Genomic DNA, 55,400 nt, shown 5'->3' with positions numbered 1-55,400 from the left:
TCCCGGCGCACAGGGACGGGCATACGAACGAGAAGCCGAGGGGTGGGCAGCGCAAAGGAGGGAGGCACACTGATTCCATGCGCATCCCCCGTGTCCCGCGCCCCCGCAGCCTGGCCGCCCAGCTCTTCGCCATGCAGGCCGTGCTGATAGCGGTGCTCGTGGCCGGATACGCACTGTTCACCTACGTCAGCGACAAGCAGCAGGCCGAGGACGCGGCACGCCGGCAGGCCCTGGCGGTGGCCCGCTCGATCGCGGACGCTCCGTCCGTACTGGCGGCGACCCGCTCCCCCGACCCCAGCGCGCAGCTCCAGCCGTATGCGCTGCGGGTGATGCGCGACGCCGACGTCGACTTCGTCACGATCATGAACCCCCAGGGCATCCGCTGGACCCACCCCAACAAGAAGGAGATCGGCAAACACTTCCTCGGCAACATCGAGCGGTCCCAGAACGGCGAGACCATCACCGAGACCTACAAGGGCACCCTCGGCCTGTCGGTCCGCGCGGTCACCCCCATCGAGGACGCCGACAAGCGGGTCGTCGGCCTGGTCAGCGCGGGCATCAAGGTCAAGGCGATCAGCGAACGGGTACAGGGCCAGGTCTCGGCCCTCCTCACCGTCGCCGCCGGCGCCCTCGCCCTGGGGGCGATCGGCACGTACGTCGTCAACGCCCGGCTGCGCCGGCACACCCACGGCATGAACGCGACCCAGCTCAGCCGGATGCACGACTATCACCAGGCGGCGCTGCACGCGGTGCGGGAGGGGCTGCTGATGCTGGACGGGCAGTACAGGGTGGCCCTGATCAACGACGGCGGCCGGGAGCTGCTGGGCGTCGGCCCGGAGGGCGAGGTGGTCGGGAGGTCGGTGGCGGACCTCGGGCTGCCCGGCCCGCTGACCGGGGCGCTGCTCGCCTCCGAGCCCCGGGTGGACGAAGTGCATCTCACCGCGGACCGCGTCCTCGTCGTCAACACCTCCCCGGTGTCCGGCGGCGAGCGCCGGGGCACCGTGGTCACCCTCCGCGATGTGACCGAACTCCAGTCCCTGATGGGCGAGTTGGACTCCGAGCGGGGCTTCACCCAGGCCCTGCGCTCGCAGGCACACGAGGCGGCGAACCGCCTGCACACGGTGGTGTCGCTGATCGAGCTCGGACGGGCCGAGGAGGCCGTGGACTTCGCGACGGCCGAACTGGAACTGGCACAGGCACTGACCGACCAGGTGGTGGCAGCCGTGAGCGAGCCGGTGCTGGCGGCGCTGCTGCTCGGCAAGACGGCGCAGGCGAACGAACGGGGTGTCGAGCTGGTGGTCTCGGAGGACAGCCGTCTCGACGACGGCCTGCTCCCGCCGAGCCTCCCGGCCCGCGATCTGGTGACGATCCTCGGCAACCTGATCGACAACGCGGTGGACGCGGCACAGGGCAGCATCGGCGCCCGGGTGACGGTGACGGCGTACGCGGAGGGCACGGAACTGGTGATGCGGGTCGCGGACTCCGGCACGGGGGTGGATCCCGCCCATGCCGAGCTGGTATTCCAACGGGGGTTCTCGACGAAGCCGGCCGGCCCGGGCGGCCGGGGCCTCGGGCTGGCCCTGGTACGGCAGGCGGTCACCCGACAGGAGGGCACGTTGACGGTGGCGGAAGGCGCAGAGGATGGGGCGGGCGGCGCGGTGTTCGAGGTACGGCTGCCTCTGGACACGGGCGTCTCTCCGGCCGACGCGCCCGGGCGTGCCGCGGTGAGAGGTGACGCATGACGACCCAGCAGCCCATCCGCGTCCTGGTCGGGGACACCCCCGCGGCTCCGGACCCGCACACCGTCGGCCACCAGGACCAGCGCACACCGCCTGCCCCGGAGAAGCAGGAACGCGCCGCCGCGTTCGAAGCACGACTGCCTCCAGACGCAGCCGCCCGGCCCACCGAAGAGACCGGGCACGCCGCCACGAGAGGTGACGCATGACGACCCAGCAGCCCATCCGCGTCCTCGTCGTGGAGGACGACCCGGTGGCCGCCGACGCGCATGTCATGTACGTCGGCCGGGTGCCGGGCTTCGTGGCCGTGGGCAAGGCGCACACGGGCGCGGAGGCGCGCCGGCTGCTGGAGCGTACGCCGGTGGACCTGCTGCTGCTGGATCTGCATTTGCCTGATGTCCATGGGTTGCAGTTCGCGCGGTCGCTGCGGGCGGCCGGGCATCACGCGGACGTGATCGCGGTGACGTCGGCGCGGGATCTGACCGTGGTGCGCGAGGGGGTGTCGCTGGGGGTGGTGCAGTACGTGCTGAAGCCCTTCACCTTCGCGACCCTGCGGGACCGGCTGGTGCGGTACGCGGAGTTCCATGCGGCGGTGGGCGAGGCGAGCGGGCAGGACGAGGTGGACCGGGCGCTGGCTTCGCTGCGGGCGCCTTCGCCGGCCGCGCTGCCCAAGGGGCTGAGCGCGCCGACGCTTGAGCGTGTGACCGTTGCGTTGCGGGACTGCGGGGAGGGGTTGACCGCGGCGGCGCTGGCGGAGGCGGTGGGGATCTCCCGGATCACCGCCCGGCGGTATCTGGAGCATCTGGTGGACGCGGGGCGGGCGGCGCGGGCTCCGCAGTACGGGACCGTGGGGCGGCCGGAGTTGCAGTACCGGTGGGTGCGGAACGAGAAGGGGGACGGAGATCGGGGACGTTAGGTCGTCGCACTCATTGACCTGACTAGACCACTCCTCCTACCTTCACCGGGCAACCATCTCGGCCGACAACGAAGTTGAGCCCGCAGGAGGTCATGCCCGTGCGCCCCACCGCCGCCTTCCCCCTCCTCCCCGTCCTCCTCACCACCGCCCTCGCCGCAACCACCCTCACAGCCTGCGGCAACGGCTCCGGCAGCGACCCGGACACCGTCAGGGTCTCCTTCAAGCAGTCCACGGACAACTCCATCAAGGTGATGGACGGTTTCCTCGCAGACATCAAGAAGCAGTTCGAGAAGAAGTACCCCGGCAAGAAGGTCGAACTCGTCCCGATCAAGGCCCCGGACTCGGAGTACTACACCAAGCTCCAGCAGATGCTCCGCTCCCCCAGGACCGCCCCCGACCTGGTCTACGAGGACACGTTCCTCATCAACTCGGACATCACCAGCGGGTACTTGAAGCCGCTGGACCCGTACCTCGACAAGTGGCCGGACTGGAAGCAGTTCATCGGCACGGCGAAGACCGCCGCCAAGGCCGAGGACGGGAAGACGTACGGCGTCCCGGACGGCACCGACACCCGCGGGCTCTGGTTCGACAAGGGCATCTTCAAGAAGGCCGGTCTGCCGGCGAACTGGCAGCCGAAGACCTGGGACGACGTCCTCGCCGCGGCCCGCACGATCAGGAAGAGGGTCCCGGGAGTCACCCCGCTCAACGTCTACACCGGCAAACCCGCCGGTGAGGCCGCCACCATGCAGACCTTCGAGATGCTGCTCTACGGCACCGGCGACGGGAGCACCGACCCCCTCTACGACAAGTCGGCGAAGAAGTGGATCGCCGGGAGCCAGGGCTTCAGGGACGCGCTCCGGTTCGTCGAGACCGTCTACAAGGAGAAGCTCGGCCCGGACGTCTCCGACGCCCTGGACCCCAACATCCAGACCATCGTGGCCGGCGAGCTGCTGCCGAAGGGCAAGCTGGGCATCGCCCTCGACGGCTCGTGGCTGCCGCAGGCCTGGCTGAAGGGCAGCGGCCACGAATGGCCGCAGTGGTCCAGCGAGTTGGGTCTTGCGTACATGCCGACCCAGCACGGCCAGGCCCCCGGCAAGGTGAGCATGTCGGGCGGCTGGACCTGGGCGATCCCGTCCAAGGCCGGCAACCCCGACCTCGCGTTCGACTTCATCAGGACGATGCAGACGAAGGCGAACGCGGAGAAGTGGTACATCACCAACTCCGGTATCGCGGTGCGCGACGACGTGGCCCGCGACCCGTCGTACACAAGCGCCCAGCCCGGCATCAAGTTCTTCACGGACCTGGTGTCGAGCACCCACTACCGGCCCGCCTACCCCGCGTATCCGAAGGTCTCCACCGCCATCCAGGAAGCCATGGAGGGCGTGACAACGGGCGACATGTCCGTCGACAAGGCGGCGAGCGGGTACGACGACGCGCTCAAGGACGCCACGGACAACCAGGTCACGAGCGGCGGCGACCACGCATGACCGCCACGACTCCGCATACGGCAGGCGCGAAGGCCGCCGAGTCGCCCTCGCGCCCGCCCGCCCCGTCCGGGCGCCGGCCCCGCCGGACGCTCCCCCGTGCCCTCGCCCGCCTGCTTCCCCTCTCCCCCGCCGTCGCCCTTCTGCTCCTGTTCCTCGCCGGCCCGATCGCCTACTGCGCCTACATCGCCTTCACCGACCTCCAGCTCACCGGCCAGGCCCACGCGTCCTTCGTCGGCCTCGCGAACTTCCGCAAGGCCTTCAAGGACGAGGAGTTCCTCAACGCCGTATGGCTGACGCTGGTGTTCACGGTCCTGTCGTCACTGCTCGGCCAGAACACCCTCGGGCTGGCGCTGGCGGTGCTGATGCAGCGCGCGTCGAAGCCCGTCCGCACCCTGACCGGCGGCATCGTGGTCACGGCGTGGGTCCTGCCGGAGGTCGTCGCAGGGTTCCTCCTCTACGCCTTCTTCCGCCGCGAGGGCACCCTGAACGCCATCCTGGACCGGCTCCATCTCCCGTCCCAGAACTGGCTGTTCACCCTTCCGATCCTGGCGGTGTCCTTCGCGAACGTGTGGCGCGGAACGGCCTTCTCGATGCTGGTCTACTCGGCCGCCCTCAACGAGATCCCCAAGGAGATCACGGAGGCCGCCGAGGTCGACGGCGCGGGCGGCCGGCGCCGCATGTGGCACATCACATTGCCGATGATCCGCCGCTCCATCGGCACCAACCTGATGCTGAACACCCTCCAGACCCTGTCCGTCTTCGGCCTGATCTGGGTGATGACGCGAGGCGGCCCCGGCAACAAGAGCCAGACCCTGCCCCTCTTCATGTACGAGCAGGCCTTCCAGAACAGCATGATCGGCTACGGCACCGCCGTCGCCCTGCTGCTGCTCCTGGTCGGCTCGCTGTTCTCCCTCGTCTATCTGCGCCTGCTGCGGACGGAGGTCTGACCCCCACCATGGCCCGCACACTCGCCTCCCGCCGCCGCGGCCGCCGGCTGGCCGCCGACGCCGGCCTGCTGGTGGTGGCCGCCGCCTTCGCGCTGCCGCTCGCCTGGGTGCTGCTGTCGTCGGTGGACCCGCACGCGAGCTTGAAGGTGAAGGCGCCCGACGGCCTCACCTGGTCCCACTTCGACGCCGTCCTGACCTCGGACATCACGTTCACACCGCTGCTCAACAGCCTCATCCTGTGCGGCGGCGCGACACTGCTGACGGTGGTGTGCGCGGCCCTGGCGGCATACCCGCTCTCCCGTTTCCGGTCCCGGCTCAACCGCCCGTTCCTGCTGACCATCCTCTTCGCGACGAGTCTGCCCATCACGGCGATCATGGTGCCGGTGTACGCGCTGTTCGTTCAGGTGAACCTGATCGACACCGTGCAGGGCACGATCCTCTTCTTCGCCGCCTCCCAACTCCCCTTCGCCATCTGGCTGATGAAGAACTTCATGGACGGCGTCCCGAAGGAGCTGGAGGAGGCGGCGTGGACCGACGGGGCGTCGTCGATGCAGTCGCTGGTACGGATCGTGCTGCCGCTGATGGGTCCGGGGGTGGCGGTGGTGACGGTGTTCTCGTTCGTGGTCATGTGGGGGAACTTCTTCGTCCCCTTCATGCTGCTCCTGACCCCCGACCAGATGCCGGCCTCGGTGAGCATCAACGAGTTCTTCGGCAACCGGGGCATGGTGGCCTACGGGCAGCTGGCGGCGTTCTCGATCGTCTACTCGACGCCGGTGATCCTGCTGTACGTGCTGATCGCCCGGCGGCTGGGCGGCGGGTTCGCACTGGGCGGGGCGGTCAAGGGGTGAGCCGGTCCAGGAGCCCCGCTCCGCCTCCTCGCCCTCCACGAACCGCACGACCCGCCCCCGGATCTCGGCCCGGTCGCACGGGTTGCCGGCGTCGTGGTGGGAGAGCGAGAGGTTCGGATTGAGCCGCAGGTTGTCGATCTTGACGCGGTCGATCGACGTGCTGACCATGGCGTACTGGTCTTCGATGTCCGCCCACATGGGCGAGACATGCGGCATCCCGTCCGCGTCCACCGTGGCGAGATGCCAGAAGTCCGGCGCCGGCAGACGCTCGTGAATATGCCCCTCGACCTTGACGTTCACAAAGTCACCGCCGTCCGGACCGCCCACCCGGACGGCTTCGCGCCCTCCTCGCCGGCGCGCCCGCCATGACGGCAGACGATCTTCGGCCACCCCCGTCCAGTCCGCACGGGTGGCCGAATCCGTACGTTCCTACAATCCGTGATCCTGGCCGAACAGACCGTAGTCATCGCGTCACGGCCCGCCTACGGTGTGGCCCGTGCGCCAACGCCCAGCCCGCTCGAACCAGCCCGCCCCGCCCTTCAACGCCCCCGCCGCCCGCCGGCTCCGCACCGCCCTCAACATGGGCCCCGAACATGTCGCCTACGGCCTGCGTGTCTCGTACGGACTGCCGTACGTCTCCCCGGATCTCGTCCTCGCCTGGGAGCGCGGCTCCGTCGCCCCCTCCAGCCCCGAACTCGCCGCTCTCGCAGGTGTGTTGTGGTGTTCCCCCGGTGAGATCACCGGTCCGCCGCGCACCCTGCGCGAGCACCGCATCGCCCGCGGCCTCGCACCGGAGGACGTCGCCCGCTCCGTCGGCCTGGAGTTCCTCGCCTACATGCACATGGAGGAGCACAACGCCTGGCGCGGCAACGAACGCCAGTCGGCCACCCTGGCCGAGGTGCTCGACCTCTCGCTCCCGGACTTCGTCACCGTCACGGGACGCGAGCCGAAGCTGGCCGAGCTGCTGCGCAGTGCGGTGACCACCCGCTGGCAGGCGTACGTCCGCCCGATGGCCAAAAACGTACCCCTGGACCGGCACCTCCTCCAGGACGCCCTCCAGTCACTGCACCAGGAGTACCAGGGGCAGATGGTGGCCTCGCTGAGCTGGGGCGACGGGAACGCGGCCAGCGAGTCGAGCGACGCCGGCCGCGAGTTCCTGGACCGCATCGTCGACCACTTCTGGGCAGCGGTCCACCTCAGCCCGCCCGGCGTTTGAGGGCGAACCCGCTCAAGACCGAAGACGCGGGGGCCTGGGGGCGGCAGCCCCTGGGGGTCTAGAAGACCGACTCCGCCTCGTCCATCCGGTCCTTCGGGACCGTCTTCAGCTCGGTCACCGCCTCCGCGAGCGGCACCATCACGATATCCGTGCCGCGCAGGGCCGTCATCCGGCCGAACTCGCCCCGGTGCGCCGCCTCCACCGCGTGCCAGCCGAAGCGGGTGGCGAGGACGCGGTCGTAGGCGGTGGGGACGCCGCCGCGCTGGACATGGCCGAGGATGACCGGCTTGGCCTCCTTGCCGAGCCGGCGCTCCAGCTCGTACGCCAGTGCCGTACCGATGCCCTGGAAGCGCTCGTGTCCGAACTGGTCGATCTCGCCCTTGCCGTAGTCCATGGTGCCCTCGGCGGGGTGGGCGCCCTCCGCCACGCACACGACCGCGAACTTCTTGCCGCGGGAGAAGCGCTCCTCGACCATCTTGACGAGGTCGGCCGGGTCGAAGGGGCGCTCGGGCAGGCAGATGCCGTGCGCGCCGGCCGCCATGCCGGACTCGAGGGCGATCCAGCCCGCGTGCCGGCCCATGACCTCGACGACCATCACCCGCTGGTGCGACTCGGCCGTGGTCTTCAGGCGGTCCATCGCCTCCGTGGCGACCCCGACCGCGGTGTCGAAACCGAAGGTGCGGTCCGTGGAGGAGATGTCGTTGTCGATCGTCTTCGGGACGCCGACCACCGGCAGGCCCGCGTCGCTGAGCATGCGGGCCGCGGTCAGCGTGCCCTCGCCGCCGATCGGGATCAGCGCGTCGATGCCGAAGTCACGGGCGATGTCGGCCGCGCTCTCGCAGGCCTCGCGCAGCCGGTCCCGCTCCAGCCGGGAGGAGCCCAGGATGGTGCCGCCGCGGGCCAGGATGCCGCCGACGTCGTCGAGGTCGAGGGAGCGGTAGCGGCCGTCGAGCAGACCGGCGTAGCCGTCCTCGAAGCCGATGACCTCGTCGCCGTACTGGGCGACCGCTCGGTGCACGACCGACCGGATCACGGCGTTCAGGCCGGGGCAGTCGCCGCCTGCGGTGAGAACTCCGATGCGCATCGTGCTGTGTCTCCTGCTCGCTGTCGTTACCGGTGAGCCGGCCCGGTGGTTTCTGGTGAGCCGGTCCGATTGTTTCATGCCCGACAGGACGATATCCGTTCTGTCAGCTATAACCCGATTGGCCCTATCGGGACGTCGGCCCGAGCCCCGGGCCTGACGGGCGCCTTATCCAGCGTCAGGGGTATTGTCAAGAGGGTTCTGCTCACCTCGGTGGGCGATTTTTATAACGGCGCAAGGAAGGGGCGAGCACGCGTGACGCGCAGCGTGTACGTGACCGGGATCGACCGGGGCGACGGCCGTCAGGTCGTGGAGCTGGGAGTCATGGAGCTCCTGACCCGGCAGGTCGACCGGGTCGGGGTGTTCCGGCCGCTCGTCCACCACCAGCCCGACCGCCTGTTCGAGCTGCTCCGCGCCCGCTACCGGCTCTCCCAGGACCCGGCCACGGTCTACGGCATGGACTACCACGAGGCGTCCGCCCTCCAGGCGGAGCGGGGGACGGACGAACTGGTGTCCACCCTCGTCGAACGCTTCCTCGTGGTCGCGCGCGACTACGAGGTCGTCCTCGTCCTGGGCACGGACTTCGCCGACACCCAGCTCCCCGACGAGCTCTCCCTCAACGCCCGGCTGGCGAACGAGTTCGGCGCGTCCGTGATCCCGGTCGTGGGCGGCCGTGGGCAGAGCACCGAGTCCGTGCTCGCCGAGACGCGCAACGCCTACCGCGCGTACGAGAGCCTGGGCTGCGACGTCCTCGCCATGGTGACCAACCGGGTCGCGCGCGAGGACCGGGAGGAGATCGCGCAGAAGCTGGGCTCCCGCCTGCCCGTGCCGTGCTACGTCGTCCCGGACGAGCCCGCCCTCGCCGCCCCCACCGTCTCCCAGATCGGCCAGGCGCTCGGCGCGAAGGTCGTCCTCGGCGACGACTCGGGACTGGCGCGCGACGCGCTGGACTTCGTCTTCGGCGGTGCGATGCTGCCGAACTTCCTGCCCGCCCTGACCCCGGGCTGTCTGGTCGTCACCCCCGGCGACCGCGCCGACCTGGTCGTCGGCTCGCTGGCCGCGCACAGCGCCGGCACCCCGCCGATAGCCGGCGTGCTGCTCACCCTGAACGAGGTGCCGAGCGACGAGATCCTCACCCTCGCCGCCCGCCTCGCCCCGGGCACCCCGGTGCTCTCGGTGTCCGGCAACAGCTTCCCGACCGCCGCCGAACTCTTCGCCCTGGAGGGGAAGTTGAACGCGGCGACTCCGCGCAAGGCGGAGACCGCGCTCGGCCTCTTCGAGCGGTACGTCGACACCGGCGACCTCAACAAGCGGGTCTCCGCGCCCAGCAGCGACCGCCTCACCCCGATGATGTTCGAGAACAAGCTGCTCGAACAGGCCCGCTCCGACAAGCGCCGGGTCGTCCTCCCGGAGGGCACCGAGGAGCGCGTCCTGCACGCCGCCGAGGTCCTGCTGCGCCGCGGGGTCTGCGAGCTCACCCTGCTCGGCCCGGTCGAGCAGATCCGCAAGAAGGCGGCCGACCTCGGCATCGACCTCGGCGGATGCGAGCTGATCGACCCCGCCACCAGCGAGCTGCGTGACTCCTTCGCGGAGAAGTACGCGCAGTTCCGCGCCCACAAGGGCGTCACCGTGGAGCTGGCGTACGACGTGGTCTCGGACGTCAACTACTTCGGCACGCTGATGGTCCAGGAGGGCCTCGCGGACGGCATGGTGTCGGGCTCGGTGCACTCCACCGCCGCGACCATCCGCCCCGCCTTCGAGATCATCAAGACGAAGCCGGACGCCGACATCGTCTCCTCCGTCTTCTTCATGTGCCTCGCCGACAAGGTCCTCGTCTACGGCGACTGCGCCGTGAACCCCGACCCGGACGCCCAGCAGCTCGCCGACATCGCCATCCAGTCGGCCGCCACCGCCGAGCAGTTCGGTGTGGAACCGCGGATCGCGATGCTGTCGTACTCGACGGGTACGTCCGGCTCGGGCGCCGACGTCGACAAGGTGCGCGAGGCGACCGAACTGGTCCGGGAAAGGCGGCCCGACCTGAAGATCGAGGGGCCGATCCAGTACGACGCCGCCGTGGAGCCGACGGTCGCGGCGACCAAGCTGCCGGACTCCGAAGTCGCCGGGCAGGCAACGGTTCTGATCTTTCCTGACCTCAATACAGGTAACAACACCTACAAGGCCGTGCAGCGTTCGGCCGGCGCGATCGCCGTCGGGCCGGTGCTCCAGGGTCTGCGCAAGCCCGTCAACGACCTGTCCCGGGGCGCTCTCGTCTCGGACATCGTCAACACCGTCGCCATCACCGCCATACAGGCCCAGCTCCCGAACGAGAAGGCGTCCGCCCAGTGAGTCCGTCCCGTGTCCTCGTCCTCAACTCCGGTTCCTCGTCGGTGAAGTACCAGCTGCTCGACATGCGGGACAGCAGCCGGCTCGCCGTGGGCCTCGTCGAGCGGATCGGCGAGGAGACCTCACGGCTCACGCACACACCGCTCGGGACGGGCGGCGAGACCCGTGAGTGGAACGGGACCGTCGCCGACCACGCGGCGGCCCTGAAGGCCGTGGCGGAGGAGCTGGCGAAGGACCGGCTGGGGCTGGACTCCCCCGAGCTCGCCGCGATCGGGCACCGGGTCGTGCACGGCGGGCAGTCCTTCACCGAGCCGACCGTGATCGACGACACCGTGCTCGCCGAGATCGAACGGCTGATACCGGTGGCGCCCCTGCACAACCCGGCCAACCTGACCGGCATCCGTACCGCGCAGGCGCTGCGGCCCGACCTGCCGCAGGTCGCCGTCTTCGACACCGCCTTCCACACCACGATGCCGGAGTCGGCCGCGCGCTACGCGATCGACGTGAAGACCGCCGACGAGCACCGGATCCGGCGCTACGGATTCCACGGGACCTCGCACGCGTATGTGTCCCGGGCCACCGCCGAGCTGCTCGGGAAGGCGCCCGAGGAGGTCAACGTCATCGTGCTGCACCTCGGCAACGGCGCGTCCGCCTCCGCCGTACGGGGCGGGAAGTGCGTGGACACCTCCATGGGGCTGACGCCTTTGGAGGGGCTCGTGATGGGTACGCGATCCGGGGACATGGATCCGGCCGTCATCTTCCATTTGATGCGTGTTGGCGGAATGTCCACGGACGAGATCGACACTCTTCTCAACAAGAAGAGCGGGTTGATCGGGCTGTGCGGTGACAACGACATGCGGGAGATCCGTCGCCGCATCGACGAAGGTGACGAAGAGGCGCAACTCGCCTTCGACATCTACATTCACCGGCTGAAGAAGTACATCGGCGCCTATTACGCCGTACTCGGCCGGGTGGACGCGGTCGCCTTCACCGCGGGAGTCGGGGAGAACGCGGGTCCGGTGCGGGAGGCTGCCGTTGCGGGCCTTCAGGAGCTGGGCCTGGCGGTGGACAGCGAGCTGAACGCCGTACGCAGTGACGAACCGCGGCTGATCTCGCCCGCGCACGCGCGCGTGGCGGTCGCCGTGGTGCCGACCGACGAGGAACTGGAGATCGCCACACAGACCTATGCACTGGTCGGGCAGTAACGAATGCGGCTTCGCCGCATGACCGGCTGAAGAACCCCGAGGAATACACCGCAGTAACACGCCTGAGCGCGGACCCGCCCATTTGTATCTTCCGCCAGACGGAATATTCCGCGGCGAAACAAACCGATAGGATCGCCCCATGCGCCGTTCGAAAATCGTCTGTACTCTCGGCCCCGCGGTCGACTCCCACGAAATGCTGGTCTCGATGATCGAGGCCGGAATGAACGTGGCCAGGTTCAACTTCAGCCACGGCACCCACGCCGAGCACCAGGCGCGGTACGACCGCGTCCGGGCCGCGTCCAAGGAGACCGGCCGTGCCATCGGTGTCCTCGCCGACCTGCAGGGCCCGAAGATCCGACTGGAGACCTTCGCGGAAGGCCCGGTCGAGCTCGAGCGCGGTGACGAGTTCGTCATCACCACCGAGGACGTCCCGGGCGACAAGTCCATCTGCGGTACGACCTACAAGGGCCTGCCCGGTGACGTCGACCGCGGCGACCAGATCCTGATCAACGACGGCAACGTCGAGCTGAAGGTCCTGGACGTCGAGGGCCCCCGGGTCAAGACGATCGTCATCGAGGGCGGTGTCGTCTCCGACCACAAGGGCATCAACCTGCCCGGCGCGGCCGTCAACGTGCCCGCGCTGTCCGAGAAGGACGTCGAGGACCTCCGCTTCGCCCTCCGCATGGGCTGCGACATGGTCGCGCTGTCCTTCGTCCGCGACGCCAAGGACGTGGACGACGTCCACCGCGTGATGGACGAGGAGGGCCGTCGCGTCCCCGTCATCGCCAAGGTGGAGAAGCCGCAGGCGGTCGACAACATGGAGGCCGTCGTGATGGCGTTCGACGCCGTCATGGTGGCCCGTGGCGACCTGGCCGTCGAGTACCCGCTCGAGAAGGTCCCCATGGTGCAGAAGCGCCTCATCGAGCTGTGCCGCCGCAACGCCAAGCCGGTGATCGTGGCGACCCAGATGATGGAGTCGATGATCACCAACTCCCGCCCCACCCGCGCCGAGGCCTCCGACGTCGCCAACGCGATCCTGGACGGCGCGGACGCGGTCATGCTGTCCGCGGAGTCCAGCGTGGGCGCCTACCCGGTCGAGACCGTGAAGACGATGTCGAAGATCGTCGTCGCGGCCGAGCAGGAGCTGATGAGCAAGGGCCTGCAGCCGCTGGTGCCGGGCAAGAAGCCGCGTACGCAGGGCGGTTCGGTCGCGCGCGCCGCGTGCGAGATCGCCGACTTCCTCGGCGGCCGGGGCCTGGTGGCCTTCACGCAGTCCGGTGACACGGCCCGCCGGCTGTCGCGCTACCGCGCCCAGCAGCCGATCATCGCCTTCACCACCGACGAGAACACCCGCAACCAGCTCACCCTCAGCTGGGGCGTGGAGTCGCACGTGGTGCCGTTCGTGAACACCACGGACGAGATGGTCGACATGGTCGACCAGGAGATCGCCAAGATCAACCGCTTCAACCCGGGCGAGATCGTCATCATCACGGCCGGCTCGCCCCCCGGCGTCCCCGGCACCACCAACATGCTCCGCGTCCACCACATCGCCGGCGGCGGCGCCAACTGACGCAGCCACAAAGGCTCTTGTACGGCGCTGAGGGCGCCCCCTGCGAACAGGGGGCGCCCTCAGTCCTTCTGCGGCTCCCGGACGGGTCTGTGACGGCGGTCAGCCGGTTCCGTCGGTCGTGTAGAGGTGCATGCCCGGCACGTGCAGGGTGCCGCCGAACTGAGCGGCCTGGACGACCTTCACGTTGGTGAAGTAGATGAACGGGATGTTCAGCGGCGGCGGGCTGTCCGGGGTGAACGTGAGCGGGATCAGACCGAACAGGTTGCCGGAGATGGACTCCGTGTACATCGTCGTCGTGCCGCCGGTGATCGTGGAATGCGAACCCTTCGCGGCCTGCACGTGGTAGGTCTTGTTGATGTCGGTGTCCTTGACCATCTGGTGCAGGTCACCGATGTCGGTGCCGCCGGAGATGACGTACTTCAGCACCTTCTTGACGGTGCCGTTGGCCGTCCTCACCTTCACGATGCCCTGATAGTCGGCCTTGTTCAGGGTCAGCGAGCTGGCGTTCAGGTACCAGGGGGCGTCCGCCACCGGCACCTTGTTGTCGACGCCGCCGGTGTCGTCCGTGGCGGCCTCGCAGTTCGCCGCGTCCGTGGACGAGCTCGGCGAGGGGCTGGCGGAGGTGGCCGATTCGGCCGCCGTCTGGGCCGCCTTGGTGGCCTCCTCCGCCGCCTTGGTCGCCGTGTCGGTCGTGTCCTTCACGGTCTTGCCCACCGTGTCGGTGGCCTTCTCGGTCGCCTCCTTGACGGTGTCCGAGGCGCTCGTACCCGAAGACCCCGAGGACGCGGAGTCCTTGCTGGTGCTCGCCGAGGCGGACGGCGTGGGCGTCGGGCTCGCGCTCGACGTGGAGCTGTCGCTGCCGCCGCCGAGGAGGCCGCCGAGCGCGTCGCCGATGCCGTCCAGCAGACCGCCGCCGCTGCTCGCGGACGCCGAGGGGCTCGGCGTGGCGGTGTCGCCGCCCGAGGTGCCCTTGCCCGAACTCTCCGAGGCGGAGGGCGTGGGCGTGGCCTTGTCGTCGGAACCTGAATCCGACGAACCGGTCTTGCCCGACGTCGTGTCCGAGGAGTCCTTGGACGTGCCGGTGGAGGACGAGGGCGAGGGCGTCGCCTTGTCGGCCGTGTCACCGGAGCTCGCCGAGGCGGACGGCGACGGCGATGCCGTGGAGCCGTCGACCGCGGTGACGCAGTCCTTGTACTCGTCGGCCTTCTGGCTGTTCGTCGTCGCGGAGCCGCCTCCGCTGTCGGCGAGCGCGAGCGACGACGTGAACCCCATTCCCATGAGGACCGCGGTCGGCATCGCCACCGTGGCTATCGCCTTGCCGGCCGGCATGTGGAACCTGGTGAACAGCGGCTTCTTGGGTGCCGCATGGCGCGGCCCGGTTCTCACACGGGACTCGTCCACATCAGTCCCGTGGGTCACCTCGTCAGCCGGCACTGTGCCTCCCGTTCGCCCCGTTCGCCGGGCTCGTTCCTGACAGATCGTTCGGCTCGCCCACCACGGGCTTGAGGATGGTGGTGTCCGGGTCGAGTGCCTGCGGGGCACCGCCCGCTCCCGGCACGTCCTCCTGCGCCGCCTCGGCCGGCGGCTCGCCGGGCGACCAGGCCACGGCCATCGCTCCGCCCACCAGGGCGAACAGGAAGCCGATCAGAAACCCGCCCAGGTTGGACACGGGGATGGACACCAGCCCCAGCAGGATCGCCGCGATGCCCGCGAAGGTGCGCACGTGCTTCTGGAACCAGAGGCTGAAGCCCAGGACGACCAGCAGCACACCGATGATCAGGGACCCGGCACCGGCGGTGGTGGCCATCGCCAGCGTCAGATGCCCCACCTGCAAGTGGGCGTACGGGAAGTAGGCGATCGGGAGTCCGGCAAGCATGACGAACAGGCCGGCCCAGAACGGCCGCGTGCCCCGCCAGGCGCGGAACTGCACCCTCCGGCGACTGAACTGGCCGGCGGGTACGGCAGGAGTCTCGGCGCTCATGGAAAACAGCTCCCTGGTGCGGCTTTGCTGTGGTGATGGTGCTGTGGTGGTGAGTTGCACTACGTGTGAAGAATGTGGTGGAAGGTGGACGGGCGGGGGCGCCATCGGCTCCCCCGCCCGTCACCAAGTGCCTAGTAGCACTCGTGGGTGCCCGTCGAGACGGACATCTTCAGCCCGCTGAGCTTGAAGGTTCCGGCGGTGGTCGCCCACGCCGTCTGCTTCACACCGGTCAGCGAGGCGTGCTCGGCCTGCTGTGCGAATCCGTTCGGGTTCGCGGTGTCACCGCTCTTGATGCCGGGGCCCTTGCTGGCGCTCCCCGCGGCCACACCGATGTCGATGTTCGTGAACGTCGCGTCGGCGCTCAGGTCATCGAGGTCGATGTACAGGTTGTCGGCCTCGACCGGCTTCTCGCCGCCACCCGCGTGCAGGATCAGGCTGACGCTGCCCAGCAACGGGATGTTCGGGGTGACCACCGACTGGCACAGGCCCTTGATGGTCGCGGACTTGAACGCCGAGACCGCCACCGGGTGGGCGGTCTTCTTGCCGTCGAGGGTGTACCCCGAGTCAATGGCCCCGTACTGCGAGAAGCCGTCACCTTCGAGCTGGTCGGCCGAGACCTTGAACTGCTGGCCGGACACGCTGAACGACGCGGCGAGAGCGCCCTGCGCGAGGGCGACACCTATCGCGGCCGTAGCGGCGACGCTGGGCACCATGACCACAGCGAACCGCTTCCATCTGGTCCCGCCACGCACCTGGGACTCCATATTTCCTCCTTCTCGGACGTACATCTCCTGGCCCTGACTGCTGCCTGTCGGCGGCTCAGCCGGGCAGGGATGGGAGAAGTGCTACGTCCTCGGGAAGGAGAGCGCCCGCACTCGGAGGCGCAAACCGCGCACCGATCACCGGCGATCACCCCCGAGCGACAACCACTGGTCGCGCCTGACACACATCACGCACAACCTTGCTGGACAGGCTTCGCCGAGCGGCGAAGACCCCCCTGCCCAAGAGCCGACGCCAGGGGCGCAGGCTCTGCTCGGTGGGGACCCAGGAACTCCCGCGACCCAACCGGCTGTCGGGGTACGGGAAAGGACCGAGCGTGGCCGATCGTGGTGCATTCTCGCCGCCCGCACAAGGGGCTTCGTTACTGGGTAGTAACGGCGCGATAACCGAAGGACGACCCACAGGTCCCGGGTGGCGACGGAGGGTGCAGCCGGGGGCCCGGACAAAACTATTGATCGTTGGACAGAAACCGACAGATCAACGGCCGGAACTTACTCCCAGTAACAGCGGCCGCGATTACCAAGATTTGGTAAAGCGCGGCCGCACTGACGTTCCTCCGGCAAATCTTTCACTCGGGCATCACATGCCCTGGTGTTTAGCGACTGGTCAGAACCGGGCCGCCGCCCTGCTCAGAACAGGGCCCGGGCGAGCGCCCTGCGGGCCGCCGCCACCCTCGGATCATCCGCCCCTACAACCTCAAAGAGCTCCAGCAGTCGCAGACGTACCGTGTCGCGGTCGTCACCCGCCGTGCGCCGGACGGCGTCGATGAGCCGCCCGAAGGCGTCCTCCACATGGCCGCCGACCAGATCCAGATCGGCCGCGGCGATCTGCGCCTGCACATCGGCCGGCTTCTCTGCGGCGTCCTTGCGCACCTGCTGCGGGTCGAGGCCGCCGACGCGCTGGAGCAACTCGGCCTGTGCGAGGCCCAGTTTGGCCTCCGGGTGGCCGGGGTCCTCGCTCAGCACGTTCTTGTACGCCTGCACCGCACCGCCGAAGTCCCCCGAGTCCAGGGCCTGTACGGCCGCCTCGAGCAGCGCGTCGTACGGTCCGGCCGGCGCCGCCTCGGCGGCGGCCTGGCCGCCGCCCGGCTCGGCGTCGGGGTCGACCGTGAGTCCGGTCAGGCCGAAGCGCTGCTCGGCCACCTGCACGAGCTGGTCGAGGGTCTGGCGGATCTGCTGTTCGCCGGCGGCCCCCTGGAAGAGCGGCAGCGCCTGCCCCGCCACCACGGCGAAGACGGCCGGGATCCCCTGGACCCCGAACTGCTGCATCAGCATCTGGTTGGCGTCGACGTCGATCCTTGCGAGGAGGAAGCGCCCGTTGTACTCGACGGCGAGCCGCTCGAGCACGGGGCTCAGCTGCTTGCAGGGCTCGCACCACTCGGCCCAGAAGTCGATGACGACGGGCACCTCGGTGGACCGCTGCAGGACCTCGCGCTCGAACCCGGCCTCGTCGACGTCGATGACGAGATCGGCCGGGGAGACGGCTCCCGGACCGCCGCCCTGCCGGGCCGCTTCGGCGCGGGCCTGCTCCGCCTTCGCCTTGGCCTCCTGGGCCGCCTTCACCGCGGCGAGGTCGACGACTCCGCTCATGGACATGTTCCGTGGCTGCATGCGTCTATCCTCCCCCGTTCCCGCGCATCAGAGAAAAGCGTTGAGAAAGCCGGTCCTGTTGCGTTCTGTTCGGCGCCGGGTCCCCACCCTGCGCCAGTGGTTGTCACCCGTGGAGTCACTCACGAGCTTTCGCTACGAGTCGTAGCGTAATGGCACCGAGTGCCTCTCCGACACCACCCCCCGGTGATCTCCCTCACGGCCTCACAGGAACTGCCGGTTATGGTCGTGGGATGCAGAGCCGCACTCCCACCACCCGCGCCTCGGGACGCCCACGCAGCGCCGAGGCGGACGCCGCGATCCTCGCGGCGACCCGGGAGGCCCTGGTGGAGCTGGGCTGGTCGAAGCTCACCCTGGGAGACGTCGCGTTGCGGGCGGGGGTTGCAAAGACCACGCTCTACCGCCGCTGGTCCGGCAAGAACGAACTCGTCGTCGACGCGGTGGCCGAACTCTTCGACGAACTGGTCCTGCCCGACCGCGGCAGCCTGGCCGCCGACATCGAGGGCGTGGTCCTGCAGTTCGCGGCGATCCTGGCCCGCCCGGAGGCCGCGAGCGGCCTGATGGCGGTCGTGGCGGAGTCGACCCGCGACGACGCCCTGCGAGAGCGCATCCGCTCCTCGATCGTGGAACGCCAGAAGAGACTGGTCCTGGAGGGCCGCGCCCGCGCCCAGACCCGCGGCGAACTGCCCCCCGAGACCGGCCCCGAAGACGCCGTCCGCACGGTCGACCTCATCTTCGACGTGGTCGCGGGCGCCGTGGTCCACCGCACGCTGGTGAGCGGCTGCGCCGCCGACGAGGACTGGGTACGCGACCTCACGGCCCTGCTCCTCGCCGGCCTCGGAGCAGAACCCCCGCAGCCGTAGCGGCGTGCGACGCTACGACTTCGGGCCCGCCGGCGGGGCGCCGGCGACCGCGTGGCCGTACAGGGCCCGGACGTTCTTGCCGAAGTAGGCGCTGTAGGAGATCTGAGGGGTGTAACCACCGGTGTGGTAGCCGCCGACGACCCCGATCACCGCCCAGCCTCCCGGCCACGGCACCAGCATCGGTCCGCCGCTGGTGCCGTCCACGAACGCGTCACAGGCGATGCGCGGGTAACTGCCCGGCTCGGCGGGGTCGTCGCTGTCCCAGCGGGTGGTGCGGCTCCAGCACTCCAGCGGCTTCTCGGCGCCGCCCGGGTAGCCGATCATCCGCACGGCGGCGTGGTGGTACCCGGTGCCGGTGAGCAGCTGCACCCCGCCGGTCACGTCCTCCAGCCGCGTCCCGTCCTGGTTGGGCTCGGTGACGGCGAAGCCGTAGTCGTACTCGGCGCCCGCGTGCTCCCCGAGGTCGTAGTACTCCTGCGGGACGTAGACGCCGTTCGGGCGGACCGGGAAGACTCCGTACGGCTTCTGGCCGTCGTGGTAGCGCGGCACGAAGGCCAGGTTGCGGCGCGGGGAGCTGCCGGAGTAGCCACGCAGACAGTGCCCGGCGCTCAGCACCAGGTTGCGCCCGGGGCTGCGCACCACGGAGCCGCTGCAGGTGCGACCGGTGCCGCTGACGTCGGTCCAGAAGAAGGTTCCGGCCTGGGACATGCCGTCGAAGCTGCGGCTCGGCGGGATGTACTCGCCGGGCCGGGGGCCGTCCACCGCCGAGGAGGCGGTGGCGGAGACCGAGTCCGTCTCCAGGCTGGAGGGTGCGGAGTCCGCGTCCAGACCGGTGTCGACGGGCCGTGCGGCCGTGAGCCGCGCGGCGCTCCAGTAGGCGTCGAGCCGCGCGGCGAGCGGGTTCACCGGAGGCGGGCCACCATGGGCGGCCGCGACCGGCGCCAGCGCTGCGCACGGCAGCAGGGCCGCTGCGAAGGCGACGGCGGCCCGTACCGCCCTGGGTCTGAAAAGCCTACGCACCGTCAGTTCCCCTGGGAGTCGGCAGTTTCGACGGGCCGATGCTATGCACGGGAACGATCGTGGAAAAGGAGGCAGGTCACATTTTCATAAACGCGTCTGCGGTTGCCGGCCGTCAGAACCCCGCCGGCTCGGTGTACACCCCCCACTCGTCCCGCAGCACCCCGCAGATCTCGCCCAGGGTCGCCTCGGCGCGTACGGCGTCCAGCATCGGCTCGATCATGTTGGTGCCCGAGCGGGCCGCGGCGAGCATGGCGTCCAGGGCCGCCCGCACCCCCGCCTCGTCCCGCGCGGCCCTGCGGCCGCCCAGCACCCGCACCTGCTCCCGCTCCACCTCATGGCTGACCCGCAGGATCTCCAGATCCCCGGTGACGGAGCCGTGGTGGACGTTCACGCCGACGACCCGCTTGTCGCCCTTCTCCAGCGCCTGCTGGTACCGGAACGCCGACTCGGCGATCTCGCCGGTGAACCAGCCGTCCTCGATCCCGCGCAGAATCCCGGAGGTGATCGGTCCGATCGGGTGCTGTCCGTCCGGATGCGCCCGCAGCCCCCGCTCCTTGATCTGCTCGAAGATCTTCTCCGCGTCCGCCTCGATCCGGTCCGTCAGCTGCTCGACGAACCACGAACCGCCCAGCGGATCGGCCACGTTGGCGACCCCGGTCTCCTCCATCAGCACCTGCTGCGTGCGCAGCGCGATCTCCGCCGCCTGCTCGCTCGGCAGCGCGAGGGTCTCGTCCAGGGCGTTGGTGTGCAGCGAGTTGGTCCCGCCGAGCACCGCCGCGAGCGCCTCCACGGCCGTACGCACGACGTTGTTGTACGGCTGCTGGGCGGTCAGGGAGACACCGGCGGTCTGGGTGTGGAAGCGCAGCCACTGCGCCTTCTCGGACTTCGCCCCGTACACGTCCCGCATCCAGCGCGCCCAGATGCGCCGCGCCGCACGGAACTTGGCGATCTCCTCGAAGAAGTCGACGTGCGCGTCGAAGAAGAAGGACAGCCCGGGCGCGAACACGTCCACGTCCAGCCCGCGCGAGAGCCCCAGCTCCACGTACCCGAACCCGTCGGCCAGCGTGTACGCCAGCTCCTGCGCGGCCGTCGCCCCGGCCTCGCGGATGTGGTAGCCGGAGACGGACAGCGGCTTGTACGCGGGGATCCCGGCCGCGCAGTACTCCATCAGGTCGCCGATCAGCCGCAGATGGGGCTCCGGCTGGAACAGCCACTCCTTCTGGGCGATGTACTCCTTGAAGATGTCCGTCTGGAGCGTGCCGTTGAGCACCGAGGGATCGACACCCTGCCGCTCGGCGGCGACGAGATACATGCAGAAGACGGGAACGGCCGGCCCGCTGATGGTCATGGACGTCGTCACGTCGCCCAGCGGGATGTCCTTGAACAGGACCTCCATGTCGGCGGCGGAGTCGATGGCGACCCCGCAGTGCCCGACCTCGCCGAGCGAGCGCGGATCGTCGGAGTCGCGCCCCATGAGGGTCGGCATGTCGAAGGCGACGGACAGACCGCCCCCGCCGTTGGCGAGGATCATCTTGTAGCGCTCGTTGGTCTGCTCGGCGTTCCCGAACCCGGCGAACTGCCGGATGGTCCACGTACGCCCTCGATAGCCGGTCGGATACAGCCCGCGCGTGAAGGGGTACTCCCCGGGCCAGCCGATCCGCTCGAAGCCGTCGTACGTGTCCCCGGGCCGGGGCCCGTACACCGGCTCCACGGGGTCCCCGGAGAGCGTGGTGAAGTCGGCCTCACGCTTGCGCGAAGCGTCGTACCGGGCCTGCCAGCGACGGCGGCCCTCCTCGATGGCGTCAGCGTCCATGCTTCGAATTTACTAGGACGTCCTAGTAAATGTCGAGGGCAGTCCGTGGGCGGCCGCCCGATCGAAAACCGGTCGGCGCCCTCTCGGAAAAGCCCTACCTTGTGCCGTATGACGCCTGAAGGACCACGCCATCTGCTCGTGCAGGCCCGGGGCGAGCCGTCCCCGCTGTACGAGCCCGCAGGCGGCTGGTGGGACGAGGAGCCAGATGCGTTCACCGTCGGCATACCGCTGGAGGACAGCGCTCTCGCCCTGCCCGCGCACCTCCTGGACGCCCTGCGCTCCTGGTCCCTGCCCGGCCCTCCGAACGTCGAGCGGGGCCTGACGGCGGCACAGCGCCTGGCCCGGCACCTCGGCCCCTCCTGGGCGGTCCACTACTGGGACGAACGCCGTCGCACGGTGAAGCGGCTGTGCTGGGGCTGCGACCGCCTCCACGGGGAACGCGACAGCCACGGCGATCCGCCGCACCCGGTCGACATCACGGTCGAGGGCGAGTTCAAGTACGGTCCGCTGCGCTCCGACGGTTTCGGGGACTTCTTCCCCGACGATCCCGCCGCCGCGCTGGATCTGTCCGACGGCCTGGTCGCCGATCTCCGCGCATGGGCGCGGAGCATCGACGACACGCTCAACCTGTCCCTCCGGGACCGGGTGGACGGCAAGTACGACAGCGAGTGGGAGCGGCTGTTCCGTGCGGGCTCGGCGCTGGCGCAGCGGCTCGCGGACGAGCTGGGGCCGTCGCGGACGGTGACCTACAAGGGCCTGGCCAACGGCGGCCTGGCGGCCATCACGTCGGTCGTCGTCACACCTTCGCGACCGCGGGCGAGCCCTCCGTGAGCTGGGCCTCCAGCTCGTGGCTGATCTTCCGCTCGACGAAGAAGGCGGCCGTCGGGATCGTCCCGGCGAGCAGCACCCACAGCTGCTTGCCGACCGGCCACTTCGCCTTGGAGCCCAGGTCGAAGGCGAAGATCAGGTAGACCACGTAGAGCCAGCCGTGCGCGATGGCGACGACGCGGGTGAAGTCCGCGGCGCCGCTGACGTCCAGGCCGTACTTGGCGATCATGCTCAGGCACAGCAGGACCAGCAGGACACCGGTGACGTAGGCCATGACGCGGTAGCGGGTCAGCACGCTCTTCTTCATGGCGTCGAGCGTAACCGCCCGTTCCGGGAGATCTTGGGCCGGGTCAGTCCTCGGCGAAGTCCTTCGCCGCCACCCGCAGCGGGCGCAGCATGGCGAAGATCTCCGCGCACTCCTCGGCGTCGTACGCACCGAGGCCGAAGTCCATCGCCATCAGGTCGCGGGTGGCCGCCTCGACGACCTCGCGGCCCTTGTCCGTGATGGAGGCGAGGGTGCCGCGCCCGTCGTTGGGGTTGGGGCGCTTGGCCACCAGGCCCGACTTCACCAGGCGGTCGACGGTGTTCGTCACCGAGGTGGGGTGCACCATGAGCCGCTCGCCGATCTTCGACATCGTCAGCTCGCCCTCCTTGGAGAAGGTGAGCAGCACCAGCGCCTCGTACCGTGCGAACGTCAGTCCGTACGGCTTGACCACCGCGTCGACCTCGGCGAGCAGGATCTGGTGCGCACGCATGATCGAGGTGATGGCGGCCATGGACGGCACGCTTCCCCAGCGCTGCTTCCAGAGCTCGTCAGCTCGGGCGATCGGGTCGAAAGGAAGACTGAGCGGCTTCGGCACGGAACCGACCTTACCGGCCGGTCACATGCTGGTCAGCCCCGTCTCGCCCATCGGTCCCCCGCACTTGCGGGGCGAGGAGTACGCGGCACCCCGCGCCCACGCCGCCGGGCAGCGCGCTCGTGCCGCCGGACGCCTGCCGCGTCCCACGGCTGCCATGTCTAACCCTGCAGCCTGAAATCCCTTGTGCAACGATTACTGACGAATCATCAGTAAATGTCACCTTCGCTCCAGGGAGCAGCATGTCCCGGCTGATCCACATCCTCACGGCTGTCGCGGTCCTCGGGCTTGCGGCGGGCTGCTCGTCCGCGTCCCACATCGACACGGCCGCCGCGGCGGGCAGAGCCTCGAAGAAGGCGGCCCGCGCAGGCGCCATGGACTTCTGGGTCGACCCGGAAAGCCCGGCCGCCAAGCAGATCAAGGAGTGGCGGCGGGCGGGCCGCGCCCAGGACGCGCACCTGCTCAAGCGGATCGCGGACGAACCGCAGGCGCTGTGGCCGGCCGGCGAGATCGACCCGGGCCCCAAGGTGAGGGCGGCCGTCGAGTCCGCGGACGAGGAGAACCGCACGGCGCTCCTGGTGGCGTACGACATCCCGCACCGCGACTGCGGCCAGCACTCGGCGGGCGGCGCGGCCGACGCGGACGCCTACCGGGACTGGATCGGCAAGTTCGCGGACGCGCTCGGGGACGGCAAGGCCCTGGTCGTCCTCGAACCGGACGCGGTCGCGCACATCGTGGACGGCTGTACACCGGCCGGGTACCACGACGAGCGCGTGCAGCTGCTGAACGAGGCGGTCGTCCGCCTCAAGCAGCAGCCGAACACCAAGGTGTATCTGGACGCGGGCAACCCGGCCTGGATCCGCGATCCGTGGAAGCTGGTCGACCCGCTGAAGCAGGCCGGCATCGAGAAGGCCGACGGGTTCGCCCTCAACGTCTCCAACTTCCAGACGGACGAGCTCACCAAGGCGTACGGCCTGGAGCTCTCCGCCGACCTCGGCGGCAAGCACTTCGTCGTCGACACCAGCCGCAACGGAAACGGCCCGCTGCCCGGCGCCTGGTGCAACCCGCCGGGCCGTGCGCTGGGCACCCGCCCGACGACCGACACCGGCGATCCCACCCTCGACGCCTACCTGTGGATCAAGCGGCCCGGGGAGTCCGACGGGACGTGCGGGAGCGGGCCGGCCGCGGGCACCTGGTGGCCGGAGTACGCCCTGGAGCTCGCACGCAACTCCAAGCCGTAGCCGACGGCTGCGGCACGGGTCGGACGGGCCGGCCGGCCGGGTCACTTCACGTGGATCCATCTGGCCTCGGACGGCGTGCCCTGCGCGTCCGTCACGAACAGCATGTACCAGCCGGGCGGCACCAGGGCCGGATCGTCCGGTACGTCGACCGTCACCGAGTGCCCGTCCTTGGTCAGGCCGAGCGCGATGGAGCGCTGCTCGACGTCGGTGGTGTGGGTGACCGCGCTGGGCCGCATGAGCCTGGCCTTCGTCACCCGTTCGGGGTGGTCGGTGCGGTAGGTCGCGCGGCGGTCCTTGCCGAGCTCCTGAGGGCCGCCCTCCAGTACGGGGCGGTTCTCGCCGCCCCGGTGCAGCGCGGGTGGGGTGAAGACCTCCATGCGCTGCTCGAAGTGGCCCAGCTTGGTGTTCTGCTGGTCGTCGAAGAGCGGGTCGGAGCCGAAGGTGGCGACCCGCCCGTCGGGCAGCAGCAGCGCCTCGGAGTGGTAGTTGCGGCCGACGGTGGGCGCGGCCGCCTCGCGGAAGGCGTTGCTCTTCGGGTCGTAGAACTGCGCCTTGAAGATGTTGCTGGCGCTGCGGCCGCGGTAGTCCTCGGAGCCGTTGGTCGTGAACACCGAGTCGTCCGGCATGATCACGCTGTTCAGGTACCGCGTGCCCTGGGGGAGGTCGGGCCCGTCCTTGAACACCGGGTTGTCCTGCTTCAGATCGACGACGGCCGTGCGCGGGGTCGACCTCCTGGACTCGCCGACGCCTCCGCCGCCCAGGATCATCACCTTCTGGTCCTGCGCGGGCGGCAGCAGCAGGGAGGAGGAGGTCTCCGTCTCGTCCGGGTCGCGCAGCCCCGGAACCTTGCGGAAGGTGTTGGTCCTCAGGTCCCACAGCCCCGGCTCCCGCCCCTGGTCGGCGGGCCCGTAACCGGCGTTGGAGGACGTGTAGAACAGCTTGCCGCCCTTGGTCAGGAAGAGCGCGGGGTACGTCGGGAAGTACCGCTTGGGGCCGGGCGACCACTTCTTGGTCCTCGGGTCGTAGATCTCGTTGTCCCCGGGGTCGATCATGCCGACGTCGTCCAGTCCGGAGACGGCGAGCACCCGCCCGTCGTCGAGTCCGACGAGCGTCGGATACCAGCGGGCCTTCTGCATCGGGTCGACGGGCACATACCGCTCCGCCACGGGATCGAACTCGTAGGCGGCACGGATGCCCTGGAAGTCCTGCTTGTCGAGGGTGATCTTCTCGCTCAGCCCATAGGTGTTGGCCGCGTCCTTGCCGGTCAGCCCGACGATGTCGTACTGCGCCTGCTTCTCGGTGACGGACAGCGGACCGGCCTCGACGGCCTCGACGAAGACCCGGGCCTCGCCCGCCACCACCGGGGCGGGGGCGGGGGCCTGCCCGGGCCGCACCGCGCCGGCCCCGACCGCACCGGCTGCGGGTTCGGCCTTCGGGACGGTGACGTCGAAGCGGCTGACGTACTCGACGCCGGCGGGCGAGCGGAAACGGGTGCCCTTCTTCAGGAAGACCGACTTGAGCGGGTTCTCGTTCTTGACCCGCATACCGCCGCCGGCCCGTTTGACCTCGCCGTCGAGCAGTTCGTAGCGGGCGGTGCCGCCGGCCACCAGGAGCCGCCCGTCCGGGAGCTGGGTGTGGCCGGAGCAGAAGAAGTCGGCGGGGGTGGGGATCTTCTTGAAGGTGTTCGCCTTCGGGTCCCACAGAACGGTGTCGAAGGACCCGGCGTTGAATTTCTTCTGCTCGTTGCCCGACCCGGCGACGATCAGCACCTTGCCGGTGTGCAGGAGCGCCGCGTGGATGGCGTTGGTGCGGTACTGCGCGGGGATGTCGACCCGCTGCCAGGAGCCGTACTTCGCCTGGTACTCGGGCTGGGCGATCTTGTACTCGTGGTACTCCTCACCCGCGAACTCGACCGCTGCGGGGGCGTTGAGACCGGCCAGGACCATGACGCCCCCGACTCCGAGGACGGCCCTCCTCGTGGTCCTGTTCCCGGGGCTCTTGCGGTACTTGTTCTCAGCGTTCCGGGCCATGGCGCTAGCTGCCTCCTGTCGTGGTTCCGGAGACCGGGGAGCCCGCGCCGCTGGTGGCGAGGGCGGGCTCCGTGCCGTCGACGGCACGAGTGGTCCGGTGCGGTGCCTGCCGCTCCCGCCGCTCCCTGAGGAGCGTGGAGCACCACACCGCGACCGGTGCGAGGGCGATGACCATGGCCAGGACGGCCCAGGTCCGCATGGCCGCATGGGTGTGGTCCAGGACGACCGAGGCGGCCAGGGAGGCCGCGAGGAGCACCGCCCAGAAGAGGTGGATACGGAAGGTGAGCAGACGGTCGGCGCTGGCGTCCGCGCCCTTGGGGGTCACGACGAACCTGCTGGGCCGGCGGACGAGGGCCTCACCGAAGGACTTGAGGTAGATCGGCGCGGCCAGGGCCGACATCGCCATGCCCGCGAGCCCGCCGGACCCCTCCGGCTCGTGGGGCGAGATGTTGTGCCGCCGGTTCCACAGATACAGCCCGATCTGCAGGGCTGCGGCATCGCTGTAGAGCATCAGCCACACCGAGGAGGCGACCTGCGTCCCGGAGGCCCCGAACCAGAGGAAGAGGACACAACTGAGGATGCCCAGCAGCCAGTTGACCGCCGTCATCGGGTAGTAGACGAGCATCAGGGTGTACGAGAACAGGCGTCCCGGAGGCATCCGGAACAGCGCTTTGCGGTACTGCTTGAGCAGCGTCTCGTAGGTCCCCCGCGACCAGCGCATCTGCTGCGTGAAGAAGTCGGTCCAGGAGGCGGGTCCCTCCCCGACGGCCAGTACGTCCGGCGTGTACACGGACCGCCAGTAGTTGCCGGTGAGGGGATTGCGCCGCTGGTGTATCTCGAACCCGGTGGCCATGTCCTCCGTGATGGAGTCGTACAGCCCGCCTATCTGCTTCACGGCGGCGATCCGCACCACGTTGTTGGTACCGACGAACATGGGGGAGCGATACCGGTTCCCGGCACGCTGGATCAGCGCGTGGAAGAGGAACTGCTGCGACTCGGCCGCCTTGGTGACGGGATGGTCGGCATAGTTCCCGTACACCTGGGGCCCGACCACGAAGGCGACATCGGGGTCCCGGAAGTACCCCATCATCCTTTCGAGGAAGTTGGGGCGCGGGACGTGGTCCGTGTCGACGGAGGCGAAGAAGTCGTACGCGTCGCCGTGCATGGCGATCCAGGCGTTGTAGTTGCCGTGCTTGGTCAGTGCCTTGTGCGCGCCGTGGGCCTGGTTCCACTGCGGAACGCCGCGCCGGGTGAAGTGCCGGACTCCCAGCTCCGCGCACAGCGCCTTCGCCTGCTCGTCGTCTCCCTCGTCGAGGAGCCAGACGTCGAGGACGCTGCCGGGCCCGGCGTGGGTGATCCGGACGGCTCCCTCCAGGGTGGCGCGGACCATGGAGAGGGGTTCCTTGCCGGGGACGTACGTGGTGAGGAAAGCAACGCGGGTACCGGCTTCGGGGACCACCGGGACGGGGTCACGGGCGACCAGCGTGGCATGGGCGACCGAGGCGACATTGACCACCATGAACAGCTCGATGAGCCCGATGGATATGAGCATCGTGACATCGAGCCCGACCAGCCAGCTCTCCCCGCCGTCGCGCTCCACCCAGTGCGTGGGCCAGACGAGGTAGACGAGCAGCGTCCCGGTGAGCACCGGGGCGAGGGTCATCAGCAGGACGGCCTGTATTCGGCGCGGCTCGCTGGAGAGCAGCGAGGTGTACTGCACCTGGTACGACGCGTCGCTCGGCTCGGTGAGAGGTCCGGCCAGTCGGCTGTGGGTGTCGTATGCGTAGCCCTCCGACTGCACGGCGCCCTCCAGTGAGTGAGGTGTGATCGGCAGAGGAGTACCGATCACCCCCTACCAAACTGGAGTTTCGGGGGCGGGGCGACCTGGAGGCGTCCAGGCGGGTGGGGCGGCCGCATCTCCCGCCCCACCATGAGCAGTTCGTCCGCCGGGCCGGCCTGGTGGCAGCCCCGGCGTCCTAGTCGGCGAGGTAGCGCTCCACCGTCTCCACCTTGGCGGTGAGACCGTCGGTCACTCCGGGCCGGATGTCCGCCTTGAGGACCAGGGACACGCGCGGCGCCCGCTGCTCGACGGCGGCGACGGCGCGCTTGACGACGTCCATCACTTCGTCCCACTCGCCCTCGATGCTCGTGAACATCGCGTCGGTGCGGTTGGGCAGGCCGGACTCGCGTACGACGCGGACGGCGTCGGCGACGTACTCCCCCACCTCGTCGCCGACGCCCAGCGGTGTGACGGAGAAGGCGACGATCATGCGTTCACGATTCCTTCCTTTTCCTTGCGCGCGCGAGCCGCGATGACCTCGTCCTCGGCGGCGCGGCGCAGCGCGCGCTCGATGATGAAGCCCCCGCCCGGGATGATCGAGTAGGCGAAGTAGAGGGCGGCCTTGCCCTTGTCCCACTTGGTGCGGTTCCAGGCGTCGGCCCAGAAGAGCACGTAGATGATGAACAGCACGCCATGGATCGGGCCGAGCACACGGGCGACGTCGACGTCGGGGTTGATCGTGTACTTGATGACCGTGCAGGTGAAGAGAATGATCCAGGACACACCCTCCGGCACGGAGATCAGTCGGAGGCGGCGGATGGCGGAGGCTGTCTTGAGGTCCACGGGTCACCTTCGGGAGTTGCGACGGCTGCTTGCCGATTTGTGAACGCACGCACAAGCGTCCACCCATTGTGACAAACCGTTCCCCTAGGGGTGCGCTCAGGGTGCTTCTCCACCCCCGGGCCCTGTGCGCTGCACCCGCCGTGCGGCTACCTTTCGCAGCGTGGCGATGTTTCGACTCCAAGGCAGCAAGGTGCTCGCCGTCGACATGACCGGGGACGCCGTGAAGGCGAAGAACGGCTCGATGGTCGCGTACGACGGGCAGATGGCCTTCAAGAAGCTGAGCGGCGGCGGTGAGGGCATCCGGGGCATGGTGACCCGGCGGCTCACCGGTGAGCAGATGACCGTGATGGAGGTGAAGGGGCAGGGGACGTGCTGGTTCGCGGACCGGGCCTCCGAGATCAATCTCGTGAGTCTCCAGGGGGACAAGCTGTATGTGGAGTCGAGCAATCTGCTCGCGACCGACGCCGGCCTCAGGACCGGCACGACCTTCACCGGGCTGCGCGGTGCCTCGCAGGGCAACGGGCTGTTCACGACGACCGTCGAGGGCCACGGCCAGGCGGCGATCATGTCGGACGGCCCGGCGGTGGTGCTGCGGGTGAGCGCGCAGTACCCGCTGACGGTCGACCCGGGCGCCTACATCGCGCACCAGGGGAATCTGCGGCAGTCCTTCCAGTCCGGTGTGACGTTCCGCACGTTCTTCGGCGAGGGCGGCGGCGAGGCCTTCCAGATCCGGTTCGAGGGGGACGGGCTGGTGTACATACAGCCGAGCGAGCGGAACACGATCGCGGGGGATGTGTGACATGCCCTTCCGTGAGATCAACTCCAAGATGGTCGAGGCGACGGTGCTGCCCGGCCAGCGGCTGTTCAGCCAGCGCGGCGCGATGCTCGCCTACAAGGGCGAGGTGTCCTTCACCCCCAACATCCAGGGCGGCCAGGGCGGGATCATGTCGATGATCGGGCGCCGGGTGGCCAACGAGGCGACGCCGCTGATGTCCGTGGAGGGCAGCGGCACGGTCCTGTTCGGGCACGGCGGTCATCACGTCCAGGTCATCAACCTCACCGGCGACACCCTCTATGTGGAGGCGGACCGGCTGCTCGCCTTCGAGGGCACGCTCCAGCAGGGCACGATGTTCATGGGCTCGCAGGGCGGCGTCATGGGCATGGTCCGCGGCCAGGTCACCGGCCAGGGGCTGTTCACGACCACCCTCAAGGGACACGGCTCGGTGGCCGTGATGGCCCACGGCGGCGTCTTCGAGATCCCGATCACCCCCCAGCGGCCCGTGCACGTCGACCCGCAGGCGTACGTCGCGCACCACGGCGACGTCCGCAACAAGCTGTCCACGGCGCTGGGCTGGCGCGACATGGTGGGACGCGGCTCCGGCGAGGCCTTCCAGCTGGAGCTCAGCGGCAACGGCGCGGTGTACGTCCAGGCCTCGGAGGAGAAGCTGTGAGCGCGTACGGGACTCCGGGCGGCCCGACGGTCTTCGACCCGATGACGCTGCCGGTCGACGACAACGTCAACAAGTACACCTTCTGCGTGGAGCTCAAGGGGAGCCAGTGGTTCCTGCAGAAGGGGAAGATGATCGCCTACTACGGCTCGATGGAGTTCAACGGCATCGGACACGGCCGGCTCGACCGACTTGTCCGTACGTCCTTTCATTCGCCACTGCACGCGAGCGACTGGGTCGTGGCGGAGGGCTCGGGCAAGATGCTCCTCGCCGACCGGGCCTTCGATGTGAACTCGTACGACCTCGAGGACGGCAATCTGACCATTCGCTCGGGCAATCTGCTCGCTTTTCAGCCAAGTCTCGCGCTCAAGCAATCGATTGTGCCGGGTTTTCTGACCCTGATCGGAACCGGAAAGTTCGTGGCCGCATCTAACGGTCCGGTGGTGTTCATGGAACCGCCGATCCGGGTGGACCCGCAGGCGCTCGTCGGCTGGGCCGACTGCCCGTCGCCCTGTCATCACTACGACCACGGCTACATGACGGGCCTGATGGGCGGCCTACGTGCGATGACGGGCCTCGGCGGGGCCTCCGGGGAGGAGCACCAGTTCGAGTTCGTGGGAGCCGGCACGGTCCTGCTCCAGTCCTCGGAAACCCTCATGGCCGAGCAGCCCACGGGGGCGGTTCCACCGGAGCCCGGCGTACCCGGCGGCGGGGCGCACATGGGCCCTTCACCGCAAGCCGGCGCACCGCGCCTTCCCGGACAGCTGGGAGACCTCCAGCGTCGCTTCGGGCTGTGAGCGGTAGTCTGCGGAGTGTGACGTCGAACGTGTGCGCGCAGACATCACACCACCCTCACTAGTTCGCCTTTCAACATTTTAGGTAGACTTCATTCATGGAGACCGAGACGGCCACCCGCTGGCTGACCGATGCGGAGCAGTGCGCCTGGCGCACCCACCTGGAGGTCAACAGGCTGTTGACGTACCAGCTCGAGAGGGACCTGCAGCCGTTCGGCCTGACAATGAACGACTACGAGATCCTGGTGAACCTCTCCGAGTCGGAGGACGTACGGATGCGGATGAGCGACCTCGCGTCCGCCACCCTCCAGTCCAAGAGCCGCCTCTCCCACCAGATCACCCGGATGGAGAACGCGAACCTGGTCCGCCGGGAGAACTGCGAGTCCGACCGCCGCGGGCTCTACGCGGTCCTCACGGAGCACGGCATGGAGACGATGAACAAGGTCGCCCCGCACCATGTGGCGTCCGTGCGCAGGCACTTCATCGATCTGCTGTCCCCCGAGGCCATGGCGGAACTCGACAAGGCCCTGAAGCCCATCGCGGAGCACCTGCGCGGGCAGCGGGGACGCCCCTAGCGCCCCTGGGCGCTCCGAGTGCACAACCGGCAGGCGGGACCCGAACCGGGCCCCGCCTGCCGTTGCACGACCCCCTCGACCCCCCGCTCACGCCCACGGCCCGCGCATCGAGGCAACAGCGCGGGCCGGGAGCCGGGCACGCGACAGCGCGCCTCAGCCCTGCGTCAGCCCCGCCACCAGTTCGTCCGCCGCGCGGTAGGGGTCCAGGTTCCCGGCCACGATCCGTTCCGCCAGGGCGCTCAGGCGGCGGTCGCCGTGCAGGTCGCCGATGCGTTCGCGCAGAGCCGTCACGGCGATGGTCTCGACCTCGCGGGAGGCGCGGGCCAGGCGGCGTTCCGCCAGGACGCCCCGCTCCTCCATCCATGCGCGGTGCTTCTCCAGGGCCTCGACGACCTCGTCGACACCCTCGGCACGCGCGGCGACCGTCTTGACGATCGGCGGGCGCCAGTCGCCCGGACCGCGGGACTCGCCCAGGCCCAGCATGTGATTCAGCTCGCGGGCGGTGGCGTCGGCGCCGTCACGGTCGGCCTTGTTGACGACGTAGACATCACCGATCTCGAGGATTCCCGCCTTCGCCGCCTGGATGCCGTCACCCATGCCGGGGGCCAGCAGCACCACGGAGGTGTCCGCCTGGGAGGCGATCTCGACCTCCGACTGGCCGACACCGACCGTCTCGACCAGGATCACGTCGCAGCCCGCCGCGTCCAGCACCCGGATCGCCTGCGGGGCGGCCCACGCGAGCCCGCCCAGGTGCCCCCGGGTCGCCATCGAGCGGATGTAGACGCCGGGGTCGGAGGCGTGCTCCGACATCCGCACCCGGTCGCCGAGCAGGGCGCCGCCGGAGAAGGGCGACGACGGGTCGACGGCCAGGACGCCGACCCGTCTGCCCTGCTTGCGGTACGCCGTCACCAGCGCCGAGGTCGAGGTGGACTTGCCGACGCCCGGCGAACCGGTCAGACCGACCACATACGCATTGCCCGTCAGCGGAGCAAGCGCCTCCATGACCTCCCTCAGCTGCGGGGACGCCCCCTCCACCAGGGAGATCAGCCGGGCCACGGCCCGCGGCCGGCCTTCCCTCGCCTGGGCGACGAGTGTGGAGACGTCCTGCATCACAGCTCCGTTCAGAGATCGACGTACGAAGGAGAACTCAGGCCTTGGGTACCCGCACGATCAGTGCGTCACCCTGACCGCCGCCGCCGCACAGCGCGGCCGCACCCACGCCGCCGCCCCGGCGCTTGAGCTCCAGCGCCAGATGCAGGACGAGCCGGGCGCCGGACATGCCGATGGGGTGGCCCAGGGCAATCGCGCCGCCGTTGACATTCACCTTTTCCGTTGAAACTCCGAGGTCCTTCATTGACTGCACGGCCACGGCGGCGAAGGCCTCGTTGATCTCGATCAGGTCCAGGTCCTCGACCCCCAGGCCCTCCTTCTTCAGGGCGTGCAGGATCGCGTTGGACGGCTGCGACTGGAGCGAGTTGTCCGGGCCCGCCACATTGCCGTGGGCGCCGATCTCGGCGATCCAGTCCAGGCCCAGCTCCTGCGCCTTGGCCTTGCTCATCACGACCACGGCCGCCGCACCGTCCGAGATCTGCGAGGCGGAACCGGCCGTGATCGTGCCGTCCCGGGTGAACGCCGGACGCAGCTTGCCCAGGGACTCCGCCGTCGTGTCGCCGCGGATGCCCTCGTCCTTGCTGAAGAGGACCGGCTCGCCCTTGCGCTGCGGGATCTCCACCGGGGTGATCTCGGCCTCGAAGATGCCGTTCTTCTGGGCGGCGGCCGCCCGCTGGTGGGACAGGGCGGCGATCTCGTCCTGCTCGGGGCGCTGGATGCCCAGGCGCGTGTTGTGCTTCTCCGTCGACTCGCCCATGGCGATGTTCTCGAAGGCGTCGGTCAGGCCGTCGTACGCCATGGCGTCGAGCATCTCGATGGCGCCGTACTTGAAGCCCTCGCGGGACTTCGGCAGCAGGTGGGGCGCGTTCGTCATGGACTCCTGGCCGCCCGCGACGATCACGTCGAACTCGCCGGCGCGGATCAGCTGGTCGGCGAGCGCGATGGCGTCGAGGCCGGACAGACACACCTTGTTGACGGTCAGTGCCGGGACGTTCATCGGGATGCCGGCCTTGACGGCGGCCTGGCGTGCCGGGATCTGCCCCGCCCCGGCCTGCAGCACCTGACCCATGATCACGTACTGCACCTGGTCGCCGCCGATCCCCGCACGGTCGAGGGCGGCCTTGATCGCGAAGCCGCCGAGGTCGGCTCCGGAGAAGGACTTGAGCGAGCCCAGCAAGCGTCCCATGGGCGTACGTGCCCCCGCGACGATCACCGAGGTGGTGCTGTTCGATCCAGACATGAGCTGCGATCCCCTTCCGGCTGCACTGCCGAGGAGTGAACGAGGGTTTACTTCGAATGTACTGAGTGGCACTCCGTGCCGTCACCCGGCAGTCGGTGTGATCGCTGGCACGTTGCGTAACCATTCCAGGAGCGCTGCACTAACACCATGCTGACGCGAATCGACCACATCGGAATCGCCTGTTTCGATCTCGACAAGACCGTCGAGTTCTACCGGGCCACATACGGCTTCGAGGTGTTCCACTCCGAGGTCAACGAGGAGCAGGGCGTCCGCGAGGCCATGCTCAAGATCAACGACACGTCCGACGGCGGTGCCTCCTACCTGCAGCTTCTGGAGCCGACGCGACCGGACTCGACCGTCGCCAAATGGCTCGACAAGAACGGCGAGGGTGTCCACCACATCGCTTTCGGTACGGCGGATGTGGACGCCGACGCGGCCGACATCAAGGAAAAGGGCGTACGCGTTCTGTACGAAGAGCCCCGGCGCGGCTCCATGGGGTCACGAATCACGTTCCTGCACCCGAAGGACTGCCACGGCGTTCTGACAGAACTGGTCACTTCCGCGCCTGTTGAGTCACCTGAGCACTGACCCCCGTACATATGGGCCGGTAGGGTTGGGGGCGGTCGCCGTCTCTGTGGGGGGTGACCGCACGCCGGGGACCGTGTTTCGGGGGTCGAGCGTCGGGGCAGCAGCCCATGCTCCGCCGATGATCTGACACCATTCCCCGGGGGCCCCGTTCGGCGGATGGACGGAGCTCGTTTGGCCAGACTTGCGACCAGGGGACGGATGGGACCGCGCAGTGCGGGGCTACGAACGCCAGGAGCGAGAGCCGGCGGCTGACGTCGACCACCTCTCTCGGTTCGAGGCCGAGATGGAGCGGCTGAAGACCGAGCGGGAAAAGGCGATCCAGCACGCCGAGGACCTCGGCTACCAGGTCGAGGTGCTGCGCGCCAAGCTGCACGAGGCGCGCCGCACCATCATGTCCCGGCCCTCCTTCGACGGCGGTGACATCGGCTACCAGGCCGAGCAGCTGCTGCGGAACGCCCAGATCCAGGCCGACCAGCTGCGTCTGGACGCCGAGCGCGAGCTCAGCCAGGCCCGTGCCCAGACCCAGCGCATCCTCCAGGAGCACGCGGAGCAGGCCGCCCGGCTCCAGGCCGAGCTGCACCAGGAGGCGGTCACCCGCCGCCAGCAGCTGGACCAGGAGCTGGCGGAGCGCCGGCAGACCGTCGAGTCGCACGTCAACGAGAACGTGGCCTGGGCGGAGCAGCTGCGCGCCCGTACCGAGTCCCAGGCGCGCCGGCTGCTCGACGAGTCCCGCGCCGAGGCCGAGCAGGCCCTGGCCGCCGCCCGCGCGGAGGCCGAGCGGGTCGCGAGCGAGGCCAGGCAGCGGCTGCAGAGCGAGGCCGAGGAGGCCCGCGCGGAGGCGGACCAGCTGCTGCGCCGGGCGCGTGCGGACGCCGAGCGGCTGCTGAACGCCGCGTCCACGCAGGCCCAGGAGGCCACCGACCACGCCGAGCAGCTGCGCAGCTCCTCGGCCACCGAGTCGGACTCCGCCCGCCGCCAGGCGCAGGAGCTGAGCCGGGCCGCCGAGCAGCGCATGGCGGAGGCCGAGGAGGCGCTCCGCAAGGCGCAGGCCGAGGCCGACAAGCTGGTCACCGAGGCCACCGCGGCGGCCGAGAAGGCCCTCGCCAGCGCCGAGTCGACGAACGAGCAGCGCACCCGTACGGCGAAGGAGCAGGTCGCCCGGCTGGTCGAGGAGGCCACCAAGGAGGCCGAGGCCACCAGGTCGGACGCCGAGCAGGTCGTCGCGGACGCCCGTTCCGAGGCGGAGCGGATCGTCGCCGAGGCCTCCGAGAAGGCCCGCACGATCACGGCCGAGGAGAGCGCGACCCAGCTGTCCAAGGCGGCCAAGACGGCCGAGGACGTCCTCAACAGGGCGCAGGAGGACGCGAAGAACACCACCAAGGCCGCGGCCGAGGAGGCCGAGCGGATCCGCTCGGAGGCCGAGGCCGAGGCGGACCGGCTGCGCGCCGAGGCGCACGACCTGGCCGAGCAGCTCAAGGGCGCGGCCAAGGACGACACCAAGGAGTACCGCGCCAAGACGGTCGAGCTGCAGGAGGAGGCGCGCCGGCTGCGCGGCGAGGCCGAGCAGCTGCGTGCCGACGCGGTCGCCGAGGGCGAGAAGATCCGCGCGGAGGCCCGCAAGGAGGCCGTCCAACAGATCGAGGAGGCGGCCAAGACCGCCGAGGAGCTGCTCGCCAAGTCCCGGCAGGACGCGGACGAGCTGCGCCAGAAGGCCACCGCGGACAGCGAGAAGGTCCGTACGGAGGCCATCGAGCGCGCCACCACGCTGCGCCGGCAGGCCGAGGAGACCCTCCAGCGCACCCGTCAGGAGGCCGAGCGGCACCGCGAGGAGGTCGTCGAGCAGTCCGAGGGCATCAAGGCGGAGGCCGAGCGGGCCGCCCGGGAGCTCCAGGAGGAGACCGAGCGGGCCATGGAGGCCCGCCGGGCGGAGGCCGCCGAGGAGCTGACGCGGCTGCACACGGAGGCCGAGGAGCGCCTCGCCGCCGCCGAGCAGGCACTGACCGAGGCCCGCGAGGAGGCGTCGCGGATCCGCCGCGAGGCCGCCGAGGAGAGCGAGCGGCTGCGCGCCGAGGCCGCCGAGCGCATCCGCACCCTGCAGGCGCAGGCCGAGGCGGAGGCCGACCGGCTGCGCAACGAGGCCGCGTCGGACGCGTCCGCCTCCCGGGCCGAGGGCGAGGCCATCGCCGTACGCCTGCGGTCCGAGGCGGCCGCGGAGGCGGAGCGGCTGAAGTCGGAGGCGCAGGAGAGCGCCGACCGGGTGCGGGCGGAGGCGCTGGCCGCCGCCGAGCGGCTCGGCACCGAGGCCTCCGAGACGCTGGCCGCCGCGCAGGAGGAGGCCAACCGGCGCCGCCGCGAGGCCGAGGAGACCCTCGGCGCCGCGCGCACCGAGGCCGACCAGGAGCGCGAGCGGGCGCGCGAGCAGAGCGAGGAGCTGCTCGCCTCGGCGCGCAAGCGCGTGGAGGAGGCGCAGACCGAGGCCGTACGGCTGGTCGAGGAGGCCGACCGGCGCGCGAACGAGATGGTGTCGGGCGCCGAGCAGCACGCCCAGCAGGTACGGGACTCGGTGGCCGGGCTGCACGAGCAGGCCCAGGAGGAGATCACCGGGCTGCGCAGCGCCGCCGAGCACGCGGCGGACCGTACCCGGCGCGAGGCGCAGGAGGAGGCGGACCGGGTCCGCTCCGACGCCTATGCCGAGCGGGAGCGGGCGAGCGAGGACGCGGCCCGCATCCGGCGCGAGGCGAACGAGGAGACCGACGCCGCCAAGTCGCTTGCCGAGCGCACGGTCGCGGAGGCGATCGCGGAGTCGGAGCGGCTGCGTTCGGACGCGGCCGAGTACGCGCAGCGGGTGCGCACGGAGGCCTCGGACGCGATCGCCGAGGCCGACCAGGCGGCGGCGCGCACCCGGGCGGACGCCCGCGAGGACGCCAACCGCATCCGTTCGGACGCGGCGGCGCAGGCGGACGCCCTCATCACCGAGGCGCGCGCGGAGGCCGAGCGGCTCACCACCGAGACGGTCCGGGACACCGACCAGCTGCGCACCGAGACGGTCGCCGAGGCCGAGCGGGTGCGGGTCGAGGCGGTCGCCAAGGCGGAGAAGCTCATCGGGGACGCCACCGGGGACGCGGAGCGGCTGCGCGCCGAGGCCGCCGACACGGTCGGGGCGGCGCAGCAGCACGCCGAGCGGATCCGCAGCGAGTCGGAGCGGGTCAAGGCGGAGGCTGCGGCGGAGGCCGAGCGGCTGGTCAACGCCGCGCGCGAGGAGGCCGAGCGGACCCTCGACGAGGCGCGCAAGGACGCCAACAAGCGGCGCCAGGACGTGGCCGAGCAGGTCGACACCCTCATCACGGAGACCACGGCCGAGGCCGACAAGCTGCTCTCCGAGGCGCAGCAGCAGGCCCACAAGACCACCGCCGACGCCGAGGCGCAGGCCGACACCATGGTCGGCGCGGCCCGCAAGGAGGCCGAGCGGCTGGTCTCGGAGGCGACGGTCGAGGGCAACACGCGGGTGGAGAAGGCCCGTACGGACGCGGACGAACTGCTCGTCGGCGCCCGCCGGGACGCCACCCAGATCCGAGAGCGCGCCGAGGAGCTGCGCGACCGCATCACCGGTGAGATCGAGGCGCTGCACGAGCGGGCCCGCCGCGAGGCCGCCGAGACGATGAAGTCCACCGGCGACCGCTGCGACGCGCTCATCAAGGCCGCCGAGGAGCAGCTGGCCAAGGCGCAGGCGAAGGCCAAGGAGCTGGTCTCGGAGGCGAACTCCGAGGCGGGCAAGGTCCGTATCGCCGCCGTGAAGAAGGCCGAGGGCCTGCTGAAGGAGGCCGAGCAGAAGAAGTCGGCGCTCGTCAGGGAGGCCGAGGAGCTCAAGGCCGAGGCGATCCGCGAGGCCAAGCGCACGGTCGAGGAGGGCAAGCGCGAGCTGGAGATCCTGGTGCGCCGGCGCGAGGACATCAACGCCGAGATCTCCCGTGTCCAGGACGTCCTGGAGGCGTTGGAGTCTTTCGAGGCTCCGGGTGCGGGCAAGGACGGTGGCGTCAAGGCGGGCGCCACGGTCGGCGCCCCCCGTTCGGGTAAGCCGTCGGACAGTTGATCGACAGGGTCAAATGCTGCGCCGTCTGGGGCCTTTGACCAAATTTTTGGCAAGTGGTCCGAGGGTTAGCCACCCAAAAGGGGTCTCATTCTCCAGATCAAACACGTATCCGCTCGATGACACACCGCTTCGGCCCCTAGGATTCCCCCTATCACCTCACCGGTCTCATTTGACAGGAACCCCATGAGCGACACTTCCCCCTACGGCTTCGAGCTTGTGCGGCGTGGGTACGACCGCGCTCAGGTGGACGAACGAATCTCCAAGCTCGTCTCCGACCGTGACAGCGCTCTCGCCCGCATCACCGCTCTGGAAAAGCGCATCGAGGAGCTCCACCTCGAGACGCAGAACGCCCAGGCCCAGGTAACCGACGCGGAGCCGTCGTACGCCGGTCTCGGCGCGCGTGTCGAGAAGATCCTCCGCCTCGCCGAGGAAGAGGCCAAGGATCTGCGCGAGGAGGCCCGTCGCGCGGCCGAGCAGCACCGCGAGCTGGCGGAGTCGGCGGCCCAGCAGGTGCGCAACGACGCAGAATCGTTCGCTGCGGAGCGCAAGGCCAAGGCCGAGGACGAGGGCGTCCGGATCGTCGAGAAGGCCAAGAGTGACGCCTCGCAGCTGCGTTCCGAGGCGCAGAAGGACGCGCAGTCGAAGCGCGAGGAGGCCGACGCCCTCTTCGAGGAGACCCGCGCCAAGGCCGCGCAGGCCGCCGCCGACTTCGAGACGAACCTCGCCAAGCGCCGCGAGCAGTCCGAGCGTGACCTGGCGTCCCGTCAGGCCAAGGCCGAGAAGCGCCTCGCGGAGATCGAGCACCGCGCGGAGCAGCTCCGCCTGGAGGCCGAGAAGCTGCGCACCGACGCCGAGCGCCGCGCCCGCCAGACGGTGGAGACCGCTCAGCGCCAGGCCGAGGACATCGTGGCCGACGCGAACGCCAAGGCCGACCGGATCCGTTCGGAATCGGAGCGCGAGCTGGCCGCCCTCACCAACCGCCGCGACAGCATCAACGCCCAGCTGACGAACGTCCGCGAGATGCTCGCGACGCTCACGGGCGCCGCGGTGGCCGCCGCCGGTTCGCCGGCCGAGGACGAGCCGATCTCCCGTGGGGTTCCGGCGCAGCAGACCCGGTAACACCGCCTGACGGCAGCCAGGGCCCGCACCATCTCCCCCGAGGGTGCGGGCCCTGGCGTGTTTCCCACGTGCCGGCCCTGCCGGTCGGCGCCTTCCGGGACCTGCCCGCCGCGCCCGTCCCGCACCACGACCCGTGTCCGCCAGCAGCTCGGCGGCTCCTGCGGCGCCGGAGGACGAGCCCCGAGCCCGCTCAAGTGGCAGCCCCCGAACCCCGGTCTTAGCGTGACTTCATGATCGAGCTCGAGGGCCTGACCAAGCGCTACGGCGAGAAACTGGCGGTCAACAACCTCACCTTCACCGTCAGACCCGGCATGGTGACCGGGTTCCTCGGGCCGAACGGGGCCGGCAAGTCGACGACCATGCGGATGATGCTGGGGCTCGACCGGCCCACCGCGGGGGACGTCCGGATCGACGGCAGGCACTACGACCACCTGAAGGACCCGCTGAGGTACATCGGCGCCCTGCTGGACGCCAAGGCCGTGCACGGCGGCCGCAGCGCCTTCAATCATCTGCTGTGTCTCGCGCAGAGCAACGGCATCCCGAGACGGCGGGTGGCCGAGGTCCTCGACACGGTGGGCCTCACGGCGGTCGCCAGAAAGAAGGCCAAGGGGTTCTCGCTGGGGATGGGGCAGCGGCTCGGGATCGCGGGTGCGCTGCTCGGCGACCCACAGATCCTGATGTTCGACGAGCCGGTCAACGGCCTCGACCCCGAGGGCATCCACTGGATCCGCAATCTGATGAAGTCCCTGGCCGCCCAGGGACGCACGGTCTTCGTCTCGTCCCACCTGATGAGCGAGATGGCGCTGACCGCCGACCATCTCGTGGTCATCGGACAGGGGCGGCTGCTCGCCGACACCTCCATGGCCGACTTCATCGAGCGGAACTCCCGCTCGTACATCCGGATCCGCTCCCCGCAGCGTGAACGGCTGCTCGACGTGCTGCACGAGGAGGGCGTCACCGTCATCGAGTCCGGCAGCGGGGCGCTGGAGGTGGACGGCGGCAAGGCCGAGCAGATCGGCGAGCTGGCCGCGCAGCACCAGATCGTGCTGCACGAGCTCAGCCCCCAGCAGGCCTCCCTGGAGGAGGCGTTCATGCAGCTGACCGCCGGGGCGGTGGAGTACCACGCGCACGCCGACCCTCCCCCGGAGAGGCGCTTCGAGACGCCCCCCGAGGCGTACCACCCGCAGCGGCAGCACTGGGGCGAGGACTGGAACAGGAGATGAGCATGGCGGCGATGCAGGTCGTACGGTCCGAGTGGACCAAGATCCGGTCGGTGGCGTCCACGGTGTGGACGCTCTCCCTCGCGGTGGTCGTCACCATCGCTCTCGGCATGCTGATCTCTGCGCTGTCCAGCCACCAGTTCGACAGGATGAGCCGGCAGGACCGGCTGACCTTCGACCCGACCTTCATCAGTTTCGCGGGCATGAGCCTCGGTCAGCTCGCGATGATCGTGTTCGGGGTGCTCGTCGTCTCGAACGAGTACAGCACCGGCATGATCCGCACCTCGCTGGCCGCCGTACCGCAGCGCGGCACCTTCCTGTTCAGCAAGATCGCCGTGGCGACCGGCCTCGCGTTCCTCGTCGCCATGGCGACCAGCGTCGTCACCTTCTTCCTCGGACAGGCGATGCTCGGCGCGCACCGCGCCTCGATCGGCGACCCGCACGTGCTGCGCGCCGTGATCGGGGGCGGCATCTACATGACCCTCATCGCGGTGTTCTCGATGGGCGTCGCCACGATGCTCCGCTCGCCGATGCTGTCGCTGGGCATCCTGATGCCGTTCTTCTTCCTGATCTCCAACATCCTGGGCAATGTCGACGCGACGAAGAAGATCGGCCGGTTCCTGCCGGACCAGGCCGGCAGCAAGATCATGCAGGTGGTGCCGCGGATCGGCGAGGACACCCCGTACGGGCCCTGGGGCGGTCTCGGGATCATGGTGCTGTGGGTGGTCGCGGCCCTCGCGGGCGGCTATGTGCTGCTGAAGAAGCGGGACGCCTAGCGCTCTGCCCGCATGTGGCTCCCCGCCGGGAAGCGGAGTCACGCTGCTTTACTTTCATTTGAGCGGAACCGTCAGCTCCTCGATATCCTCCTAACCCTTACGGGGGCGTGTGCCCCGCTGTCCTGAACCTTTCGATGGGTGCGGAGCATGATCGAGGCTGTAGGCCTGACCAAGCGCTACGGCGACAAGACCGCCGTGTACAACCTTTCCTTCCAGGTGCGGCCGGGTGCCGTCACCGGCTTCCTGGGCCCGAACGGCTCCGGCAAGTCGACGACGATGCGCATGATCCTCGGCCTGGACAACCCCACCGCGGGGCAGGTGACGATCGGCGGCTACCCGTACCCGAAGCTGCCCAACGCCCCCCGCCAGGTGGGCGCCCTGCTCGACGCCAAGGCCGTGCACGGCGGCCGGTCGGCCCGCAGCCATCTGCTGTGCCTGGCCCAGCTGTCCGGCATCCCGGCCCGCCGGGTCGACGAGGTGCTGGGCGTGGTCGGCCTCCAGGAGGTGGCCAGGAAGCGCTCCAAGGGCTTCTCGCTCGGCATGGGGCAGCGGCTCGGCATCGCCGCCGCACTGCTCGGTGACCCCCAGGTGCTGCTGTTCGACGAGCCGGTCAACGGCCTCGACCCCGAGGGCATCCTCTGGGTGCGCAACCTCATGAAGGCGCTCGCGGCAGAGGGCCGTACGGTCTTCGTCTCGTCCCACCTGATGAGCGAGATGGCGCTGACCGCCGACCACCTCATCGTGATCGGACGCGGACAGCTGCTGGCCGACATGAGCGTCAAGGACTTCATCTCGGCGAACTCCGCCGACTTCGCGCGCGTGCGTACGCCGGACACCGAGCCGCAGCTGCGCGAGAAGCTGACCTCCGCGCTCACCGAGGCGGGCGGGCACGTGCTGCCCGAGCAGGACGGCGCCCTGAGGATCACGGGACTGCCGCTCCCCCGCATCAGTGACATCGCGCACGACGCCGACGTACGCCTGTGGGAGCTGTCGCCGCACCAGGCCTCCCTGGAGGAGGCGTACATGCGGATGACGCAGGGCGCCGTCGACTACCGCTCGACCATCGACCAGAAGGCGGGGCTGCAGCAGCCGCTGCCGCCCGGGGTGCAGCCGCCGATGCCGGTGCCCGGGCAGGGCCAGCCCGACTGGTACGCCCCGCCGTCGCCCCAGGAGGGCGGGCAGCCCTTCGCCATGCCGCAGGGAGGGCCGGGCCCGTACGGCGCCGGGCAGCCGCCGACGGGCCCGTACGGCGCTCCGGGCGCCCCGAGCGCGGGTCAGCCCAACCCGTACGCCCAGCCGGCGCCCCAGGCGCCGGCCGCGCCGCCCCAGCCCCCCGCCTCCGCCGCCCCCGCCGACCTGACCAAGCCCGAGGACGCCCGATGAGCACCCCGCAGCCCCCGATGCCGCAGGCCGCCGCACCCGACTGGCAGGCGGCGGCGCACGGTTCTCCGTACCCGACCTACACCTCGCCGATCCCCGTCGTGCGCACCCACCTGGGGCACGCGATCTCCTCGGAGTGGACGAAGATCAGATCGGTGCGCTCCACGATGTGGACGCTGGGCGTGTTCCTGCTGCTCGTCGTCGGGATCGGGCTGCTGGTCGCCGTGCTGGTCGCCGCCAATCAGGGCGAGGAAAGCCTCAAGGGCCAGAACCCGTTGTCCTTCGGCGTGTTCGGGCTGCTCCTCGGCAGCATGTGCATCATCACGCTCGGCGTGCTGACCACCGCTTCGGAGTACGGCACCGGCATGATCCGCACCACGATGACCGCGTGCCCGTCACGCGCGCGCGTGCTGGCGGCGAAGGCCATCGTGTTCTTCGCGGTGGCGTTCACCGTCACGTTCACCGCGGTGCTCTTCGTCGCCGTCGTGGACGTCGCCATGCTGAAGGGCGCCAAGGACCCGTCCGGCGGCGAGTGGCTGAAGGGCACCTTCGGCATCTCGCTCTACATAGCGCTGCTCGGACTGCTCTCGCTGCTCGTCGGCTCGATCATCCGGCATTCGGCGGGCGCCATCACCATCATGATCGCCCTGGTGCTGGCGCCGCTGGTGATCGCGCTGTTCATGTTCTCGCAGGCCCTGGAGGACGTGCGCCAGGCCCTGTTCGACTACTCGATCCCGAACCAGCTCAGCGCGTTCTACACCAACACCCTGAGCGACACCGGCCCGACCGGCTGGGACCCGGTGTGGATCGCCCTCGGCGTGACGGCCGCCGCGTTCGCCGGCGCGGTCGCGCTGCTGCAGCAGCGCGACGTGTAAGCGAGCTTCAGAACTTCGGCGCGTTACGGGACCGCTGCACCCGCGTGGTGCGGCGGTCCTTCGCGTTCCAGCACGCCTTGTGCCAGTGGCGGCGCTCGTCGACGCCCGAGTGCTCGGGCCAGGCCACCACGTGCGGGACACCGGAGGGGATCATCTGGTCGCAGCCGGGGCAGCGGTACGTCTTGCCCTGCGCGCTGGCACCCGCCACGTGCCGCACGCTCCACTCCTCCCCCTGCCAGCTCTCGGTGGACTGCCAGCCGCCGTACCGGCCGGGTCGGTCGTCCTCGCCGCTCCGGCCGGACGTGCCCGACGGATCGGCACCCTTGGGTCGGTTGCGACGCGGAGACACGGGACACCTCACGGGGCTATACAGGAAGCACGGGCCGTGTCCAGCCTACGGGGCACGGACCGGGGTACGCGTAGACCACCGGCCGGCCCCCGTCCCCGCCGCGACCCCCCATTCTGCAGACAATCCGCAAATCTCTTTGCCAGGCCGTGTCCTCGGCACGTGTCAGACGGTTATGCGGGTGGGGGAGCTCCGCGTCGGAGCCAAGGAAGCAGGAAAAGCAATGCGCGTTGGAAGTTTCGTATTGGCGGCCCAGTTCCCGGGGCAGGGCCAGGGGGAGGCGCTGCACCGCGCGGTCCGCTCGGCCGAGGTCGCCGAGGAAGCGGGCCTCGACTCGGTCTGGCTGGCCGAGCACCACTTCGTTCCGTACGGGACCTGCCCGTCGGCGATCACCCTGGCGGCGTTACTCCTCGGCCGGACCCGCAGGCTCCGGGTCGGTACGGCGGTCACCGTGCTGCCCACCGCCCACCCGGTGGCGGTCGGCGAGCAGGCCGCGTTGCTGCACCTCACCTCCGGCGGGCGTTTCTCGCTGGGCGTCGGGCGCGGCGGACCGTGGGTCGACCTGGAGGTCTTCGGCTCCGGCATCAAGGCATACGAGGAGGGCTTCCCCGAATCACTCGATCTGCTGCTGCGCTGGCTGCGCGAGCCGTCGGTCGGGGCCGAGGGCGAGCGCTTCGGTTTCCGTGAAGTTCCCGTCGTACCAAGGCCGTCGGAGTCCCTGTCGGAGGTGGCGGGCCCGGAGGTGGTCGTCGCGTGCACCTCGCCGTCGAGTGTGCGGCAGGCCGCCGAGCGCGGACTGCCGATGCTGCTGGGCATGCATGTGGGTGACGAGGAGAAGGCCGAGATGGTCGCCCTGTGGCGGCAGCTCGCACGCGCCGCCGGGCACTCCGCGGAGGCGGTCCTGGGCGCGGCCCATGTCTCGGCCGGCGTCTGCCAGATCGCGGACCGGCGTACGGACGCCGTGGAGGCGCTGACGAAGGCGATGCCGGGCTGGCTGAAGCAGGGCCTGGAGGCACATGTCACGGTGGACGGCCGCACCCGGCAGATGCGCGATCCGCTGGCGTACACCGAACTGCTCTGCGGACTGCACCCGGTGGGCACCCCGCGCCTGTGCGCCGACCGGCTCGCGGCGACCAGCGAGCGGACCGGCATCTCCCGCTTCGCCCTGCTCGTGGAGGGCTCGGGAGACCTGGCGGCCACCGAGGAGAACGTACGGCGGCTGGGCGCCGAGGTGCTCCCGCACCTCGGTTGAACGGGCCTGCCCGGCTGCGGAGCTTGCCGCCCCAGTACTGAATGCACCTCCCGCGTACGGAGCGGCAAGCAAGCGGCATGCTCCTCAGCAGTCCCGGAACTCCGGGGACTGGTTGAGCAGCTGACTGCGGACCGAGGTGAAGCGGGCCAGCGTCTCGTCGACCGAGGCGTCCCATGGGAACACCGCCACCCGGTGGCAGTTCTGGAAGGCCAGCCGGACACCGAAGTGCCTTTGCAGCGCGCCGCGTATCGCGTCACTCGCGAGCGCACGCAGCAGCTGTCCGCGTGCCTGCTCGTCCGGCGGAGGCGTCTGGTTGTCGGCGAAGTTGCCACCGTCGACCTTCAGCTGGGCCACCAGGGAGCTGATCATCTCCCATGCGTAAGGCAGGGAGGTCCGGACGCAGTCGACGAATTCTGCTTCGTCGACCTCGCCTCGCTCGGCCTTCTCGAGTAGGGCCGGTGAGACGTCGAGCGACATGGGTTCTCCTCTCGCACCCCCGTGGTCGACAGGGGTTGCCGGACAGATGAGGGAGTTCGCGATACCGAACACGCTGAGTACTCGTCTCGCGACCTCCCGTTTCTACGGTAAGCAACGGACGGTGACCGCACCAGGAAAATGCGTACATGGAGAACCCTCTTTGGGCACACAATCAGCCACGAATGAACAGGGGTTGTCTCGGGTCTTCCAGGACAACAAGGGCGGCCCGCAGTGCCTCGTTCGAGGGTGGTGGTGGGAGACGGGAGGGCGAATCGCGTCGACCATCATCCGTCGAGTAGCGTTGCCGACCATGCGTCTCGTCATTGCCCGATGCTCCGTGGACTACGCGGGCCGGCTCACTGCCCATCTCCCCTCGGCGCCCCGCCTGATCCTGGTGAAGGCCGACGGCAGCGTCTCCATCCACGCGGACGACCGCGCCTACAAGCCCCTGAACTGGATGTCCCCGCCCTGCACCCTGAAGGAGGGCGCGGGCGACGACGAGGGCGTCTGGACCGTCGTCAACAAGGCGGGCGAGAAGCTCATCATCACGATGGAGGAGATCCTCCACGACTCCTCGCACGAACTGGGCGTGGATCCGGGCCTGATCAAAGACGGCGTGGAAGCACACCTTCAGGAGCTCCTCGCGGACCGCATCGAGACGCTCGGCGACGGCTACACGCTCATCCGCCGCGAGTACATGACGGCCATCGGCCCGGTCGACATCCTGTGCCGGGACGCCGAGGGGCAGACCGTCGCGGTCGAGATCAAGCGGCGCGGCGAGATCGACGGCGTCGAGCAGCTCACCCGCTACCTCGAGCTGCTGAACCGCGATCCCCATCTCGCCCCGGTCCGCGGCATCTTCGCGGCCCAGGAGATCAAGCCGCAGGCCCGCGTCCTCGCCACGGACCGCGGAATCGGCTGCGCGGTGCTGGACTACGACGCCCTCAGGGGCATCGAGGACGACAAGCTGCGGTTGTTCTAGCCTTCGGCTCCATTGCTACGACGAAGAGGGCCGGGTCCGTGGAGACGGACCCGGCCCTCTTGTGTACTCAGGGCGTCACATCACCGGGGTGGAGCTGCTGCTCTGCGGTGCACTCGCCGAACTGGTGGTCGACGCCGGGGCGCTGGACGCCGGGGCGCTGGAGGCCGGGCCGCTGGCCGACGTGGATGTCGTCGGGGACGACGGCGGCGCCGAGGTCGGCGTGGGCGTCGGGGAGGGAGACGACGGAGGCGTGGACGACGGAGGCGTCGTCGGCGGCTTGGTCGTCGGGCTCGACGACGGTGGCTTCGAAGTCGCCGTATGCGAAGGCGAGCTCGACGAACCGCCCCCCGATCCCTTCGTACCGCTCGGCTTGTCCGACGGCTGAGCCGTGCTCGACGGCGGCGTCGGGTCGTCCGAGGTGCCGTACGTACCGTCGGGCCCCGGGTCCGTCGGGCGGCTGGTCGCGGTGCCCGTGTCGCCGTTGCCGGAGTCCTTCTTCGGCGTGTCGGCGCCCAGGCTGCCGTCGTCGGTGCCCTGGCTGGCGGACGGGTTGACGCCGACGTTGTCGGAGGGGTTGTTGGCGTCGTTGTTGGACGTGGCGCCGAGTGTCACGACGGTGCCGAGCACGGCGGCGAGCAGTGCGCCCGCGCCGGCCGCGACGAGGTTGCGCCGGGCGAGGCCGCGGATGCCGCCGCGGTGGCTCTTGGCCGGGGGACCGGACATGGCCCGGTTGACGACGATGGTCGAGGTTTCGCCGGACGAAGGCGGCGGGCTCGCCAGGAACGCGGCCGGCACTCCGCCGGGCGGCGACTGGGACTCCTCGTAGCGTGCGTCCGGGACCTCCTCGCCCGCCGTCGAGCCGAGGCCCGGCGTGGTGCCGGAGCGGTCGGAGACCAGGGCGAGGGCGCGCCGGCCCGCGACCGTGCCGCGCTTGTCGGCGAGCGCGCCGCGCAGCCCGATGGAGGACTCCAGCTCGGCGCGGGCCCGGTCGAGCTGTCCGCCGCAGAGCGCGAGGATGCCCAACTCGTGGTGGAAGTAGGCCTGTTCGGACACCTCGCCGGCGAGCCGGGAGGCCTCGGCCCCGGACCGCAGCGCCCGCTCCCAGGCGCTCCAGTGCAGGCCTGCGGCGAACGCGGGCGCCGCCGTGCGGGCCAGCCGGACGGTGATGCTCTCCTCGTCCTCGGCCGGCGCGGTCGTGCCCGGCACCAGGACGCCGAGCGCGGCGAGCAGGGCGTCGGCCTCGGCGCACACCCGCTCCGGGGTGACCGAGGGGTGCCCCGCCCACCAGGTGTAGTGCTGGGCGGCGGCCAGGGCCTGCGCCTCGATGTCGTCGCCGTATCCGGCGGCCTCGAGTTGGGTGAGGACCCCGGCGGCGAGCCGGTAGCGGGAGCCGACCGCGGAGACCAGTCCGCAGGAGGCCAGTTCGCCGAGGGCGGCGTCCGCATGGGTGTCGCCGACCAGCGCGGGCAGATGTGCCTGGTGCGGCACCTCGCCGCCGAGCGCGACGGCGAACCGCAGCGTGGCGCGCGCCGAGGCACTGAGCCGCGAGGCCAGCAGCGGCGCGGGCGCGGCGGCCTCGCCGAGCGACGGCAGGGGCAGGTCGTCGCCGTCCTCGGTGTCGAGCGAGGCGTCGAACGGCGCGTCCGCGGGGATCGCGTCCTCGAACACGCCGAAGGCCTCGACGGCGCTGGTCCCGGCGCGCTGCTGGTCGCGCTGGCGCAGCAGGGCACCGGCCTGGACGAAGCGCAGCGGCAGGCCCTCGGACTCGAACCAGAGGTCGCCGGCCCAGTTGGCCTCCTCCTCCGTCAGCACCCGGCCGACGGCGCGCTCGATGAGCTCCACGCCACCCGCACGGTCGAGACCGCCGAGGAAGACCTCTTCGAGGGTGGAGTCGGCGGAGGGCGCGGGCACCTCGGGCGTGGCGCCGATCACGAAGGCGCACTCGGGCGTCGCGTCCAGCAGCTCGTCGAGACCGGCGCCGCCGAACTCGACGTCGTCGAGGACGACGACCGCCCCGATCTCCCGGACCAGTTCGAGCAGTTCGTCCCGTTCCGGGCGGTGCAGGGGCGCGTTGTAGACGGCGTAGAAGAGGTCGTACAGCAGGTCGCTCGCCGTGCGGTGGAAGCCGCTGAGGCGGACGACGCCGTCGGGGGCCAGGTCCGTGCAGTCCTCGGCGACCAGGTCGAGGAGGGCGGTACGGCCGGAGCCGGCGGGGCCGGTGAGGCGCACGGAACGGCCGCGGGCCAGCAGCCGGACCAGCCGCTCGCGCTCGTCCTGGCGTTCGAGGAGGTGCAGCGAGGGCCGGGCCGGTCCCGGCGGGACGGGCGGCTTGGCCGCGCGGTTCACCTCGGCACGCTCGGCCGCCGTGAACTTCTCGGGCCGCCCCGGGCGCTCGCCCGGCGGGCAGGCCTCTATCTCACTGCCGTCGACGGGGTTGACGGTGAGCAGGTAGTCGCCCGTGACGAGCTGCACCGTGCGCGCGAGTGCGGGCGAGTGCTGGCCGAAGTCGGGTGTGAGAGGGTCCCTGGGCGGGCGCTGGCGCGGCGCGCTGCCGTCGCCTTCATGGCCGTACTCCTCGGGTCCCTGCGTGTTCGGGTCCATAGGTTCAAGCCCCCCAAAAGCGTCGTGTGTGCCTCGAGCCCCTCCCGGCCTTGCTGCACACCGCGCTGTCGCTTCTGGTCCGGACCCGCTTGCAGGGATGTCAGGCAGCGGGCGACCGAACCCTAAACCTTCGCTCAGTATCTACGACAGTCCGGAGTACCGCGCCGTGCGAGACGTCACAGTCTCGTGAGGATCACACTGACGGGTCACACGCGGGGCAGTGACTCCACCCCGATGCCGCCCTCGATCGCCAGGATCCGGTGCAGCCGGGTGGCCACCAGCAGACGCTGCATCTGCGGCGGAACGTCGCGCAGCACCAGGCGCCGGCCGCAGCGGCCGGCCCGCCGGTGGACGCCCATGATCACCCCGAGTCCGGTGGCGTCCCAGGAGTCCAGTTCGGACAGGTCCAGCACCAGGTCGCCGACTCCGTCGTCGACGGCCGAGTGCAGGACCGTACGGGCGTCCGCCGCGCTGCGGACGTCGAGGCGGCCCCCGACGACCAGCTCGGCGTGGTCGCCCCTGATGTACATATGCGCTCCCCGAGAGTGCGGTGACGTACTCCGTGACGGTGGCTGTGCAACGTCTGACTGCTTCAGCGGCGACCAGGTTGCCGTCTGTAAGCGAACCGATACCGAATTCACCCCCGCGGGTGATACCCGCGGGGCCTGTGCGGTTTCAGTGGCTGTACGTACTGATGTGTCAGTACGTGTAGAAGCCCTGCCCGCTCTTGCGCCCGATGTCACCGGCGTCAACCATCCGGCGCATCAGCTCCGGCGGCGCGAACTTCTCGTCCTGCGACTCGGTGTAGATGTTGCTGGTGGCGTGCAGCAGGATGTCGACGCCGGTCAGGTCCGCCGTGGCGAGCGGTCCCATCGCGTGGCCGAAGCCCAGCTTGCAGGCGAGGTCGATGTCCTCGGCGCTCGCCACGCCCGACTCGTAGAGCTTGGTCGCCTCGACGACGAGGGCGGAGATGAGACGGGTCGTCACGAAGCCCGCCACGTCGCGGTTGACGACGATGCAGGTCTTGCCGACGGACTCGGCGAACTCCCGCGCGGTGGCGAGGGCTTCGTCGCTCGTCTTGTAGCCGCGGACGAGTTCGACGAGCTGCATCATCGGCACCGGCGAGAAGAAGTGGACGCCGACGACCCGCTCGGGGTGCTCGGTGGCCGCCGCGATCTTGGTGATCGGGATCGCGGAGGTGTTGGAGGCGAGCACGGTGTCCGGGCGGACGATCTTGTCGAGCGCCCGGAAGATCTCGTGCTTGACTTCCAGTTTCTCGAAGACGGCCTCGACGACGACGTCCGCGTCGGCGGCGGCGTCCAGGTCGGTGGTCGCGGTGATGCGGCCGAGGGCGGCGTCGGCGTCGTGCGCCTCCAGCTTCCCCTTGCTGACGAACTTGTCGTACGAGGCCTTGATGCCGTCGGTGCCACGCTTCAGCGCTTCGTCGGTGACGTCGCGAAGGACCACGTCCCAGCCCGCCTGGGCGGAGACCTGGGCGATGCCGGAACCCATCAAGCCGGCGCCGATGACGGCGAGCTTCCGTGCCACGTTTACGACTCCCCTTTGAAACGCCTTACACACCGTTTATGTCTGCCTCTTCGGCGGACCTTAGCGCCCGTGAGGTGCTGTGTGACCGGTAAGTAATGCGCGTCACGTCTCATCTGACGGACATCACACCGGGGCGGGTCATTCCGTGCCTCGGACGGCGTAGTTGAGCACCTTCTCGCCCAACAGCTCCTCGATGTCGTCGAGGAGGACCAGCACCTCTCGTGATACTTCGCCCGGGTTGCGCCCCTTGACCATCTCGCGGCCGATGACGCCCATCACACAGCTGTGCACCCAGCTGAGCTGACCTGCGATCAGATGCGGCATGGGGTCGTCGTCTCCCGCGCCGGTGTCCTCGCGCAGAGCCTGTTCGAGATTGGCCTGAACCTCCTGCCCGATCGCCCACAGCCGGGAGCGAAGGGCGGGTGCGTTCTCGATGACGCGCATGAAGGTGGCGTACCCCGGGATCAGCCCGACCCTCGGTGAGACCGCCTCCACCTCCTCACGCAGCTCCCGCAGCACGGCGGCCGCGGCGGACTCCCCCTTGTTCCGGCCCCGGACCCAGCGGGCCATCCGGTCGACCATGCCGACGGATCGGTCGAAGAAGAGGTCCTCTTTCGCCGGGAAGTAGTTGTAGACGGTGTTGACGGAGACGTTCGCGGCCTCGGCGATCTCCGCGACGGTGACCGCGTCGAAGCCGCGCTCGACGAACAGCCCGGTGGCGACGTCCGAGATGTACTGCCGGGTCTGCCGCTTCTTCCGCTCCCTGAGCCCCTCTGCCATGTCCGAATCCTAGCTTTCGCTGGGCCCACTGAAAACTTGGGGACATTGCAAAATTGGTGATCCCCTGTTTTTCTGTAGGGCATGGCAGTCATCAGCGCGGCCGGACTGGCCCGCACCTTCCAGACCAAACGCGGCCCCGTCGAGGCCGTCCGCGGTATCGACCTCACCGTCCGCGAGGGCGAGATCCTCGGCTTCCTCGGGCCGAACGGGGCCGGCAAGACCACCACCCTGCGCATGCTCACGACGCTGCTCGCCCCGACTGGCGGCGCGGCCACCGTCGCAGGCCACGACCTCGCCGCCGACCCCGCGGGCGTACGGAAGGCCTGCGGTTACGTCGCCCAGTCCGGCGGGGTCGACGCGCAGATCAGCGTGCGGGAGGAACTGGTCACCCAGGGCCGCCTCTACCGCCTGCCGAAGCCCCAGGCGATCGCACGCGCGGAGGAGTTGGCCCGCGACCTAGGCCTCACCGAGCTCCTCGACCGCAAGACGTCCGCGCTCTCCGGCGGCCAGCGGCGCCGCCTCGACATAGCGATGGCCCTCACCCACCGCCCGAAGGTCCTGTTCCTCGACGAGCCGACGACCGGGCTGGACCCCGGCAGCCGCGCCGACCTGTGGGACCTGATCCGCGGCCTGCGCGACGAGCACGGCACCACGGTCTTCCTGACCACCCATTACCTGGACGAGGCCGACGCCCTCTCCGACCGTCTGGTGATCGTCGACAAGGGGGTGGTGGCGGCGGAGGGCACGCCGAGCGCGCTGAAGCTGCAGTACGGCGGCTCGATCGACGCGACGCTCCAGGACACCTTCCTCTCCATCACCGGCCGCGATCCCTCCCCGGCCGACGCCGCCCCCGTAGCCGTATAGGAACCCGATGCTGCTTCACGACACCGCACTGATCTACGGCCGCTACCTCCGCCAGTCCCTGCGTTCCCGCTTCGCGCTGCTCTTCGGCCTGCTGATGCCGCTGCTCTATCTCCTCTTCTTCGGACCGCTGCTGACGGGCCTGCCGCTCGGCGGGCGGGGCAGTTCCTGGCAGCTGCTGGTGCCGGGGCTGCTGCTTCAACTCGGGCTTTTCGGCGCCTCGTTCGCGGGGTTCTCGATCATCATCGAGCAGGGCCAGGGGGTGGTCGAGCGGATGCGAGTGACCCCGGTCAGCCGCCTCGCGCTCCTGCTGGGCCGTGTGCTGCGCGAGGCCACGGTGTTCGTCTTCCAGGCGGTGCTGCTGGTGGTCGCGGCCGTGGCGATGGGGCTGCGGGCGCCGCTCGCCGGGATCCTGATCGGCTTCGGGTTCGTCGCCCTGCTCACCGTCTCGCTCGGCTCGCTGTCGTACGCGTTGGCGATGAAGGTCCACACCCCGCAGGAGTTCGGGCCGCTGATCAACGCCATGACCATGCCGTCGATGCTGCTGTCCGGACTGATGCTGCCCATGTCCCTGGCCCCGGTCTGGCTCGACGTGCTCTCGCACTTCATGCCGTTCCGCTATCTGGTGGACGCGGTGCGAGACGCCTATGTCGGGGCGTACGCGACGGATCACATGCTCTACGGGGTGCTGATGGCCCTCGCCCTCGCAGGACTGGCCGTGACAGTGGGCACACGCGTGTTCCGGACGGCCGGAGCGTAACTACGCTGGTCACATGGTCAATCTGACGCGCATCTACACCAGGACCGGCGACCAGGGCACGACCGCCCTCGGCGACATGAGCCGGGTCGCCAAGACCGATCTGCGGATCTCCGCGTACGCGGACGCCAACGAGGCGAACGCGGTGATCGGTACGGCGATCGCGCTGGGCGGTCTTGAGGAGGAGATCGTCAAGGTCCTCACCCGTGTCCAGAACGACCTGTTCGACGTGGGTGCGGACCTGTCCACGCCGGTCGTCGAGAACCCGGAGTTCCCGCCGCTGCGGGTCGAGCAGTTCTACGTCGACAAGCTGGAGGCGGACTGCGACCGCTTCAACGAGCGGCTGGAGAAGCTGCGGTCCTTCATCCTGCCGGGCGGTACGCCGGGGGCCGCCCTGCTGCACCAGGCCTGCACGGTCGTACGGCGGGCCGAGCGCTCGACCTGGGCCGCGCTGGAAGTGCACGGAGAGGTCATGAACCCGCTGACGGCGACCTATCTGAACCGCCTGTCGGATCTGCTGTTCATCCTCGCCCGTACGGCCAACAAGAACGTCGGGGACGTGCTGTGGGTGCCGGGCGGGGAACGCTGAGCCACAGCGCTCCCCGCCCTTCCCCCCTCTTCTCAGCGGTCCGAGTTGTCCCGAGCCGCGTCCTGGTCGGCGCGGGCGACCGCGGACTCGGCGGCGGCCACCTTCTTCTGCATCTCCGAGTAGCCGGACGGGGTGGCCGGTGCCTGCTGCGACGCCGTGCCGCCTGTGTGGGTGCAGCCCGCGGTGAGTGCCGCGAGGACGGCGAGCGAGGCGGCCGCGGTCTTCGGACGCATCAGCTCGCGCCCTCGTTGTTGTCCTTGCACCAGGTCCGGACGTCGGCCAGGTCCTTCTGCCGTTGCCGCAAGGTCGTCACCAGGGACTTGCGGAAGGTCAGCCGGTCCTGGAGATACGTGGCGATCTCGTCGTGACCGGCCGCCTCGGCGTTGTCCACGCGCTGCTGCAGGCGCGCGATCGAGCCGCGCCTGTCCGCGCCCGCGTTCAGCCGCTTCAGTGCGCGGTCGATGCGGTGGTCGATCTTCGGCGCCCGCTTGCAAAGAGCCTTCGCGCCATCACCGGTCGGCGTGGCGGCGGGGGCGGGTGTGGTCGTGCCGGCGGCCGTCGCCGCGCCGGTGCCGGTCGCCAGCAGTGCCGCGGCGGCCAGCCCCACGAGGAGGGTGCGCCGCCTTCGTCGTACGTACATCGTGAGCCTCCGTTCCGCGGACGGCCCCCTTCGTCCGTCCGCTCCCGGTGGAGGCTAGGGAGCGTCTTTGGGGAAACTCTGTGACCGGTTTGTCCCTGCTGTGCCGATCAGCCAGTCGCGGTGGGCGGGCAGGGTGCGAGCGGCTCTCGGCAGCCGTACCTCGAAGCGGGTGCCGACGCCGGCCGGGCCGTCGGCGACCGTGACCGTGCCCTGGTGGAGCGCCGTCTGCTGCGCGACCAGCGTCAGGCCCAGACCGGAGCCCGAACTGCCGGGCCCGCGGGCGAACCGTTCGAAGATCCGGCCGCGCTCCTCGAAGGGCACGCCCGGCCCGCGGTCGTCGACGGTGATCACGACCTGCTC

General features: G+C 70.0%; 53 protein-coding genes and 1 pseudogene (1 of these 54 running past the window's edge). 29 read left to right on the top strand and 25 right to left on the bottom strand.

Annotated features, from left to right (window positions below):
* The first annotated feature begins 77 nt into the window (after positions 1-77).
* The 6 genes from ACWC1K_RS23565 (at position 78) to ACWC1K_RS23540 (ending at position 5,934) form a co-directional block, all read left to right on the top strand.
* Complete coding sequence (locus ACWC1K_RS23565) at positions 78-1,742, top strand: sensor histidine kinase (protein ID WP_450833958.1); 1,665 nt, start codon at positions 78-80, stop codon at positions 1,740-1,742.
* Positions 1,739-1,945, top strand: a complete 207-nt coding sequence (locus tag ACWC1K_RS23560) for a hypothetical protein (RefSeq protein ID WP_450833957.1) — start codon at positions 1,739-1,741, stop codon at positions 1,943-1,945. Before ACWC1K_RS23565 ends, ACWC1K_RS23560 begins: the two co-directional genes overlap by 4 nt.
* Positions 1,942-2,652, top strand: a complete 711-nt coding sequence (locus ACWC1K_RS23555; RefSeq protein WP_450833956.1) for a response regulator — start codon at positions 1,942-1,944, stop codon at positions 2,650-2,652. Before ACWC1K_RS23560 ends, ACWC1K_RS23555 begins: the two co-directional genes overlap by 4 nt.
* 92 nt (positions 2,653-2,744) lie before the next feature.
* Positions 2,745-4,139 carry an extracellular solute-binding protein gene (locus ACWC1K_RS23550; protein WP_450833955.1) on the top strand — a complete coding sequence of 465 codons (1,395 nt, stop codon included), beginning with the start codon at positions 2,745-2,747 and terminating at the stop codon, positions 4,137-4,139.
* The gene (locus tag ACWC1K_RS23545) at positions 4,136-5,086 is read left to right on the top strand and encodes a carbohydrate ABC transporter permease (protein WP_450833954.1); all 951 of its coding nucleotides are present in this window, start codon (positions 4,136-4,138) and stop codon (positions 5,084-5,086) included. The genes ACWC1K_RS23550 and ACWC1K_RS23545 overlap by 4 nt, the downstream gene beginning before the upstream one ends.
* Positions 5,087-5,094: 8 nt before the next feature.
* A complete protein-coding gene (locus ACWC1K_RS23540) occupies positions 5,095-5,934 on the top strand; it encodes a carbohydrate ABC transporter permease (RefSeq protein ID WP_450833953.1) in 840 nt (279 codons plus the stop codon).
* 15 nt (positions 5,935-5,949) lie between these two features.
* Here ACWC1K_RS23540 and ACWC1K_RS23535 read toward each other — a convergent pair.
* Positions 5,950-6,234: pseudogene (locus ACWC1K_RS23535) on the bottom strand (pyridoxamine 5'-phosphate oxidase family protein); the annotation flags it as partial.
* 187 nt (positions 6,235-6,421) lie between these two features.
* Here ACWC1K_RS23535 and ACWC1K_RS23530 point away from each other — a divergent pair.
* Positions 6,422-7,150: a helix-turn-helix domain-containing protein gene (locus ACWC1K_RS23530; RefSeq protein WP_450833951.1), complete on the top strand. Its 729-nt coding sequence runs from the start codon at positions 6,422-6,424 to the stop codon at positions 7,148-7,150.
* Between the two features lie 58 nt (positions 7,151-7,208).
* Here ACWC1K_RS23530 and ACWC1K_RS23525 read toward each other — a convergent pair whose 3' ends face one another.
* Positions 7,209-8,234: an ATP-dependent 6-phosphofructokinase gene (locus ACWC1K_RS23525; RefSeq protein WP_365842768.1), complete on the bottom strand. Its 1,026-nt coding sequence runs from the start codon at positions 8,232-8,234 to the stop codon at positions 7,209-7,211.
* Positions 8,235-8,486: 252 nt separating this feature from the next.
* Here ACWC1K_RS23525 and pta point away from each other — a divergent pair, with 252 nt between their 5' ends.
* From pta to pyk, 3 genes are all read left to right on the top strand, one after another.
* A complete protein-coding gene (pta, locus tag ACWC1K_RS23520) occupies positions 8,487-10,577 on the top strand; it encodes a phosphate acetyltransferase (RefSeq protein ID WP_450833950.1) in 2,091 nt (696 codons plus the stop codon).
* On the top strand, positions 10,574-11,779 hold the full coding sequence (locus ACWC1K_RS23515) for an acetate kinase (protein WP_450833948.1): 1,206 nt from the start codon (positions 10,574-10,576) through the stop codon (positions 11,777-11,779). The genes pta and ACWC1K_RS23515 overlap by 4 nt, the downstream gene beginning before the upstream one ends.
* A gap of 139 nt (positions 11,780-11,918) precedes the next feature.
* Positions 11,919-13,349, top strand: coding sequence for a pyruvate kinase (gene pyk / locus ACWC1K_RS23510; protein ID WP_450833947.1), 1,431 nt, complete (start codon positions 11,919-11,921; stop codon positions 13,347-13,349).
* A gap of 99 nt (positions 13,350-13,448) precedes the next feature.
* On the opposite strand, the gene ACWC1K_RS23505 is transcribed toward pyk, so the two are convergent.
* From ACWC1K_RS23505 to ACWC1K_RS23490, 4 genes are all read right to left on the bottom strand, one after another.
* Positions 13,449-14,783 (bottom strand): hypothetical protein, encoded by a 1,335-nt coding sequence (locus ACWC1K_RS23505; protein WP_450833946.1) that lies wholly within the window; start codon positions 14,781-14,783, stop codon positions 13,449-13,451.
* Positions 14,773-15,330, bottom strand: coding sequence for a DUF6114 domain-containing protein (locus tag ACWC1K_RS23500; RefSeq protein WP_450833944.1), 558 nt, complete (start codon positions 15,328-15,330; stop codon positions 14,773-14,775). Before ACWC1K_RS23500 ends, ACWC1K_RS23505 begins: the two co-directional genes overlap by 11 nt.
* A gap of 131 nt (positions 15,331-15,461) precedes the next feature.
* Positions 15,462-16,094: a DUF6230 family protein gene (locus ACWC1K_RS23495; protein ID WP_450833943.1), complete on the bottom strand. Its 633-nt coding sequence runs from the start codon at positions 16,092-16,094 to the stop codon at positions 15,462-15,464.
* A gap of 645 nt (positions 16,095-16,739) precedes the next feature.
* Positions 16,740-17,720 (bottom strand): tetratricopeptide repeat protein, encoded by a 981-nt coding sequence (locus ACWC1K_RS23490; protein ID WP_450833942.1) that lies wholly within the window; start codon positions 17,718-17,720, stop codon positions 16,740-16,742.
* Between the two features lie 230 nt (positions 17,721-17,950).
* On the opposite strand from ACWC1K_RS23490, the gene ACWC1K_RS23485 reads away from it, so the two are divergent.
* Positions 17,951-18,580 carry a TetR/AcrR family transcriptional regulator gene (locus ACWC1K_RS23485; protein WP_450833941.1) on the top strand — a complete coding sequence of 210 codons (630 nt, stop codon included), beginning with the start codon at positions 17,951-17,953 and terminating at the stop codon, positions 18,578-18,580.
* Between the two features lie 12 nt (positions 18,581-18,592).
* Here ACWC1K_RS23485 and ACWC1K_RS23480 read toward each other — a convergent pair whose 3' ends face one another.
* Together ACWC1K_RS23480 and ACWC1K_RS23475 are read right to left on the bottom strand one after the other, a co-directional pair.
* Positions 18,593-19,600, bottom strand: coding sequence for a trypsin-like serine peptidase (locus ACWC1K_RS23480; protein WP_450833940.1), 1,008 nt, complete (start codon positions 19,598-19,600; stop codon positions 18,593-18,595).
* A 112-nt stretch (positions 19,601-19,712) separates the two neighbouring features.
* The gene (locus ACWC1K_RS23475) at positions 19,713-21,413 is read right to left on the bottom strand and encodes an acyl-CoA mutase large subunit family protein (RefSeq protein ID WP_450833938.1); all 1,701 of its coding nucleotides are present in this window, start codon (positions 21,411-21,413) and stop codon (positions 19,713-19,715) included.
* Positions 21,414-21,521: 108 nt separating this feature from the next.
* Here ACWC1K_RS23475 and ACWC1K_RS23470 point away from each other — a divergent pair, with 108 nt between their 5' ends.
* Complete coding sequence (locus tag ACWC1K_RS23470) at positions 21,522-22,244, top strand: hypothetical protein (protein ID WP_450833936.1); 723 nt, start codon at positions 21,522-21,524, stop codon at positions 22,242-22,244.
* Here the strand turns inward: ACWC1K_RS23470 and ACWC1K_RS23465 are convergent.
* Both ACWC1K_RS23465 and ACWC1K_RS23460 read right to left on the bottom strand, forming a co-directional pair.
* A complete protein-coding gene (locus tag ACWC1K_RS23465) occupies positions 22,210-22,548 on the bottom strand; it encodes a DUF3817 domain-containing protein (RefSeq protein ID WP_450833934.1) in 339 nt (112 codons plus the stop codon). The two genes, ACWC1K_RS23470 and ACWC1K_RS23465, sit on opposite strands and share 35 nt — an antisense overlap.
* Before the next feature lie 43 nt (positions 22,549-22,591).
* Positions 22,592-23,101, bottom strand: coding sequence for a MarR family winged helix-turn-helix transcriptional regulator (locus ACWC1K_RS23460; protein ID WP_450833932.1), 510 nt, complete (start codon positions 23,099-23,101; stop codon positions 22,592-22,594).
* Positions 23,102-23,340: 239 nt separating this feature from the next.
* On the opposite strand from ACWC1K_RS23460, the gene ACWC1K_RS23455 reads away from it, so the two are divergent.
* Entirely contained in the window at positions 23,341-24,339 is a 999-nt protein-coding gene (locus ACWC1K_RS23455) for a glycoside hydrolase family 6 protein (protein ID WP_450833931.1), read from the top strand.
* Between the two features lie 41 nt (positions 24,340-24,380).
* Here ACWC1K_RS23455 and ACWC1K_RS23450 read toward each other — a convergent pair whose 3' ends face one another.
* From ACWC1K_RS23450 to ACWC1K_RS23435, 4 genes are all read right to left on the bottom strand, one after another.
* On the bottom strand, positions 24,381-26,369 hold the full coding sequence (locus tag ACWC1K_RS23450; protein WP_450833929.1) for a galactose oxidase-like domain-containing protein: 1,989 nt from the start codon (positions 26,367-26,369) through the stop codon (positions 24,381-24,383).
* Between the two features lie 4 nt (positions 26,370-26,373).
* Positions 26,374-28,170, bottom strand: coding sequence for a glycosyltransferase family 2 protein (locus ACWC1K_RS23445; protein WP_450833927.1), 1,797 nt, complete (start codon positions 28,168-28,170; stop codon positions 26,374-26,376).
* A gap of 175 nt (positions 28,171-28,345) precedes the next feature.
* On the bottom strand, positions 28,346-28,639 hold the full coding sequence (locus ACWC1K_RS23440) for an MTH1187 family thiamine-binding protein (protein WP_450833926.1): 294 nt from the start codon (positions 28,637-28,639) through the stop codon (positions 28,346-28,348).
* Entirely contained in the window at positions 28,636-28,992 is a 357-nt protein-coding gene (locus ACWC1K_RS23435) for a DUF3817 domain-containing protein (RefSeq protein ID WP_450833925.1), read from the bottom strand. Before ACWC1K_RS23435 ends, ACWC1K_RS23440 begins: the two co-directional genes overlap by 4 nt.
* A 166-nt stretch (positions 28,993-29,158) precedes the next feature.
* On the opposite strand from ACWC1K_RS23435, the gene ACWC1K_RS23430 reads away from it, so the two are divergent.
* From ACWC1K_RS23430 to ACWC1K_RS23415, 4 genes are all read left to right on the top strand, one after another.
* Complete coding sequence (locus ACWC1K_RS23430; protein ID WP_450833978.1) at positions 29,159-29,791, top strand: AIM24 family protein; 633 nt, start codon at positions 29,159-29,161, stop codon at positions 29,789-29,791.
* Position 29,792: 1 nt separating this feature from the next.
* The gene (locus ACWC1K_RS23425) at positions 29,793-30,443 is read left to right on the top strand and encodes an AIM24 family protein (protein ID WP_099931341.1); all 651 of its coding nucleotides are present in this window, start codon (positions 29,793-29,795) and stop codon (positions 30,441-30,443) included.
* Positions 30,440-31,237: an AIM24 family protein gene (locus ACWC1K_RS23420; RefSeq protein ID WP_450833923.1), complete on the top strand. Its 798-nt coding sequence runs from the start codon at positions 30,440-30,442 to the stop codon at positions 31,235-31,237. Before ACWC1K_RS23425 ends, ACWC1K_RS23420 begins: the two co-directional genes overlap by 4 nt.
* Before the next feature lie 95 nt (positions 31,238-31,332).
* Entirely contained in the window at positions 31,333-31,809 is a 477-nt protein-coding gene (locus ACWC1K_RS23415; RefSeq protein WP_450833922.1) for a MarR family winged helix-turn-helix transcriptional regulator, read from the top strand.
* 153 nt (positions 31,810-31,962) lie between these two features.
* Here ACWC1K_RS23415 and meaB read toward each other — a convergent pair whose 3' ends face one another.
* Both meaB and ACWC1K_RS23405 read right to left on the bottom strand, forming a co-directional pair.
* Positions 31,963-32,919, bottom strand: coding sequence for a methylmalonyl Co-A mutase-associated GTPase MeaB (gene meaB / locus ACWC1K_RS23410; RefSeq protein WP_351474232.1), 957 nt, complete (start codon positions 32,917-32,919; stop codon positions 31,963-31,965).
* 37 nt (positions 32,920-32,956) lie between these two features.
* The gene (locus ACWC1K_RS23405) at positions 32,957-34,159 is read right to left on the bottom strand and encodes an acetyl-CoA C-acetyltransferase (protein ID WP_365839541.1); all 1,203 of its coding nucleotides are present in this window, start codon (positions 34,157-34,159) and stop codon (positions 32,957-32,959) included.
* A gap of 147 nt (positions 34,160-34,306) precedes the next feature.
* Between ACWC1K_RS23405 and mce the strand changes: the two genes are divergently transcribed.
* The 7 genes from mce to ACWC1K_RS23370 all read left to right on the top strand — a co-directional run bounded on the left by mce (position 34,307) and on the right by ACWC1K_RS23370 (position 44,207).
* Positions 34,307-34,747, top strand: coding sequence for a methylmalonyl-CoA epimerase (mce, locus tag ACWC1K_RS23400; protein ID WP_099931336.1), 441 nt, complete (start codon positions 34,307-34,309; stop codon positions 34,745-34,747).
* A 211-nt stretch (positions 34,748-34,958) separates the two neighbouring features.
* Entirely contained in the window at positions 34,959-38,837 is a 3,879-nt protein-coding gene (scy, locus tag ACWC1K_RS23395) for a polarized growth protein Scy (protein ID WP_450833920.1), read from the top strand.
* A gap of 183 nt (positions 38,838-39,020) precedes the next feature.
* Positions 39,021-39,956 carry a coiled-coil domain-containing protein gene (locus tag ACWC1K_RS23390; RefSeq protein WP_030950047.1) on the top strand — a complete coding sequence of 312 codons (936 nt, stop codon included), beginning with the start codon at positions 39,021-39,023 and terminating at the stop codon, positions 39,954-39,956.
* Positions 39,957-40,186: 230 nt separating this feature from the next.
* Positions 40,187-41,179 carry an ABC transporter ATP-binding protein gene (locus tag ACWC1K_RS23385; protein WP_450833918.1) on the top strand — a complete coding sequence of 331 codons (993 nt, stop codon included), beginning with the start codon at positions 40,187-40,189 and terminating at the stop codon, positions 41,177-41,179.
* Entirely contained in the window at positions 41,176-41,952 is a 777-nt protein-coding gene (locus ACWC1K_RS23380) for an ABC transporter permease (RefSeq protein ID WP_450833916.1), read from the top strand. The genes ACWC1K_RS23385 and ACWC1K_RS23380 overlap by 4 nt, the downstream gene beginning before the upstream one ends.
* Before the next feature lie 147 nt (positions 41,953-42,099).
* Entirely contained in the window at positions 42,100-43,335 is a 1,236-nt protein-coding gene (locus tag ACWC1K_RS23375) for an ATP-binding cassette domain-containing protein (RefSeq protein WP_450833914.1), read from the top strand.
* Positions 43,332-44,207, top strand: coding sequence for an ABC transporter permease (locus ACWC1K_RS23370; RefSeq protein WP_450833912.1), 876 nt, complete (start codon positions 43,332-43,334; stop codon positions 44,205-44,207). Before ACWC1K_RS23375 ends, ACWC1K_RS23370 begins: the two co-directional genes overlap by 4 nt.
* Positions 44,208-44,214: 7 nt before the next feature.
* Here ACWC1K_RS23370 and ACWC1K_RS23365 read toward each other — a convergent pair whose 3' ends face one another.
* Positions 44,215-44,556 (bottom strand): ATP/GTP-binding protein, encoded by a 342-nt coding sequence (locus ACWC1K_RS23365; RefSeq protein WP_351474251.1) that lies wholly within the window; start codon positions 44,554-44,556, stop codon positions 44,215-44,217.
* A gap of 220 nt (positions 44,557-44,776) precedes the next feature.
* On the opposite strand from ACWC1K_RS23365, the gene ACWC1K_RS23360 reads away from it, so the two are divergent.
* Positions 44,777-45,805, top strand: a complete 1,029-nt coding sequence (locus ACWC1K_RS23360; RefSeq protein ID WP_450833910.1) for an LLM class flavin-dependent oxidoreductase — start codon at positions 44,777-44,779, stop codon at positions 45,803-45,805.
* An 84-nt stretch (positions 45,806-45,889) separates the two neighbouring features.
* On the opposite strand, the gene ACWC1K_RS23355 is transcribed toward ACWC1K_RS23360, so the two are convergent.
* The gene (locus tag ACWC1K_RS23355) at positions 45,890-46,282 is read right to left on the bottom strand and encodes an SCO5389 family protein (RefSeq protein WP_450833908.1); all 393 of its coding nucleotides are present in this window, start codon (positions 46,280-46,282) and stop codon (positions 45,890-45,892) included.
* Positions 46,283-46,592: 310 nt separating this feature from the next.
* Between ACWC1K_RS23355 and nucS the strand changes: the two genes are divergently transcribed.
* Positions 46,593-47,264 carry an endonuclease NucS gene (gene nucS, locus ACWC1K_RS23350; protein ID WP_450833906.1) on the top strand — a complete coding sequence of 224 codons (672 nt, stop codon included), beginning with the start codon at positions 46,593-46,595 and terminating at the stop codon, positions 47,262-47,264.
* A gap of 75 nt (positions 47,265-47,339) precedes the next feature.
* On the opposite strand, the gene ACWC1K_RS23345 is transcribed toward nucS, so the two are convergent.
* The 4 genes from ACWC1K_RS23345 to ACWC1K_RS23330 form a co-directional block, all read right to left on the bottom strand.
* A complete protein-coding gene (locus tag ACWC1K_RS23345) occupies positions 47,340-49,865 on the bottom strand; it encodes an ATP-binding protein (RefSeq protein WP_450833904.1) in 2,526 nt (841 codons plus the stop codon).
* A gap of 206 nt (positions 49,866-50,071) precedes the next feature.
* Positions 50,072-50,395, bottom strand: a complete 324-nt coding sequence (locus tag ACWC1K_RS23340; protein ID WP_030928603.1) for an STAS domain-containing protein — start codon at positions 50,393-50,395, stop codon at positions 50,072-50,074.
* A 169-nt stretch (positions 50,396-50,564) separates the two neighbouring features.
* Positions 50,565-51,413, bottom strand: a complete 849-nt coding sequence (locus ACWC1K_RS23335; protein ID WP_030928606.1) for a 3-hydroxyacyl-CoA dehydrogenase family protein — start codon at positions 51,411-51,413, stop codon at positions 50,565-50,567.
* A gap of 138 nt (positions 51,414-51,551) precedes the next feature.
* Positions 51,552-52,193: a TetR/AcrR family transcriptional regulator gene (locus tag ACWC1K_RS23330; RefSeq protein WP_450833902.1), complete on the bottom strand. Its 642-nt coding sequence runs from the start codon at positions 52,191-52,193 to the stop codon at positions 51,552-51,554.
* Positions 52,194-52,274: 81 nt separating this feature from the next.
* Between ACWC1K_RS23330 and ACWC1K_RS23325 the strand changes: the two genes are divergently transcribed.
* The 3 genes from ACWC1K_RS23325 to ACWC1K_RS23315 are packed head-to-tail and all read left to right on the top strand — an operon-like array spanning position 52,275 to position 54,400.
* Entirely contained in the window at positions 52,275-53,057 is a 783-nt protein-coding gene (locus ACWC1K_RS23325) for an ABC transporter ATP-binding protein (protein WP_450833900.1), read from the top strand.
* Positions 53,058-53,064: 7 nt separating this feature from the next.
* A complete protein-coding gene (locus ACWC1K_RS23320) occupies positions 53,065-53,814 on the top strand; it encodes an ABC transporter permease (protein ID WP_450833898.1) in 750 nt (249 codons plus the stop codon).
* Positions 53,815-53,827: 13 nt separating this feature from the next.
* Complete coding sequence (locus ACWC1K_RS23315; protein WP_450833897.1) at positions 53,828-54,400, top strand: cob(I)yrinic acid a,c-diamide adenosyltransferase; 573 nt, start codon at positions 53,828-53,830, stop codon at positions 54,398-54,400.
* 32 nt (positions 54,401-54,432) lie between these two features.
* Here ACWC1K_RS23315 and ACWC1K_RS23310 read toward each other — a convergent pair whose 3' ends face one another.
* The 3 genes in view from ACWC1K_RS23310 to ACWC1K_RS23300 are tightly spaced (at most 54 nt apart) and all read right to left on the bottom strand, a layout consistent with a single transcriptional unit that may run on beyond the window.
* Positions 54,433-54,633 (bottom strand): hypothetical protein, encoded by a 201-nt coding sequence (locus ACWC1K_RS23310; protein ID WP_450833895.1) that lies wholly within the window; start codon positions 54,631-54,633, stop codon positions 54,433-54,435.
* Entirely contained in the window at positions 54,633-55,040 is a 408-nt protein-coding gene (locus ACWC1K_RS23305) for a hypothetical protein (RefSeq protein WP_450833894.1), read from the bottom strand. The genes ACWC1K_RS23310 and ACWC1K_RS23305 overlap by 1 nt, the downstream gene beginning before the upstream one ends.
* A gap of 54 nt (positions 55,041-55,094) precedes the next feature.
* On the bottom strand, positions 55,095-55,400 hold the final stretch of the coding sequence (locus tag ACWC1K_RS23300; RefSeq protein WP_450833893.1) for an ATP-binding protein. 1,158 nt of this gene lie beyond the right edge of the window; only the last 306 of its 1,464 coding nucleotides appear in the window; its start codon lies beyond the right edge, outside the window — the gene reads right to left on this strand; it ends in the stop codon at positions 55,095-55,097.

It is taken from the genome of Streptomyces sp. NPDC001492, assembly GCF_053597275.1.
Note: the sequence above shows the minus strand (reverse complement) of the source record. Positions and strands in the feature narration are given on the sequence as shown.

What these genes read in the sequence shown, in the direction of transcription:
- ACWC1K_RS23565 (WP_450833958.1), top strand. Translation starts at nt 78, where the DNA reads ATGCGCATCCCCCGTGTCCCGCGCCCCCGCAGCCTGGCCGCCCAGCTC.
- ACWC1K_RS23560 (WP_450833957.1), top strand. Translation starts at nt 1,739, where the DNA reads ATGACGACCCAGCAGCCCATCCGCGTCCTGGTCGGGGACACCCCCGCG.
- ACWC1K_RS23555 (WP_450833956.1), top strand. Translation starts at nt 1,942, where the DNA reads ATGACGACCCAGCAGCCCATCCGCGTCCTCGTCGTGGAGGACGACCCG.
- ACWC1K_RS23550 (WP_450833955.1), top strand. Translation starts at nt 2,745, where the DNA reads ATGCCCGTGCGCCCCACCGCCGCCTTCCCCCTCCTCCCCGTCCTCCTC.
- ACWC1K_RS23545 (WP_450833954.1), top strand. Translation starts at nt 4,136, where the DNA reads ATGACCGCCACGACTCCGCATACGGCAGGCGCGAAGGCCGCCGAGTCG.
- ACWC1K_RS23540 (WP_450833953.1), top strand. Translation starts at nt 5,095, where the DNA reads ATGGCCCGCACACTCGCCTCCCGCCGCCGCGGCCGCCGGCTGGCCGCC.
- ACWC1K_RS23525 (WP_365842768.1), bottom strand. Translation starts at nt 8,234, where the DNA reads ATGCGCATCGGAGTTCTCACCGCAGGCGGCGACTGCCCCGGCCTGAAC.
- pyk (WP_450833947.1), top strand. Translation starts at nt 11,919, where the DNA reads ATGCGCCGTTCGAAAATCGTCTGTACTCTCGGCCCCGCGGTCGACTCC.
- ACWC1K_RS23500 (WP_450833944.1), bottom strand. Translation starts at nt 15,330, where the DNA reads ATGAGCGCCGAGACTCCTGCCGTACCCGCCGGCCAGTTCAGTCGCCGG.
- ACWC1K_RS23495 (WP_450833943.1), bottom strand. Translation starts at nt 16,094, where the DNA reads ATGGAGTCCCAGGTGCGTGGCGGGACCAGATGGAAGCGGTTCGCTGTG.
- ACWC1K_RS23490 (WP_450833942.1), bottom strand. Translation starts at nt 17,720, where the DNA reads ATGCAGCCACGGAACATGTCCATGAGCGGAGTCGTCGACCTCGCCGCG.
- ACWC1K_RS23485 (WP_450833941.1), top strand. Translation starts at nt 17,951, where the DNA reads ATGCAGAGCCGCACTCCCACCACCCGCGCCTCGGGACGCCCACGCAGC.
- ACWC1K_RS23475 (WP_450833938.1), bottom strand. Translation starts at nt 21,413, where the DNA reads ATGGACGCTGACGCCATCGAGGAGGGCCGCCGTCGCTGGCAGGCCCGG.
- ACWC1K_RS23470 (WP_450833936.1), top strand. Translation starts at nt 21,522, where the DNA reads ATGACGCCTGAAGGACCACGCCATCTGCTCGTGCAGGCCCGGGGCGAG.
- ACWC1K_RS23465 (WP_450833934.1), bottom strand. Translation starts at nt 22,548, where the DNA reads ATGAAGAAGAGCGTGCTGACCCGCTACCGCGTCATGGCCTACGTCACC.
- ACWC1K_RS23455 (WP_450833931.1), top strand. Translation starts at nt 23,341, where the DNA reads ATGTCCCGGCTGATCCACATCCTCACGGCTGTCGCGGTCCTCGGGCTT.
- ACWC1K_RS23450 (WP_450833929.1), bottom strand. Translation starts at nt 26,369, where the DNA reads ATGGCCCGGAACGCTGAGAACAAGTACCGCAAGAGCCCCGGGAACAGG.
- ACWC1K_RS23440 (WP_450833926.1), bottom strand. Translation starts at nt 28,639, where the DNA reads ATGATCGTCGCCTTCTCCGTCACACCGCTGGGCGTCGGCGACGAGGTG.
- ACWC1K_RS23430 (WP_450833978.1), top strand. Translation starts at nt 29,159, where the DNA reads ATGTTTCGACTCCAAGGCAGCAAGGTGCTCGCCGTCGACATGACCGGG.
- ACWC1K_RS23425 (WP_099931341.1), top strand. Translation starts at nt 29,793, where the DNA reads ATGCCCTTCCGTGAGATCAACTCCAAGATGGTCGAGGCGACGGTGCTG.
- ACWC1K_RS23415 (WP_450833922.1), top strand. Translation starts at nt 31,333, where the DNA reads ATGGAGACCGAGACGGCCACCCGCTGGCTGACCGATGCGGAGCAGTGC.
- meaB (WP_351474232.1), bottom strand. Translation starts at nt 32,919, where the DNA reads ATGCAGGACGTCTCCACACTCGTCGCCCAGGCGAGGGAAGGCCGGCCG.
- ACWC1K_RS23405 (WP_365839541.1), bottom strand. Translation starts at nt 34,159, where the DNA reads ATGTCTGGATCGAACAGCACCACCTCGGTGATCGTCGCGGGGGCACGT.
- mce (WP_099931336.1), top strand. Translation starts at nt 34,307, where the DNA reads ATGCTGACGCGAATCGACCACATCGGAATCGCCTGTTTCGATCTCGAC.
- ACWC1K_RS23390 (WP_030950047.1), top strand. Translation starts at nt 39,021, where the DNA reads ATGAGCGACACTTCCCCCTACGGCTTCGAGCTTGTGCGGCGTGGGTAC.
- ACWC1K_RS23385 (WP_450833918.1), top strand. Translation starts at nt 40,187, where the DNA reads ATGATCGAGCTCGAGGGCCTGACCAAGCGCTACGGCGAGAAACTGGCG.
- ACWC1K_RS23380 (WP_450833916.1), top strand. Translation starts at nt 41,176, where the DNA reads ATGAGCATGGCGGCGATGCAGGTCGTACGGTCCGAGTGGACCAAGATC.
- ACWC1K_RS23375 (WP_450833914.1), top strand. Translation starts at nt 42,100, where the DNA reads ATGATCGAGGCTGTAGGCCTGACCAAGCGCTACGGCGACAAGACCGCC.
- ACWC1K_RS23370 (WP_450833912.1), top strand. Translation starts at nt 43,332, where the DNA reads ATGAGCACCCCGCAGCCCCCGATGCCGCAGGCCGCCGCACCCGACTGG.
- ACWC1K_RS23360 (WP_450833910.1), top strand. Translation starts at nt 44,777, where the DNA reads ATGCGCGTTGGAAGTTTCGTATTGGCGGCCCAGTTCCCGGGGCAGGGC.
- ACWC1K_RS23355 (WP_450833908.1), bottom strand. Translation starts at nt 46,282, where the DNA reads ATGTCGCTCGACGTCTCACCGGCCCTACTCGAGAAGGCCGAGCGAGGC.
- nucS (WP_450833906.1), top strand. Translation starts at nt 46,593, where the DNA reads ATGCGTCTCGTCATTGCCCGATGCTCCGTGGACTACGCGGGCCGGCTC.
- ACWC1K_RS23345 (WP_450833904.1), bottom strand. Translation starts at nt 49,865, where the DNA reads ATGGACCCGAACACGCAGGGACCCGAGGAGTACGGCCATGAAGGCGAC.
- ACWC1K_RS23340 (WP_030928603.1), bottom strand. Translation starts at nt 50,395, where the DNA reads ATGTACATCAGGGGCGACCACGCCGAGCTGGTCGTCGGGGGCCGCCTC.
- ACWC1K_RS23330 (WP_450833902.1), bottom strand. Translation starts at nt 52,193, where the DNA reads ATGGCAGAGGGGCTCAGGGAGCGGAAGAAGCGGCAGACCCGGCAGTAC.
- ACWC1K_RS23325 (WP_450833900.1), top strand. Translation starts at nt 52,275, where the DNA reads ATGGCAGTCATCAGCGCGGCCGGACTGGCCCGCACCTTCCAGACCAAA.
- ACWC1K_RS23320 (WP_450833898.1), top strand. Translation starts at nt 53,065, where the DNA reads ATGCTGCTTCACGACACCGCACTGATCTACGGCCGCTACCTCCGCCAG.
- ACWC1K_RS23315 (WP_450833897.1), top strand. Translation starts at nt 53,828, where the DNA reads ATGGTCAATCTGACGCGCATCTACACCAGGACCGGCGACCAGGGCACG.
- ACWC1K_RS23310 (WP_450833895.1), bottom strand. Translation starts at nt 54,633, where the DNA reads ATGCGTCCGAAGACCGCGGCCGCCTCGCTCGCCGTCCTCGCGGCACTC.
- ACWC1K_RS23305 (WP_450833894.1), bottom strand. Translation starts at nt 55,040, where the DNA reads ATGTACGTACGACGAAGGCGGCGCACCCTCCTCGTGGGGCTGGCCGCC.